Origin of the sequence: Allotabrizicola aquatica (SeqCode) (assembly GCF_965194375.1) — a bacterium.
Lineage (GTDB): Bacteria > Pseudomonadota > Alphaproteobacteria > Rhodobacterales > Rhodobacteraceae > Tabrizicola_A > Tabrizicola_A aquatica.
In genome coordinates this window covers 1-55,211 of the sequence record NZ_OZ239428.1, presented here as the reverse complement: position 1 = coordinate 55,211, position 55,211 = coordinate 1, and the positions used below count along the sequence as shown (strand labels likewise).

At 60.9% G+C, this 55,211-nt stretch carries 53 protein-coding genes and 1 tRNA gene (1 of these 54 running past the window's edge); 22 read left to right on the top strand and 32 right to left on the bottom strand.

The genetic code is table 11. The features are described 5' to 3' along the window. A protein-coding gene (locus AC72UB_RS13455; protein ID WP_505190239.1) for an SRPBCC domain-containing protein crosses the window boundary here: on the top strand, positions 1-276 show its 3' end. The gene continues 600 nt to the left of window position 1, outside the view; the window shows 276 of its 876 coding nt (coding positions 601-876); the start codon falls outside the window, past its left edge; its stop codon occupies positions 274-276. A gap of 43 nt (positions 277-319) precedes the next feature. Here the strand turns inward: AC72UB_RS13455 and AC72UB_RS13450 are convergent, their stop codons facing one another. Continuing rightward, positions 320-481, bottom strand: a complete 162-nt coding sequence (locus tag AC72UB_RS13450; RefSeq protein WP_463290100.1) for a DUF2256 domain-containing protein — start codon at positions 479-481, stop codon at positions 320-322. 2 nt (positions 482-483) lie between these two features. Continuing rightward, positions 484-1,980 carry an FAD-binding domain-containing protein gene (locus AC72UB_RS13445; RefSeq protein ID WP_505190238.1) on the bottom strand — a complete coding sequence of 499 codons (1,497 nt, stop codon included), beginning with the start codon at positions 1,978-1,980 and terminating at the stop codon, positions 484-486. 108 nt (positions 1,981-2,088) lie between these two features. On the opposite strand from AC72UB_RS13445, the gene pepN reads away from it, so the two are divergent. Beyond that, complete coding sequence (gene pepN / locus AC72UB_RS13440; protein WP_505190237.1) at positions 2,089-4,674, top strand: aminopeptidase N; 2,586 nt, start codon at positions 2,089-2,091, stop codon at positions 4,672-4,674. Between the two features lie 66 nt (positions 4,675-4,740). Here the strand turns inward: pepN and AC72UB_RS13435 are convergent, their stop codons facing one another. Next, a complete protein-coding gene (locus AC72UB_RS13435) occupies positions 4,741-5,331 on the bottom strand; it encodes a transglycosylase SLT domain-containing protein (protein ID WP_505190236.1) in 591 nt (196 codons plus the stop codon). Positions 5,332-5,524: 193 nt separating this feature from the next. Between AC72UB_RS13435 and gatB the strand changes: the two genes are divergently transcribed. Further along, positions 5,525-7,036, top strand: a complete 1,512-nt coding sequence (gatB, locus tag AC72UB_RS13430) for an Asp-tRNA(Asn)/Glu-tRNA(Gln) amidotransferase subunit GatB (protein WP_505190235.1) — start codon at positions 5,525-5,527, stop codon at positions 7,034-7,036. 89 nt (positions 7,037-7,125) lie between these two features. Continuing rightward, the gene (locus AC72UB_RS13425; RefSeq protein ID WP_505190234.1) at positions 7,126-7,509 is read left to right on the top strand and encodes a DUF4177 domain-containing protein; all 384 of its coding nucleotides are present in this window, start codon (positions 7,126-7,128) and stop codon (positions 7,507-7,509) included. 9 nt (positions 7,510-7,518) lie between these two features. Here AC72UB_RS13425 and AC72UB_RS13420 read toward each other — a convergent pair whose 3' ends face one another. From AC72UB_RS13420 to AC72UB_RS13400, 5 genes are all read right to left on the bottom strand, one after another. After that, positions 7,519-8,622 (bottom strand): pyridoxal phosphate-dependent aminotransferase, encoded by a 1,104-nt coding sequence (locus AC72UB_RS13420; RefSeq protein ID WP_505190233.1) that lies wholly within the window; start codon positions 8,620-8,622, stop codon positions 7,519-7,521. 138 nt (positions 8,623-8,760) lie between these two features. Beyond that, entirely contained in the window at positions 8,761-9,093 is a 333-nt protein-coding gene (locus AC72UB_RS13415) for a DnaJ family domain-containing protein (RefSeq protein ID WP_505190232.1), read from the bottom strand. Between the two features lie 81 nt (positions 9,094-9,174). Then, positions 9,175-10,461, bottom strand: a complete 1,287-nt coding sequence (locus tag AC72UB_RS13410) for a calcium-binding protein (protein WP_505190231.1) — start codon at positions 10,459-10,461, stop codon at positions 9,175-9,177. A gap of 126 nt (positions 10,462-10,587) precedes the next feature. Further along, a complete protein-coding gene (locus AC72UB_RS13405) occupies positions 10,588-13,458 on the bottom strand; it encodes a valine--tRNA ligase (RefSeq protein WP_505190230.1) in 2,871 nt (956 codons plus the stop codon). 264 nt (positions 13,459-13,722) lie between these two features. Beyond that, positions 13,723-14,154, bottom strand: coding sequence for an Lrp/AsnC family transcriptional regulator (locus AC72UB_RS13400; protein WP_463290090.1), 432 nt, complete (start codon positions 14,152-14,154; stop codon positions 13,723-13,725). A 228-nt stretch (positions 14,155-14,382) separates the two neighbouring features. Here AC72UB_RS13400 and AC72UB_RS13395 point away from each other — a divergent pair, with 228 nt between their 5' ends. Together AC72UB_RS13395 and AC72UB_RS13390 are read left to right on the top strand one after the other, a co-directional pair. Next, a complete protein-coding gene (locus tag AC72UB_RS13395) occupies positions 14,383-15,528 on the top strand; it encodes a type III PLP-dependent enzyme (protein WP_505190229.1) in 1,146 nt (381 codons plus the stop codon). A 141-nt stretch (positions 15,529-15,669) separates the two neighbouring features. After that, the gene (locus AC72UB_RS13390; RefSeq protein ID WP_505190830.1) at positions 15,670-16,731 is read left to right on the top strand and encodes a T6SS phospholipase effector Tle1-like catalytic domain-containing protein; all 1,062 of its coding nucleotides are present in this window, start codon (positions 15,670-15,672) and stop codon (positions 16,729-16,731) included. Positions 16,732-16,792: 61 nt separating this feature from the next. On the opposite strand, the gene AC72UB_RS13385 is transcribed toward AC72UB_RS13390, so the two are convergent. The 3 genes from AC72UB_RS13385 to gltX form a co-directional block, all read right to left on the bottom strand. Beyond that, positions 16,793-17,518 carry a heparan-alpha-glucosaminide N-acetyltransferase gene (locus AC72UB_RS13385; RefSeq protein ID WP_505190228.1) on the bottom strand — a complete coding sequence of 242 codons (726 nt, stop codon included), beginning with the start codon at positions 17,516-17,518 and terminating at the stop codon, positions 16,793-16,795. Positions 17,519-17,660: 142 nt separating this feature from the next. Continuing rightward, complete coding sequence (locus AC72UB_RS13380) at positions 17,661-18,956, bottom strand: citrate synthase (protein ID WP_505190227.1); 1,296 nt, start codon at positions 18,954-18,956, stop codon at positions 17,661-17,663. Between the two features lie 80 nt (positions 18,957-19,036). Continuing rightward, positions 19,037-20,452, bottom strand: coding sequence for a glutamate--tRNA ligase (gene gltX, locus AC72UB_RS13375; protein ID WP_505190226.1), 1,416 nt, complete (start codon positions 20,450-20,452; stop codon positions 19,037-19,039). Positions 20,453-20,534: 82 nt separating this feature from the next. Between gltX and AC72UB_RS13370 the strand changes: the two genes are divergently transcribed. Further along, positions 20,535-22,673, top strand: a complete 2,139-nt coding sequence (locus AC72UB_RS13370) for a ComEC/Rec2 family competence protein (RefSeq protein ID WP_505190225.1) — start codon at positions 20,535-20,537, stop codon at positions 22,671-22,673. On the opposite strand, the gene lexA is transcribed toward AC72UB_RS13370, so the two are convergent. The 7 genes from lexA to AC72UB_RS13335 form a co-directional block, all read right to left on the bottom strand. Then, positions 22,667-23,353 carry a transcriptional repressor LexA gene (gene lexA, locus AC72UB_RS13365; RefSeq protein ID WP_463290083.1) on the bottom strand — a complete coding sequence of 229 codons (687 nt, stop codon included), beginning with the start codon at positions 23,351-23,353 and terminating at the stop codon, positions 22,667-22,669. The two genes, AC72UB_RS13370 and lexA, sit on opposite strands and share 7 nt — an antisense overlap. 79 nt (positions 23,354-23,432) lie before the next feature. Next, entirely contained in the window at positions 23,433-24,614 is a 1,182-nt protein-coding gene (locus AC72UB_RS13360) for a molybdopterin molybdotransferase MoeA (protein ID WP_505190224.1), read from the bottom strand. After that, positions 24,611-25,105, bottom strand: a complete 495-nt coding sequence (moaC, locus tag AC72UB_RS13355) for a cyclic pyranopterin monophosphate synthase MoaC (protein WP_505190223.1) — start codon at positions 25,103-25,105, stop codon at positions 24,611-24,613. The genes AC72UB_RS13360 and moaC overlap by 4 nt, the downstream gene beginning before the upstream one ends. Then, complete coding sequence (gene trpC / locus AC72UB_RS13350; protein ID WP_505190222.1) at positions 25,102-25,914, bottom strand: indole-3-glycerol phosphate synthase TrpC; 813 nt, start codon at positions 25,912-25,914, stop codon at positions 25,102-25,104. The genes moaC and trpC overlap by 4 nt, the downstream gene beginning before the upstream one ends. Positions 25,915-26,050: 136 nt before the next feature. Further along, a complete protein-coding gene (locus AC72UB_RS13345) occupies positions 26,051-26,695 on the bottom strand; it encodes a uracil-DNA glycosylase (RefSeq protein WP_505190221.1) in 645 nt (214 codons plus the stop codon). Further along, a complete protein-coding gene (gene trpD, locus AC72UB_RS13340) occupies positions 26,688-27,701 on the bottom strand; it encodes an anthranilate phosphoribosyltransferase (RefSeq protein WP_505190220.1) in 1,014 nt (337 codons plus the stop codon). The genes AC72UB_RS13345 and trpD overlap by 8 nt, the downstream gene beginning before the upstream one ends. Continuing rightward, the gene (locus AC72UB_RS13335) at positions 27,698-28,285 is read right to left on the bottom strand and encodes an aminodeoxychorismate/anthranilate synthase component II (RefSeq protein ID WP_505190219.1); all 588 of its coding nucleotides are present in this window, start codon (positions 28,283-28,285) and stop codon (positions 27,698-27,700) included. The genes trpD and AC72UB_RS13335 overlap by 4 nt, the downstream gene beginning before the upstream one ends. 115 nt (positions 28,286-28,400) lie before the next feature. On the opposite strand from AC72UB_RS13335, the gene AC72UB_RS13330 reads away from it, so the two are divergent. After that, positions 28,401-29,867: a divergent polysaccharide deacetylase family protein gene (locus AC72UB_RS13330; RefSeq protein WP_505190218.1), complete on the top strand. Its 1,467-nt coding sequence runs from the start codon at positions 28,401-28,403 to the stop codon at positions 29,865-29,867. A 205-nt stretch (positions 29,868-30,072) separates the two neighbouring features. Here AC72UB_RS13330 and trpE read toward each other — a convergent pair whose 3' ends face one another. From trpE to fabI, 6 genes are all read right to left on the bottom strand, one after another. Next, positions 30,073-31,581: an anthranilate synthase component I gene (trpE, locus tag AC72UB_RS13325; RefSeq protein ID WP_505190217.1), complete on the bottom strand. Its 1,509-nt coding sequence runs from the start codon at positions 31,579-31,581 to the stop codon at positions 30,073-30,075. A gap of 9 nt (positions 31,582-31,590) precedes the next feature. Continuing rightward, positions 31,591-33,477, bottom strand: a complete 1,887-nt coding sequence (locus AC72UB_RS13320) for a peptidylprolyl isomerase (RefSeq protein ID WP_505190216.1) — start codon at positions 33,475-33,477, stop codon at positions 31,591-31,593. A gap of 76 nt (positions 33,478-33,553) precedes the next feature. Beyond that, positions 33,554-34,732, bottom strand: coding sequence for an aminotransferase (locus AC72UB_RS13315; protein ID WP_505190215.1), 1,179 nt, complete (start codon positions 34,730-34,732; stop codon positions 33,554-33,556). A gap of 82 nt (positions 34,733-34,814) precedes the next feature. Further along, positions 34,815-35,336: a xanthine phosphoribosyltransferase gene (gene gpt, locus AC72UB_RS13310; protein ID WP_463290689.1), complete on the bottom strand. Its 522-nt coding sequence runs from the start codon at positions 35,334-35,336 to the stop codon at positions 34,815-34,817. A gap of 12 nt (positions 35,337-35,348) precedes the next feature. Next, positions 35,349-35,963: a LysE family translocator gene (locus AC72UB_RS13305; RefSeq protein ID WP_505190214.1), complete on the bottom strand. Its 615-nt coding sequence runs from the start codon at positions 35,961-35,963 to the stop codon at positions 35,349-35,351. Next, positions 35,960-36,793, bottom strand: a complete 834-nt coding sequence (gene fabI, locus AC72UB_RS13300; RefSeq protein ID WP_463290687.1) for an enoyl-ACP reductase FabI — start codon at positions 36,791-36,793, stop codon at positions 35,960-35,962. Before fabI ends, AC72UB_RS13305 begins: the two co-directional genes overlap by 4 nt. A gap of 115 nt (positions 36,794-36,908) precedes the next feature. On the opposite strand from fabI, the gene pdxH reads away from it, so the two are divergent. The 4 genes from pdxH (at position 36,909) to AC72UB_RS13280 (ending at position 38,746) form a co-directional block, all read left to right on the top strand. Continuing rightward, entirely contained in the window at positions 36,909-37,514 is a 606-nt protein-coding gene (pdxH, locus tag AC72UB_RS13295) for a pyridoxamine 5'-phosphate oxidase (RefSeq protein WP_505190213.1), read from the top strand. A 126-nt stretch (positions 37,515-37,640) separates the two neighbouring features. Then, entirely contained in the window at positions 37,641-38,168 is a 528-nt protein-coding gene (locus tag AC72UB_RS13290; protein WP_505190829.1) for a cold-shock protein, read from the top strand. Then, positions 38,144-38,629, top strand: coding sequence for a DUF192 domain-containing protein (locus AC72UB_RS13285; protein ID WP_505190212.1), 486 nt, complete (start codon positions 38,144-38,146; stop codon positions 38,627-38,629). The genes AC72UB_RS13290 and AC72UB_RS13285 overlap by 25 nt, the downstream gene beginning before the upstream one ends. 40 nt (positions 38,630-38,669) lie before the next feature. After that, positions 38,670-38,746, top strand: a tRNA-Pro gene (locus AC72UB_RS13280). Positions 38,747-39,495: 749 nt separating this feature from the next. Here the strand turns inward: AC72UB_RS13280 and AC72UB_RS13275 are convergent. Both AC72UB_RS13275 and AC72UB_RS13270 read right to left on the bottom strand, forming a co-directional pair. Further along, entirely contained in the window at positions 39,496-39,942 is a 447-nt protein-coding gene (locus AC72UB_RS13275; protein WP_505190211.1) for a hypothetical protein, read from the bottom strand. 34 nt (positions 39,943-39,976) lie between these two features. Beyond that, positions 39,977-40,129: a hypothetical protein gene (locus tag AC72UB_RS13270; protein ID WP_505190210.1), complete on the bottom strand. Its 153-nt coding sequence runs from the start codon at positions 40,127-40,129 to the stop codon at positions 39,977-39,979. A 551-nt stretch (positions 40,130-40,680) separates the two neighbouring features. On the opposite strand from AC72UB_RS13270, the gene AC72UB_RS13265 reads away from it, so the two are divergent. The 4 genes from AC72UB_RS13265 to tdh all read left to right on the top strand — a co-directional run bounded on the left by AC72UB_RS13265 (position 40,681) and on the right by tdh (position 45,105). Further along, positions 40,681-42,075, top strand: a complete 1,395-nt coding sequence (locus AC72UB_RS13265; RefSeq protein WP_505190828.1) for a protein adenylyltransferase SelO — start codon at positions 40,681-40,683, stop codon at positions 42,073-42,075. A gap of 112 nt (positions 42,076-42,187) precedes the next feature. Further along, positions 42,188-42,748 carry a helix-turn-helix domain-containing protein gene (locus AC72UB_RS13260; protein WP_505190209.1) on the top strand — a complete coding sequence of 187 codons (561 nt, stop codon included), beginning with the start codon at positions 42,188-42,190 and terminating at the stop codon, positions 42,746-42,748. A gap of 144 nt (positions 42,749-42,892) precedes the next feature. After that, positions 42,893-44,080: a glycine C-acetyltransferase gene (locus AC72UB_RS13255; protein ID WP_505190208.1), complete on the top strand. Its 1,188-nt coding sequence runs from the start codon at positions 42,893-42,895 to the stop codon at positions 44,078-44,080. After that, positions 44,080-45,105: an L-threonine 3-dehydrogenase gene (gene tdh, locus AC72UB_RS13250; RefSeq protein WP_505190207.1), complete on the top strand. Its 1,026-nt coding sequence runs from the start codon at positions 44,080-44,082 to the stop codon at positions 45,103-45,105. Before AC72UB_RS13255 ends, tdh begins: the two co-directional genes overlap by 1 nt. A 57-nt stretch (positions 45,106-45,162) precedes the next feature. Here tdh and AC72UB_RS13245 read toward each other — a convergent pair whose 3' ends face one another. Further along, positions 45,163-45,576: a VOC family protein gene (locus AC72UB_RS13245; protein ID WP_505190206.1), complete on the bottom strand. Its 414-nt coding sequence runs from the start codon at positions 45,574-45,576 to the stop codon at positions 45,163-45,165. Positions 45,577-46,261: 685 nt separating this feature from the next. After that, entirely contained in the window at positions 46,262-46,567 is a 306-nt protein-coding gene (locus tag AC72UB_RS13240) for an H-NS histone family protein (RefSeq protein ID WP_505190205.1), read from the bottom strand. Between the two features lie 175 nt (positions 46,568-46,742). Between AC72UB_RS13240 and AC72UB_RS13235 the strand changes: the two genes are divergently transcribed. From AC72UB_RS13235 to AC72UB_RS13225, 3 genes are all read left to right on the top strand, one after another. Continuing rightward, complete coding sequence (locus AC72UB_RS13235) at positions 46,743-47,186, top strand: hypothetical protein (RefSeq protein ID WP_505190204.1); 444 nt, start codon at positions 46,743-46,745, stop codon at positions 47,184-47,186. 93 nt (positions 47,187-47,279) lie between these two features. After that, a complete protein-coding gene (locus tag AC72UB_RS13230; protein WP_505190203.1) occupies positions 47,280-47,837 on the top strand; it encodes a hypothetical protein in 558 nt (185 codons plus the stop codon). A 598-nt stretch (positions 47,838-48,435) separates the two neighbouring features. Further along, positions 48,436-49,641: a site-specific integrase gene (locus AC72UB_RS13225; RefSeq protein ID WP_505190202.1), complete on the top strand. Its 1,206-nt coding sequence runs from the start codon at positions 48,436-48,438 to the stop codon at positions 49,639-49,641. Positions 49,642-50,505: 864 nt separating this feature from the next. Here AC72UB_RS13225 and AC72UB_RS13220 read toward each other — a convergent pair. Further along, complete coding sequence (locus AC72UB_RS13220) at positions 50,506-50,817, bottom strand: H-NS histone family protein (protein WP_505190201.1); 312 nt, start codon at positions 50,815-50,817, stop codon at positions 50,506-50,508. A 187-nt stretch (positions 50,818-51,004) separates the two neighbouring features. Here AC72UB_RS13220 and AC72UB_RS13215 point away from each other — a divergent pair, with 187 nt between their 5' ends. Continuing rightward, positions 51,005-51,379 carry a hypothetical protein gene (locus tag AC72UB_RS13215; RefSeq protein ID WP_505190200.1) on the top strand — a complete coding sequence of 125 codons (375 nt, stop codon included), beginning with the start codon at positions 51,005-51,007 and terminating at the stop codon, positions 51,377-51,379. A 551-nt stretch (positions 51,380-51,930) separates the two neighbouring features. Here the strand turns inward: AC72UB_RS13215 and AC72UB_RS13210 are convergent. After that, positions 51,931-52,569 carry a recombinase family protein gene (locus AC72UB_RS13210; protein ID WP_505190199.1) on the bottom strand — a complete coding sequence of 213 codons (639 nt, stop codon included), beginning with the start codon at positions 52,567-52,569 and terminating at the stop codon, positions 51,931-51,933. Positions 52,570-52,728: 159 nt separating this feature from the next. On the opposite strand from AC72UB_RS13210, the gene AC72UB_RS13205 reads away from it, so the two are divergent. Then, positions 52,729-53,211: a hypothetical protein gene (locus tag AC72UB_RS13205; protein WP_505190198.1), complete on the top strand. Its 483-nt coding sequence runs from the start codon at positions 52,729-52,731 to the stop codon at positions 53,209-53,211. Between the two features lie 257 nt (positions 53,212-53,468). Then, positions 53,469-54,002, top strand: a complete 534-nt coding sequence (locus AC72UB_RS13200) for a hypothetical protein (RefSeq protein ID WP_505190197.1) — start codon at positions 53,469-53,471, stop codon at positions 54,000-54,002. Here AC72UB_RS13200 and AC72UB_RS13195 read toward each other — a convergent pair. Beyond that, entirely contained in the window at positions 53,968-54,675 is a 708-nt protein-coding gene (locus AC72UB_RS13195) for a hypothetical protein (protein WP_505190196.1), read from the bottom strand. The genes AC72UB_RS13200 and AC72UB_RS13195 overlap by 35 nt on opposite strands. Before the next feature lie 56 nt (positions 54,676-54,731). Then, on the bottom strand, positions 54,732-55,070 hold the full coding sequence (locus tag AC72UB_RS13190; RefSeq protein ID WP_505190195.1) for a hypothetical protein: 339 nt from the start codon (positions 55,068-55,070) through the stop codon (positions 54,732-54,734). Positions 55,071-55,211: the final 141 nt, after the last annotated feature.

Below are 55,211 nucleotides of genomic sequence, written 5' to 3'. Positions count from 1 at the left end.
ATGATTGCGCCCGATGGCACGGTCTTTCCGAACCATCACCGCTATGTCCGCATCGAGCGGCAAAAGCGTATCGATTACATGCTCCTTTGGGGTGAGAATGGCCCAAAACATGCCGATGCATGGGTCGAATTTTCTGAGGTTGAGGGCGGAACCGAGGTTACGCTTGGCATGGCCATGGCAACGGCCAAGGAATGGACTGAGGCCAAGGGCTTTGGGGCCGAGGCGCTGGGCCTGCAAACCCTTGGCAAACTGGCCCGCTTTATCGGGGCAGATTAGAGCCTTCATCCATCTGAGCACAGCCTCGCCGGGATGATTGGCGTCAGTCAGACTGCGCGGGGGGCTGCGCGCCCCCCTTTTTCTTGCGGCACGCGTCCGAGCAGTATTTTACCTCGTCCCAGACCTTGGCCCATGCCTTGCGCCAGACCATCGGGCGGCCGCAGGCGGTGCAGGTCTTGACCGGCAAGTCGGATTTGCGGCGCATCTTCACAGGTCAAACCTCATCTGCGGATCGGGTTTCGCGCGCGGGCTTGCCGCGCGGCGGGGGCTGCGGCTGGCATGGCGGGTGGCGATGGCGGTGGCCTCATCCTTGTGGCCGGGAGCGCGGCGGAGCGCCCAGACCGCATCACGCGCGGCCTTTTGGGCTGCGGCCGGATCGATGATCGGTTCAGGATAACGTCGCCCGGTAAGCGATTGAAACGCTGGCCATTTCCACGGTTCTTGAAGAAAGCTGTCCGGCACTGCGGCAAGTTCGGGCAGCCAGCGGCGGGTGAAGGCGCCGGTTGGGTCTTGGTCCAGCCCCTGTTTCACCGGGTTGTAAATGCGCGGCGTGTTGATGGCGGTGACGCCCGATTGCATCTGCACCTGTGGCCAGTGGATGCCGGGTTCGTAATCAGTGAACAGCCGCGCCAATATCGGCCCTGTCGCCCGCCAATCCAGCCACAGATGATAAGAGGCCGTCGACATCACCATGGCCCGCATCCGGAAATTGAGCCAGCCGGTGGCGGCCAGATAGCGCATACAGGCATCCAGAAACGGCAGCCCGGTTTCGCCTGCCGACCATGCCGCAAGGCGCGCCGGATCGGGGGTGCGGGGACGCAGGGATTCAGCGGCGCGCGACAGGCAGGTGTTTTCAATGCTGGGCTGATCTTCCAGCTTTTGCGTGAAATGATCGCGCCAAGCGAGACGGCTTTGGAAACTGGCCAAGGCACCAGCCCATGGCCCGCCCGGGCGTTCGGCGGCCCGTGCAGTAGTGGCTTGCACCACCTCGCGGACAGATAGCGTGCCAAAGGCGAAATGCGGCGAGAGGCGCGAGCAGGCGCGCTCACCCGTCAGGGGCGAGGACATGGCGGCCCGGTAAGGCGCGCCGCGATGGGTCAGGAAGCTGTCCAATAGCCGCAGCCCCTCATCCCGACCGCCGCGCTGACGGTGGGGGCAGCGATCCTCGTCCAACCGCAGGGCGCGGGCGGTGGGGATGGGCCCGGCCTCAACCCCCTCAACCGCGCGCAGGCCCTGAGGCAGGCCCAAAACTGGCCCTGCCATGAAGGCATCTCGCCGAGCCTGCCAGCCATCGCGCCGGGGCAGGCGGCGGATCACGCCCGATTGCGGCAGCTCGATCCAGTCGATGCCCGCATCCCGCGCCCAAGCCGCCACACGCCGGTCGCGCCGGTAGGACCAAAGGTTGCCGGTCTCCTCATGGCTGACAATGCGGGTGATGCCGTGGCGCAGGCAAAGCCGCGACAAAACCTCAACCGCGTCGCCGGTGCGCAGGGCCAAGGTCAGGCCAAGGGTGGCACAATCCGCGCGCAACACCTCAAGGCTTTCGGCGATAAAGCCCCAGTGCCGGGCTGCGGCATCCCTTTCAGCCCAAAGCTCCGGCTCCACGATATAGGTGGGCAGCACGGGGCCAAGAGCCGCCGCATAGGTCAGCGCCGGGTGATCGTGCAGGCGCAGATCGCGTTTGAGCCAAATGAGAACATTCATGGAACATTTATGTAGCCTGTGCCGCAGATTCGTAAAGCCCCCACTTGCGCTGTGGCCACTTGCGCTTGGGCCCCCATCGCCTAGCTTGGGGCCAAAGGAGTGCCCTTCATGTCCGCCAATCCCGCCGCCGACCCCCGTACGGTTTATCTCGCCGATTACCAGCCCTATCCCTTTCTTCTGGATCAGGTTCATCTGACCTTTCGGCTGGCGCCACGCGCCACGCGGGTGCTGGCGCGGCTGTCCTTTGCCCCCAACCCGGCGCGGCCAGGGCGGCATGACTTGCGGCTCCATGGTGAAAAGCTGGCGCTGATTTCGGTGGCGACGGGCGGGCGGTCGCTGCACCCTGTCGTGGACGGCGAGGGGCTGACGATTGCCGCCGCCGATCTGCCCGAAGGCGCCTTTGTGCTGGAGACCGAGGTCGAGATCAGCCCCGAGACCAACACCGCGCTGGAGGGGCTTTACATGTCAAAAGGCATGTATTGCACGCAATGCGAGGCGGAAGGCTTCCGCAAAATCACCTATTACCCCGACCGCCCCGATGTGATGGCGCGGTTCTTTGTGCGGGTCGAAGGTGACATGCCGGTCTTGCTGTCGAACGGCAATCCGGTGGCGCAGGGGCCGGGCTGGGCGGAATGGGACGACCCTTGGCCAAAGCCCGCCTATCTGTTCGCGCTGGTGGCGGGTGAGTTGATGGCCCATCCGGGCCATTTCACCACCGCATCAGGGCGCAAGGTGGACCTCAACATCTGGGTGCGCCCCGGCGATGAGGACCGCTGCGCCTGGGGGATGGAGGCGCTGAAGGCGTCCATGGCCTGGGATGAGCGGGTCTACGGGCGCGAATACGACTTGGACATCTTCAACATCGTGGCGGTGGATGATTTCAACATGGGCGCGATGGAGAACAAGGGGCTGAACATCTTCAACTCCAAGGTGGTTCTCGCCAGCCCGGAAACCGCGACGGATGATGATTTCGCCCGGATCGAGGCGATCATCGCGCATGAGTATTTCCACAATTGGACCGGCAACCGCATCACCTGCCGCGATTGGTTTCAGCTGTGCCTGAAAGAGGGTCTGACGGTGTTTCGCGATCAGCAGTTTTCGGGCGATCTGCGCAGTCATGCGGTCAAGCGGATTGAAGATGTCCTGATGCTGCGCGCCCGCCAATTCCGCGAGGATCAGGGGCCTTTGGCCCATGCGGTGCGGCCCGAAAGCTTTGTCGAGATCAACAATTTCTACACCGCCACGATCTATGAAAAGGGTGCCGAGGTGATCGGCATGCTCAAGCGGCTGGTGGGCGATGCCGACTATGCCCGCGCGCTCGATCTTTACTTTGACCGCCACGACGGGCAGGCCGCCACGATCGAGGATTGGCTTATGGTGTTCGAGGATGTCACCGGCCGCGATCTGACGCAGTTCAAACGCTGGTATTCGCAGGCTGGCACACCGCGGCTTGGCGTGCATGAGGCTTGGGCGGCAGGGGCAGAGGGTGGCACCTATACGCTGACCTTCACCCAAACCAACCCGCCAACACCGGGGCAACCTGAGAAAGACGCCAAGGTCATTCCGATTGCCGTGGGTCTCTTGAACCCCAACGGCGACGAGGTGGTGCCAACCACGGTTCTTGAGATGAACAAACCTGTGCAAAGCTTTGCATTTCATGGTCTTTCGGCGCGACCCATCCCGTCGATCCTGCGCGGGTTTTCCGCGCCTGTGGTCTTGGAGCGTGAGGTTTCCCAATCCGAACGCGCCTTCCTTCTGGCCCATGACACCGACCCCTTCAACCGCTGGGAGGCGGGGCGCGCGCTGGCCAAGGACGTTTTGGCGCGGATGGTGACCAAGGGTGCCACCCCCTCGGCCGATCTTCTGGATGGCATGGCGCGGCTCGCCTTTGACGACAGCCTTGATCCGGCCTTCCGCGCGCTTGCGCTGCGTCTGCCGTCTGAAGACGACATGGCCGCGACGCTCCATGCCGCAGGTCAGGTGCCCGACCCCGCGCGCATCCATGCCGCGCGGCGGGCCTTGGGCCTTGCGCTGGCCGAAAAGCTCGCCCCCGGCCTTCCCGATCTGGAGAGGACCTGCCGTACCGAAGGCCCGTTCTCGCCCGCCGCAGGGCCAGCAGGCCAACGCGCCCTGCGTCTTGCCGCGCTGGCGCTGATGGCGCGCCTTGATGGGGGCGCGGCGGCACAACTTGCCTTCGCACAGGCGTACAACATGACCGAAAGCTTTGGCGCGTTGGCGATCCTGTTGGAAAATGGACAGGGTGAGCAAGAGCTTGCGGCCTTTGGCTCACGTTGGACCCATGACCGTCTGGTGATGGACAAATGGTTCGCCGTCCAGGTCGCAATGGCGGCCCCCGATCAAGCAGCAGCCACGGTGGCCCGGCTGACCGAACATCCTGCCTTCGACATGAAGAACCCCAACCGCTTCCGTGCGGTCCTGGGCGCGCTGACCGCCAACCACGCGGGCTTTCACCACCAGAGCGGCGCGGGCTATGCCACGCTGGCCGATTGGCTGATCCGGCTCGACCCGCTGAACCCGCAAACCGCCGCCCGGATGTCCACCGCGTTCGAGACCTGGCCGCGCTATGATGCGGACCGCCAAGCCATGATCCGCGCCGCCTTGGATCGCATCTTGGCGACGCCCGGGCTAAGCCGTGATCTTTCCGAAATGGCAGGACGCATGCGCGGGGCCTAGACCCAAGGATTTGCGCCTTTCGAAATACTCCCGGGGGTCCGGGGGCAGGCGGCCCCCGGCGGGTGGCTACTGGCAATAGCTTTGCGATCTTGTCCAATCGGCCATTTCCGCCCGCTTGCTGGCCTTGCGCAAGGGCATCCAGTCGCGCCCGATCCCACGGTTGCCCTTGCCCGCCACCTGCCCGTCTCGGGCGACCTGATAGGCCAGAATCTCGACCGCACATTCCAAATTGGCCGCGCCATCTTTCAACGCGCCAGAACTGGTCTGCGCGCAGCCATAGTTTTTTGCCGAACTCGGAGAAATCTGCATCAAGCCGATCCATCTGCCGCCACCGCCCACCGCCTGCGGGTTCCACGCGCTTTCATATTTCGCCACCGCCGACATCAACCCCGACCAAAAGGCCCGCCGTTCTGTAAGGCTGTTCTTGGCATAGCCCGGACACCAGGCCTCAATGTCGGTGGGCACGCTGCCCGCCAGCACCGCATCGTGGCGGGCAAGGGCTGCAAGGTTGCGGCGGGTCCATTCGGCCCCTTCGGACCGGTGATCCCAGCGCATGACAGGTGGGGTGACAGGATCAAGTTGGCGGACCACCGAGGGGGTGCAAGACGCCAGCGCGGCGCAGAGGCCAAAGCCCAAGAACGAACGAAACAATGACATACACAACAACTGGAATGGCTCCGGGCGAAATAACCCCGGCGGGTTTGTGTCCCCGGCGGTGTGGATTCGGGCAAGGCTTGGCGGTCAAAGACACGCAGGATGCGCAGCTTTCCGCCGCTTGCCGCTTGCCCGCGCCGCGCCTGAACCCTAAGAAGGCGGAGAAACGACCCAGCCAGCACCAAGGGGTTCCGCCATGCTTGATCTGACCTATACCACGCCCAAACCCAAGGTGATTGCCGGGGCCAAGCAGGATTGGGAACTGGTCATCGGCATGGAGATCCATGCGCAGGTGTCGTCTAACGCCAAACTCTTCTCAGGGGCGTCAACCCAAGTCGGGGCCGAGCCGAACTCGAACGTGGCCTTCGTGGACGCCGCGATGCCGGGGATGCTGCCTGTCATCAACGAGTTTTGCGTGGAACAGGCCGTGCGGTCCGGCCTTGGGCTGAAGGCCGCGATCAACCTGCGCTCGGCCTTTGACCGCAAGAATTACTTCTACCCAGATCTGCCGCAGGGCTATCAGATCTCCCAGCTTTACCACCCCATTGTGGGCGAGGGTGAAGTGCTGGTCGAAATGGGCACCGGTGTGGCGCGTCTGGTTCGGATTGAGCGGATCCACCTTGAACAGGATGCGGGCAAGTCCATTCACGACATGGACCCGACGATGTCCTTCGTCGATTTCAACCGCACGGGTGTGGCGCTGATGGAGATCGTCAGCCGCCCCGACATTCGCGGCCCCGAAGAGGCGGCGGCCTATGTCGTCAAGCTGCGCCAGATCCTGCGGTATCTGGGCACCTGCGATGGCAATATGCAAAACGGCAACCTGCGGGCCGATGTGAACGTGTCCGTTTGCGCGCCGGGCCAGTATGAGAAATATCAGGCGACGCAAGATTTCAGCCACCTTGGCACGCGCTGCGAGATCAAGAACATGAACTCGATGCGGTTCATCCAGCTGGCGATTGACTATGAGGCGCGCCGTCAGATTGCCATTCTGGAGGATGGCGGCAAGGTGGTGCAGGAAACCCGGCTGTATGACCCCGACCGCAATGAGACGCGATCGATGCGCAGCAAGGAAGAGGCGCATGATTACCGCTATTTCCCCTGCCCGGACCTGCTGCCTTTGGAAATCGAACAGGCTTGGGTGGACCAGATCGCGGCCACCATGCCCGAGTTGCCCGATGCCAAGAAGGCCCGCTTCATGGGCGATTTTGGCCTGACCGATTACGACGCGAATGTCCTGACCGCAGACCTTGAATCGGCAGGCTTCTTTGAGGCCGTGGCGCAGGGCCGCGACGGCAAGACGGCGGCCAACTGGGTGATCAACGAACTCTTTGGTCGGCTGAACAAAGAAGGCCGTGCGATTGCCGACAGCCCAGTATCAGCCGCGCAGCTGGGCGGGATGCTGTATCTTTTGGCCAAGGGCGAGATCACCGGCAAGATGGCCAAGGATCTATTCGAGATCCTGTGGACCGAAGGCGGCGATCCGGCTGAACAGGCGGCCAAGCATGGCATGAAGGCGGTGACTGATACGGGCGCCATTGAAAAGGCGCTGGATGATCTGATCGCGGCCAACCCCGATCAGGTGGAAAAGGCCAAGGTCAATGCCAAGCTGGCGGGTTGGTTCACGGGCCAAGTCTTGAAGGCCACGGGCGGCAAAGCCAATCCGGCTGTGGTCAACGCGATGGTGGCGCAGAAGCTGGGGTTGTAAGCCGGCGCCTTGCGGCGGTCGGACCTGTGGAATTGGACTGGGGTGCGGGCCTGTCTAGGCTGTGCACCGGGGATTGAGGGAACTTCAAGATGGCCCAAGCAGCGGCGCATTCTGAATACAAGGTCATCCCGGCTCCGCGTCGGGGAGAAAAGGCGCGGGGGGCGAAAACCACCGAGGATCGCTTTGCGCTTGCGCTGACCGAGCTTTTGAACGCGATGGCGGCAGAAGGCTGGGACTATCTGCGCGCCGAGACCTTACCCGTCGACGAACGGTCCGGCCTGACGGGGACCAAGACCAGCTTCCAAAACATGCTGGTGTTTCGGCGCAGCCTTGAGGTGGCGGGCGGGCGCGAGGGCCTGAGCGCCGAGGAACCCGGCTTTGTCGCCACGCGGCGCATCGGTCCGGCGGATGCTGCGGGTGTGGCGGGCACGGCTCCGCTGCTTGGTCCGGCAAGGCCGGATGCAGCGGGCTAAAGGCCGAGCCTAGCCCGCAGCCTTGAGCGCTTTTGGCAAAACCTCTTCAAACACATCCAAGGCCGCGTCATCGCCGACACTGACGCGCAGGCAGCGGTCAAGTGGGGCAACCCCGGGCATGCGGACAAAGACGCCAAGGCCGGTAAGTGCTCGCAGGGTGGCGCGGGCAAAATCACCGTCGCGGCCCAGATCCATCGTCACGAAATTGGTGGCCGAGGGCAGGGGGCTGGCCCCATTGGCGCGTGCGATGGCGGCAAGCCGCGCGCGGCCCGATGCCACGCGGGTCTGCACCTGTGCCAGCCACGCCTGATCGGCCAGCGCGGCCAAGGCCCCGGCTTGGGCAATGCGGCCCATCCCGAAATGGTTGCGGATCTTGTCAAAGGCCACGGCCAAGGGCGCAGCACAAATGGCATAGCCCACACGCAGGCCCGCCATGCCGTAACCTTTGGAAAAGGTGCGAAAGCGGATCACGCGCGGGTCATCGGCGGCGATTTGCGGCGTGGTGCCGGGGGGCGCAAGGTCGATATAGGCCTCGTCCAGAATCATCAGGGTTTCGGGGGGCAGGGCGTTGATCATCGCCGTGATGGCCGCCGCCGGGTGGTGGCTGCCCATCGGGTTGTCGGGGTTGGAGAGGTAAACCAGCTTTGGCCGATGTGCCCATGCGGCAGCGATGAGGGCCTCGGGGTCCTCATGGTCGGCCTTGTACGGCACCCGGATGATCTCGCCGCCAAAGCCCGCAACATGGAAGGTGAAGGTCGGGTAGGCCCCCAGTGAGGTCACCACCTTGTCGCCGGGGCCAATCATCAGCCGCACGAGATAGCCCAAAAGCCCGTCAATCCCTTCGCCCACAACGATATTCTCTGGACTACAGCCATGATGGGCGGCAAGGGCTGCCTTAAGATCGTAAAGTTCCGGGTCGCCATACATCCACACCTCGGCCGCTGCCGCCGCCATCGCGGCGATGGCATGGGGCGAGGGGCCAAACAGCGATTCATTGGCCCCAAGGCGGGCGCGGAAGGGTTGGCCAAGGCTGCGCTCTTGGGTTTCCGGGCCCACAAACGGCACGGTTGAGGGTAGCGAGGCGGCGAGCGGGGTGTAGAGGGGCGCGGTCATGGGGCAGATTTGGCGTCAAGGCTGTGCGGCTGGCAAGGGGGGAGATGGGCCGAGGGGGGACAAAATCGTAACGCCTTGAAAAAGAGCGACCTTCAAACCTCTCGTTGCCCCACTTCGACGCCTGTCCACGGCGCGATGTCAGCCGCGCAGAAAGGCGCGGCGTGCCTCCTCGGCCATGGCCTGCCGCATCTCAATCTGGGCCAATTCGGCCATCGCGACCTTGCGCGCGGCCGGATCTGTCAGCGTGGCCAGCTTGTCGCGCTGCGCCTGAGCCGCCTTTTTGAGCACGATCTCTTCGGGCAAAACCCCAGCCTCGGCCATGATGCGAAAGCCCACCGCCTCGCCGGGGGTGATGAAGGCGGCACCGGTGCGGTCAGGAAGCGGCTTGCCTTCACCGGCCAAGCCTTGCAACTGGCCTTTCAGGCGGGCGGCCTGCATGCGGCGTTCGGCAAGTCGGTTGAGCCAAGACATCGCGGCACCTTTCGGTCGGGGACCTAGATCCAAAGTGGGCGACGATGGGCGGCTTTACAAGGCGGCGCGGGTTGACGGGTGTCAGTAAATCTCGATCAGGGCGGCAAGGCCGGCGGTGCTGGTCACCCCTTGCAGCAAGAGCGTGCCATTGGTGCCAAAGTTGAACAGCACCCCGTCAGCGGTGACCGTGGCAAAGCTTGTGACCACCTGTGCCGCGCTGCGCGTGCCGGTCCAGAGCGCATCATCCAGGAAAATCTGGTCGCCTTGGGTGCGGGTAAAATCGGTGATGCGGTCTGCCCCGCCGCGGCGGTAGAACACGAAATCATCAGCCCCCGCGCCCCCGGTGAGCGTGTCATTGCCCGCCTCGCCATGCAGCCGGTCATTGCCACTGCCGCCGATCAACAAATCGCGGTCGTTGCCGCCCAACAGGAAATCATTGCCGGCGCCGCCGTTCAGGCTGTCATGGCCGCGTTCACCCGACAGAAGATCATTGCCGTTATGGCCATTGATCGTGTCAGCGCCGCGGTTGCCGTAAACCCGGTCATGGCCTTGGCCGCCGTTCAGGGTCTCATTGGCGGTGGTGCCCAGCACAAGTTGCGGCAGGACGGTTCCCGGTGCCAGACGCGCGCCAAGGGTACGGGTGGCGGCCTCCCAAGCGAGGTGCTGGAATAGGATGGTCTGGTCTGTGGTCCAGCCACCATAGGCTTGCCCCCATTCGCCGGTTAGCCGGTCGGTCAGCCCGATGGGACTGCGGCCGGAAATGGCTGCGAATTGGACAAGGGAAATCAGATAGTTGCCCGCGTCGTTCAGATGGATTTGATCGGTGAAAAGCTGGGTGATCTGGGTGAGCCCCTGACCCCGTCCGCTGACGATGGCATCATACAAAAGCCCCATGGCCTGCCCGCCGGGCACAATGCCGACCTGCGGCGCAGCGGCTGGTTTCACGGCATTGACATGGGTCGCAATGCCCTGCCACAGCGCCAGATCGCTGGTCAGGCTCGCGCGCCACGCGGCGGCGCTGGCGCCAATCTCGTGCCAGGTTTCATAGATCATCACCCGCGCCGATGGATTGGCCGCCCAGGCCAGCTCGGCATAGGCGCGCGCGATCCCATGCGTGTTGGACCATTGCAGATGCGTGGCCAGCGGGATGGCTTCGGTCAGGACAAGCGTGCCAAAAGCACCCGAGGGCAGCACGGCGCGGGCGTTCACCCCTTCGGCCCCGGCCCCGTTGCCCCAATTGTAAATGAGGGGGGAGCCGTTGATGACTTGGGCGCGCACAAGCATCGACGCGGGCAACAGCGCATCGAGCATGCGCGGCATGGTCTGGCCAACAAGGGAATGTCCCACAAACAGCACATCGTCGGTCATCACACACCCTCACCCTTACACGTGCTTTTTGTGCAAGCCCGACCCCGGCGTCAAGTTTGGGCCGGGGCGGTTGGGCGGATAGACGCTGCACAATCGGTTTCCAATTTGGAAACCGATGCTGGCGGGCTAGCCGATTTCGGCCAGTCGCGCGATGGCGGCTGAAACCTTGGCCGCCTCATCCTCACGCGCTTCAAGGTTGGCGCGGGCCTCGATGATCACATCCTCGGGGGCGGATTTGACGAAATTGGGGTTGTCGAGACGCCCCTTCAGTCCGCCGACTTCCTTGCCAAGCTTCTCCAAAGCCTTGGAGAGCCGCGCCTTTTCCTCGGCAATGTCGATCAGCCCGGCCAAGGGCAGGGCAAAGGCCGCCCCGTCCATCGCCAGCGCGATAGAGCCCTTGGGGGCCGGGCCTTCGGAAAAGCCTTCGACACGGGCCATGCGGCGGATCAGCGCCTCATTGCGCTGCCATGCCGCGCGGGCTGCGGGGGAAAGCTCGGTCGCCACAAGATCGCATTTCAGGCCGACCGGCACATGCAACTGCGCGCGGGCTGAGCGGATGTCGTCGATAAGCGAGGTGACAAAGGTCATCTCGGCATCGGCCTGCGGGTCGGAAAGATTGGCGAAGGCAGGCCAGTCCGTATGGACAAGAAGCTTGGCGCGTGTGCCGGTGGTGCCCCACAGTTCTTCGGTGATGAAGGGCATGAAGGGGTGCAACAGGATCATCGACTGGTCCAAGACCCAAGCCATCGTGGCGCGGGTTTCGTCGGCGTGCTCACCGTCAAAGAGCGGCTTGGCAAACTCAACATACCAGTCGCAAACCTTGCCCCAGACGAATTTGTAGAGCGCGTCGGCGGCTTGGTCGAATCGGAAGTCGTCAAGGGCGGTGTTCACCTCGACCAGCGCGCGGGCGGTTTCGCCGATGATCCAGCGGTTGGCGGTGGCCTGGACGGCGGGGGGCGTGGCTTGGGTGGCATGACCCTCCCAAACCCCGTTCATCTCGGCAAAGCGGCAGGCGTTCCACAGCTTGGTGCCAAAGTTGCGATAGCCCGCGATGCGCTGGGTGTCGAGCTTTAGAACCCCGCCCAGCGAGGCCATCGCCGCATTGGCAAAGCGCAGGGCGTCAGTGCCGAATTCGTCAATGATTTCCAAGGGGTCGATAACGTTGCCCAAGGACTTCGACATCTTCTTGCCTTTGGCGTCGCGGACAAGCCCGTGCAGATAGACGGTGTGGAACGGCACTTGGTCCACCACGGCCAGCTGCATCATCATCATCCGGGCGACCCAGAAGAAGAGGATATCCGCCCCGGTCACGAGAACGCTGGTGGGGAAGTATTTGGCCAGCTCCGGCGTGGGTTCTGGCCAGCCAAGTGTGCCGATCGGCCAGAGGCCAGAGGAGAACCAGGTGTCAAGAACGTCGGGGTCGCGCGTCAGTGCCTTGCCCGGCGCCATGGCCTGAGCTTCAGCCTCATTCGGCGCACAGTAATGGTTGCCCTCGGCGTCATACCACACCGGAATCTGGTGCCCCCACCACAGCTGGCGGGAAATGCACCAAGGCTCGATATTCTCCAGCCAGTGGTAATAGGTCTTCTCGCCCGATTCCGGGATGATCTTGGTCGCCCCGGTCCGCACCGCCTCCAGCGCGGGTTCCACGATCTTTGCGGTGTCGACGAACCATTGGTCGGTCAGCATCGGCTCAATGACCACTTTCGATCGGTCACCAAAAGGCTGCATGATCTTCTTGTCTTCGACGTAGGGAACGTTCTTCCAGTCTTCGGCATTGGTCTCGGGGTCGATGGTCACAACCTTGGTCACCACCGCCAAACCTTGGGCGTTGATGTCGGCGACAACCAGCTTGCGCGCCTCGAACCGGTCAAGACCGCGATACTTGGCGGGGACAAGGTTCAGGCTGTCCACCTCGGCCTCGGTCGTCGCAGAGCCGGCAGCAATCTCGCGGGCGCGGGCCACGGCCACCTCATAAGGCGCGCCATCGGCCCGCATCTGGCCACGGGTGTCCATCAGCCGGTAGCAGGGCAGAGTGTTGCGCTTTGCCACGGCGTAATCGTTGAAATCATGCGCGCCGGTGATTTTCACCGCGCCCGAGCCGAAGGTCGGGTCGGGGTATTCGTCGGCGATGATCGGGATCAGACGGTCACACAGCGGCAGATGCACCATCTTGCCCACGATCGCCGCATAGCGTTCATCGCTGGGATGTACGGCAACCGCACCATCGCCCAGCATCGTCTCGGGCCGGGTGGTGGCGATAGAGATATAGTCGCGCTTTTCGCGCAGGGTCACATTTCCGTCGGCGTCTTTCTCGATGTAGTCATAGGTCTCGCCCCCGGCGAGGCGATACTTGAAGTGCCACATATGGCCTGCGACTTCGGTGTTCTCGACCTCAAGATCGGAAATCGCGGTCTCAAAATGGGGGTCCCAGTTGACCAACCGCTTGCCGCGATAGATCAGGCCCTTGTTGTACATCTCGACGAAGACCTTGATCACGGCGTCGTGGAAGTTCCCATCCTCACCAGCGGGCGCACCGGGCGCACCCGACATGGTGAACGCTTCGCGGTCCCAATCGGCGCTCGCGCCCAACCGCTGCAGCTGGCCGATGATCGTGCCGCGGGATTTGACCTTTTGCTCCCAAACGCGCGACAGGAACTTGTCCCGCCCCATATCACGGCGCGAAGGCTCGCCATTCTTGACCATCTCGCGCTCGGTCACCATCTGCGTGGCGATCCCTGCGTGGTCGGTGCCGGGTTGCCAAAGGGTGTCATCCCCCTTCATCCGGTGCCAACGCACCAGAATATCCTGCAGCGTGTTGTTGAAGGCGTGGCCCATGTGCAAGCTGCCGGTGACATTCGGCGGCGGGATCATCACGGAAAAGGCCGGATGCCCCGGCTTGGCATTGGCCCCAGCGGCAAAGGCTTTGGCGTCCAGCCAAAGCTTTGAAATCCGGGCCTCTGCTTCGGCGGGGGTGAAGTTCTTTTCCATGGGCATCGCAGGCATCCTTTTGTCTTGGACCTGCTTTAGCCGCTCAAGGGAAAAAGGCCAAGCACTTGGCACCGCTGAACTCCGCTCCGCGGGGAGTATTTTGAAAGGCGCAAGCCATGGATCGGCGCGCCCTTTGATCTTCATCTTGGCCCAAATACTCCCGCCGGAGGCATCCACGCTAGGCTCTAGGCGCTGCGTGTCAGGCCCATGCTGGCACCGCCGCCGCCGAGCGGGGGCTCAATGCCCCCCGAGGTGGCTCCTTTGGTCGGGTTACACCGCCCGGTCCAGCCGGGTGGAGAGGTGAATCAGGCTTTCAGACGATTTCACCCCGGTCAGCGCGCCGATTTGGTCCAGAACTGAATCCAGCACTTGGGTGTTCGAGGCCGCGACCTGCAAGAGAAGGTCGAAGCGGCCTGAAGTGGTGAATACGCGTTCAACCTCGCTGATGCCCTTCAGCCGCGTCAGAATGGCGGCTTGGCTGCGCGGTTCGATCGTGAGGAGCACACTGGCGCGCAGGCGTCCCTGACGTGCCGCCTCGCCCAGTTTCAGCGTGTAGCCGGCGATGATTCCCGAGGTCTCGAGCCGCTCGAGCCGGGCCTGAATGGTGGAGCGTGCCACCTTCAACCGCCGCGCCAAGGTGGCCACGGACATCCGTGCATCGGCCCCCAGAAGGGTCAGAATGTTGCGATCGAGGTCATCCATGCATTTTGCCCATGTTTTTCGTCATTATGACGATGATTCACGACGAATATATAGTTTTGTTCGGTGAGTTTGTCACTCATATGCGGCATCCTCAGTTGCAGGAAAAGGGCGGCTCATACGCACCTGGCCTGGTTTGGAAAAACCGCGCGGGTGCCGAGGCCGTTCATACCATATTTGGTATGGCAACGGAGGAGGTCACGCATCTTGTTGGCAGAAAGGATCACGCCGATGGGACTGTCTAAGACAATCTGGACCAATCCGACCGAATTCCTGAAACATCAGCAGCCGGAGAACCCGGTGCTGTTTTTCGCCCCCAGCGCCGTGCAGGCCGTGGGGCGGAGGTTCTTGGCGGGGTTTCCCGGCCTTGTGACCTATGCGGTCAAGTCGAACCCGGGCGAAGAGATCGTGGAGAACTTGGTTGCGGCGGGGATCAAAGGCTTTGATTGCGCCTCACCCTTCGAGATTGATCTGATCCGCCGCCTCGCGCCGGATGCGGCCATTCATTACAACAACCCCGTGCGCTCGCGCGCCGAGATCGCCCATGGCGTGGCGCGGCAGGTCAAGTCGTGGTCGGTGGACAGCCACAGCGAATTGGCCAAGCTGATCGAGATGGTGCCGGTCAAGGGCTGTGAGATTTCGGTGCGCTTCAAGCTGCCGGTGGCGGGTGCGGCCTATAACTTTGGCGCCAAGTTCGGTGCGACCGAGGAGGTCGCCGTTGAGCTTCTGAAAACCGTGGCCGATGCAGGGTTCATCCCCTCGATCACCTTCCATCCCGGCACGCAATGCACCGATCCGGCGGCTTGGGCGTCCTATATCCGTGCGGCGGCTGTGATTGCGCAAAAGGCGGGCGTCAAGATTGCGCGGCTGAACGTTGGGGGCGGGTTCCCCAACCACCGCGCGGTTGGCGTCTTGCCGCAGTTGGAAGAGACCTTTGCCACCATCGACCGCGTGACGGATGAGGCCTTCGGTGCCGAGCGGCCCGAGTTGGTCTGCGAACCGGGGCGCGCGATGTGCGGCGATGCCTTCACGCTGGCCGCCCGGGTCAAGGCGGTGCGCGATGGCACGCATGTGTTCTTGAACGACGGGCTTTATGGCTCACTCTTTGAGCTTGGCCAGATCGGCATCATCGACCGCATCACGGTGCTGACCCCGGCAGGTCAGCGCCGCAAGGGCGCGGTGCATGGCCGCATCTGCTTTGGCCCGACCTGCGATTCGGTGGACCGTCTGCCGGGCGATCTGCCCTTCCCGGATGACATCGCCGAGGGTGATTTCGTGATCTTTGAAGGGATGGGCGCCTATTCCACGGTGACCAACAGCCGGTTCAACGGCTTTGGGGAGCTGGGGCTGGTCACGGTTCTGGGCCTGCAGCTGTAACTCCTTTGGCCCATATCGGCTTTTTCAACGGGCGTCCCTTGTGGGCGCCCGTTTTGCATCGTCTTGTTAACCTTGTGAGCTTTAGCCTGTTGGTCACAGGGTCTGTTGTGCGGGGGGTGTGTCACGTCGCTGATTGAAAGACTGTCGCGCTGGTGGAAGGGCAAGCCCATTGCCACGGTGGAGCCGGCCGCGCCGCCGGTGCCGGGCCGCAGGCGGGGCGTTGTCGATCATGTCATCATTCTGGATGGCACCCTGTCACTCTTGGAGCCGGGGTATGAAACCAATGCGGGGCTGGTGCTGAAGCTTTTGCTTGGCGATCAGCGGGGCGTGGAGCGGCGGGTCTATTACGAACAGGGCCTGCAATGGGAGGGGATGCGGCGCGCCTTTGGCTTTGTGCAGGGGCGTGGCATCAACCGCCAGATCGCCCGGGCCTATGGGTGGCTCGCCAGCCAGTATCGGCCGGGTGACCGGATTTACCTTTTCGGCTATTCGCGCGGGGCCTTTGCGGTGCGCAGTCTGGCTGGGGTGATTGACCGCGTGGGGTTGGTACGGCGCGAGGAGGCGACCGAGCGGGTGATCCGGCAGGCCTATCGGCACTATCGCGAGGGTCCGATGTCCCCCGCCGCGCAGGCGTTCTCGCGCGCCTATTGTCATGAGGAGGCCCCGATTGAGATGGTCGGGGTCTGGGACACGGTCAAGGCACTGGGGCTGCGGCTGCCCTTGCTGTGGATGCTGACCGACAAGCAGCATCGGTTTCACAATCACCATCTGGGATCCTCGATCCGCCACGGCTTTCAGGCGCTGGCGCTGAATGAGACGCGGGCGGTCTTTGAGCCGGTGATGTGGGAGTGTCCGCCGGGCTGGGAGGGCAATGTGCAGCAGCTGTGGTTTCGTGGTGGCCATTCGGATGTGGGCGGGCAGGTGGGCACTTTTCCGGCGGCGCGGCCTTTGGCGAATATTCCCCTCGTCTGGATGCTGGAGCGGGCCGAGGCAGTGGGCTTGGCTCTGCCGCCGGGGTGGCGAGCACGCTACCCGTGTGACCCCAAGGCACCCATGATGGGCACGACGCGGGGCTGGGCCAAGGTGTTCTTGTTGCGCCGACCGCGTGTGGTGGGGCGAGATGTCTCCGAGGCCATCCACCCCAGCGCCGAAGGGGAGCGTCCGTGGAGCTGGATGCCTTGGCCCTTGACGCGGCTGTTCTGAGGCTTCAGCGCCTCGTCGGAGCCTTCGGCCCTCCTCGGGCTTTCGACGACAGGCCGCAGGCCTAGGAGGAGAGATAGCTTGCCACCCAGATCAGCGCGATGAGGATCGGCTGGTGCACAAGATAGACCACAAGGCTGTGCTGTCCGGGCCAGGCGAGGCGGCGCAGCACTGGTGTGTCAGGCAGGGCGAGCCGATGCAAAAGACCCCGCGCGCTGGCCCATTTCGCGCTTGCGAGGCCCAAGAGGAAGGGGCCGACCCAAGGGAAGAGCGGCTCAAAGTCCACGGTCATTGCCGGTTCCGTGGCGAGGCCGATGAAGCGGAGAAGGGGCGCATTGAAGGCCGGGTCGGGCAGGATGTAGCTGGCCACCATAATGACCGCGCCAAGGGCTGCCACAGCGGCGGCGGGCAGGCGCAGGGCAAAGAGCCCGATCAGGCTGCTGGCGGCGATGCAGTGCAGAATGCCGAAATAGACGAAATACTCGGGCAAGGCGACATAGGTGGTGACTGTCACCAGCGCCGCCGCCGCCACGAGCTTGATCCATCGGCGCCAGAAGGCGGGCCAGCTGATGCCTTGGCCATGCGCGAGCCAAAGCGACACCCCGGCCAGAAACAAGAAACTGCCTGCGACGAGGCGTGCATGCCAATAAAAGACTGGGTGCAGCGTGGTCCCAAAGGGCAGGTAACCGAACATCTGCAGGTCAAAGACGATGTGAAAACACACCATCCCCAGAAGGGCGGCGCTTCGGGCGATGTCGAGGCCGAGAAGGCGTTCGGTAGGATGGGTCAAGCGTTGCGACCGGGGGTTTCACACCCCCGGACCCCCGTGGGATATTTGGACCGCATTGAAGGCAGGGCCCGTTGGAAAGGCAAGGGAAAAAGCAAACGGGCGGCCTGATCTGGCCGCCCGTTTGGATTTGGTTCTAGAGGACTTAGCGGTGGCGCAGATCGACATAGTCGCGCTTGGCCGAGCCGACATAGAGCTGACGCGGGCGGCCGATCTTTTGGTTCTTTTCGCCGATCATCTCTTTCCACTGCGAGATCCAGCCGACGGTGCGCGAGATGGCGAAGATCGGTGTGAACATCGAGGTGGGGAAGCCCATCGCCTCGAGTATGATGCCTGAGTAGAAATCGACGTTCGGGTAGAGCTTTTTCGAGATGAAATACTCGTCCGACAGGGCGATACGCTCAAGCTCTTTGGCGACCTGCAGCAGCGGGTTGTTGTCAACGCCGAGGAGGCTGAGCACCTCATCCGCGGATTCTTTCATCACCTTGGCGCGGGGGTCAAAGTTTTTGTAGACGCGGTGGCCAAAGCCCATCAGGCGGAAGCCGGAGTTCTTGTCTTTGGCCTTGGCGACATATTCGGGGATGCGGTCAACTGTGCCGATTTCCTTGAGCATCTCAAGGCAGGCCTGATTGGCGCCGCCATGGGCCGGGCCCCAGAGGCAGGCAATGCCGGCAGCGATGCAGGCAAAGGGGTTGGCGCCCGAGGAGCCCGCCAGACGCACGGTGGAGGTGGAGGCGTTCTGCTCGTGGTCGGCATGGAGCATCATGATGCGGTCCATCGCCTTTTCGAGGACCGGGTTGACCACATAGTCCTCGGCAGGAACCGCAAAGCACATACGCAGTAAGTTGCCCGCGTAGCTCAGGCTGTTCTTGGGATAAACGAAGGGCTGGCCGACCGAATACTTATAGGCCATGGCGGCGATTGTTGGCACCTTGGCGATCATCCGGATCGCCGCGACCTCGCGCTGCCACGGGTCGTTGATGTCAAGGCTGTCGTGGTAGAAGGCTGACATTGCGCCCACGACACCCACCATGGTGGCCATTGGGTGGCTGTCACGGCGGAAGCCGCGGAAGAAGTTGTGCATCTGTTCATGCACCATAGTGTGGCGCGTGATGCGGGCCTCAAAATCGGCCTGCTGGGCGGCGGTGGGCAGTTCGCCATACAAGAGCAGGTAGCACAGTTCGAGGTAGTGCGATTCTTTGGCAAGCTGCTCGATCGGATAGCCGCGGTGCAAAAGCTCGCCCTTGTCGCCGTCGATATAGGTGATCGCGCTTTCGCAGGCGGCCGTCGAGGTGAAGCCGGGGTCGAAGGTGAAGACATCGGCCTGAGCGTAGAGCTTGCCGATGTCCAGCACATTGGGCCCAAGCGTTGGAGCATAGACCGGCAGATCATAGGTCTTGCCGTCAAGGTTGAGCGTTGCGGTCTTGATCTGTTCGGCCATCTTCCGTCCCCCATCAATGGCGCGGTGGGCCTGTGGCCCGGACCGCGCGGCGTTCCGTCAGGCTGTCGGCCTGGGCCTTGTTAGGCCGCAGCGTCCGTCAACCGGGCAATCGTTTCATCCCGACCGATGACCAGCATCATGTCGAACACGCTGGGCGTTGCAGTGCGCCCCGCCAAAGCGGCACGCAGAGGGGCGGCGAGTTTGCCGAAGCCGATCCCATTTTCTGCGGCAGCATCGTTGAGGATCGACTCCAAGCCCTCTTTTGTCCAGCTAGCATTTTGCAGTCGCGGCGTCAATGATTTCAGTATACCACGGGATACCGTATCAAGCGCCTTGGCAGCGGCCTCATCGGCGACGACAGGGCGCGATGCCATGGCAAATTGAGCTTTTTCAAGCAGTTCTGGAAAGGTTTTCGCGCGGTCTTTGATGCAATAAAGCCCACGCGACAGCCTGTCGCGCTGCGCGTCAGTCAGGGCGGGGCGGCCTGCGGCTTGCAGAAATCCGTCCAATTCATGCAGCAGTGCAGCATCGGGCGTCATGGCCATGTGATGGCCGCAGGTGTTTTCCAGCTTTTTGAAGTCAAGCCGGGCCGGCGCGCGACCGATTCCCTTGAGGTCAAACATCTGCATTGCTTCGGCGGTCGTGAAAATCTCGGCGTCGCCATGCGCCCAGCCAAGCCGGGTGAGATAGTTGCGCATGCCCGCGGCCGGGTAGCCCATGGCCTGATATTCCTCGACCCCGGTGGCGCCGTGGCGTTTGGAGAGTTTCTTGCCATCCGGCCCGTGGATCAGCGGGATATGGGCCCAGACCGGCACGGTCCAGCCCATGGCGGTGTAGACCATTTGCTGACGCGCGGCGTTGTTCAGGTGGTCATCCCCCCTAATCACATGGGTCACGCCCATATCGTGATCGTCCACCACCACGGCCAGCATATAGGTCGGCGTGTTGTCCGAGCGCAGAACGATCATGTCGTCGAGAGTTTCGTTCTTGATGGTTACGATTCCCTGAACCTCGTCATGAATCTCGGTCTCACCCGTGCGGGGGGCCTTCATGCGGATGGCATAGGGGGCATCGGGGTGGTTAGCTGCGTCAACATCGCGCCATGGGCTTTGAAAGACGGCATAGCTGGCGCCCTTGGCCTCGGCCTCGGCGCGGAAGGCGGCGATCTCTTCGGGCGTGGAGAAACACTTATAGGCCGTGCCGCGCGCCAGCATTTCATGGGCCACCTCGGCGTGGCGGTCCTTGCGTTCGAACTGGCTGACCACATCGCCGTCCCAGTCAAGGCCAAGCCATGTCAGGCCCTTGAGAATCGCCGCGGTTGCCTCGGGGGTCGACCGCTCGCGGTCGGTGTCCTCAATACGGAGCAGGAACTTGCCGCCACGACCGCGCGCGTAAAGCCAGTTGAACAGGGCCGTCCGTCCGCCGCCGATGTGCAGATAGCCGGTGGGCGAGGGGGCAAAGCGGGTGACAACCTGAGCGGCGGGTGCGGCGGACATGCGGGATTAACCTTTCGGAAACCATGGGCTGGCTAGGATCGGCAGAGCTTTAGGCAATACGGGGGCGCAAAACAAGGTGGGCATGACGCGCTGGCTGATCTGGCCGCTTGAGGCCCTGTTGCAGCTTCGGGGCATGCTGTTTCCCTGGGTGCCGGTGTTTCTGGCGGTGGGGATCGGGCTGTGGTTTGCGTTGGAGCGAGAGCCCGGGGGGCTGGCCTATATGCTTGCGGCGCTGGGTCTCTGCCTAGGCGCGCTGGTTGGGCGCTGGGGGGCAGAACTGGTGCGGCCGGTGGCGGTGGTGCTGGCCTGCCTCTGCGTGGGGTTTCTCGCCGTTGGCGCGCGGGCGCATTGGGTCGCAGCCCCCATGCTGGAGCGGCCCTATTATGGGCCAGTGCAGGGACGGATCGTGCAGATCGACCGGTCAGGCTCGGACGCTTTGCGGCTGACGCTGGACCATGTGGTGCTGGACATTGCACAAGAGAAGACGCCCAAGCGGGTTCGCGTCTCGCTGATGGCGGGGGCCGATCCGCCGGATCCGGGGCAGGTGGTGTTGGTCTCCGCGCGGCTGGCAGCACCCGAAGGGCCGGCGGAACCCGGCGGGTTCGACTTTCGGCGCATGGCGTTTTTCGACGGCTTGGGCGCGGTCGGTTATACCCGCACGCCCTTGGTGTTGTGGCAGGAGCCGGAGCCGGGGACCGAACTCGTCAACCGGCTGCGAATGCATCTGTCGCGCAGCATCATGGCGGCCCTGCCGGGGGATGCCGGGGCCTTTGCCAGCGGTGCGATGACGGGCGACCGCTCCGGCATTTCCCGCGAAACGGTCGAGGCGCTGCGCGATTCGAACTTGGCGCATCTCTTGGCGATTTCGGGCATGAACATGGCCTTTCTCACGGGCTTTGTCTTTTTGCTCCTGCGCTATGGGTTGGCTTTGGTGCCGCCCTTGGCGCTGCGGGTGAACACAAAGAAGCTGGCGGCGGTGGTGGCCTTTGGGGTGGCGCTGTTTTACCTGATGCTGTCGGGGTCCAACGTGGCGACCGAGCGGGCCTTTTTGATGGTCTCGGTGATGCTGGGGGCGGTTTTGTTGGATCGGCGCGCGCTCAGCCTGCGGTCGGTGGCGCTCGCGGGCTCGGTGCTCTTGATCTGGCAGCCGGAAAGCCTGACAGAGCCGGGGTTTCAACTGTCTTTTGCCGCCAGTGTGGCGCTGATTGCGGCCTTTGATGCGCTGGATGGGCGGGTGATGCGCGAGCGTCTGCCGCGCTGGGTGATGCCACTTTTCACGCTGGTGCTGTCCTCGGTGGTGGCTGGCTTGGCAACCGCGCCCTTTGCGGCGGCGCATTTCAACCGGTTCACCGATTACGGGCTTTTGGCGAACCTGCTGACCGTGCCGATGATGAGTGTGCTGATGGCGGCCGGTGCGATGGCCGCGCTTTTGGCCCCCTTTGGGCTGGCGATGCCGGCGCTTTGGCTGATGGAATTGGCCGCGCGTTGGATCTTGTTTGTGGCCCACTGGGTCGCGGGGCTTGACGGGGCGGTGACCCCGATCCCCGCACCGGGGCCTTGGGCGGTGCCGTTGATTGCGGCGGCAGGGGTTTGGGCCGTGCTGATGCGTGGGCGGGCGCAGGTCTGCGCCGTGTTGCCTTTGGTGGCGGGGCTGGGGCTTTGGGCGCTGGCCGAGCGTCCGGTTTTGCTGATCAGCAGCGATGGGCGGCTCGTGGGGCTGATGGGGGATGAGGGGCGGGCCCTGTCGGCCAAAACTGGCGCGGGGTTCACGGCGACGAATTGGTTGGAGAAGGATGGCGATCTCGCCCCGCAGGCCGCGGCCTTTAACCGCGCGGGTTTTTCGGGGCCAAGGGGCGCGCGGGCATTTGCTTTGAAACCGCCGGGGTCCGCCGGGGCGGACGATTTGCGCGGTATGGTTCTGGTGGACGAAGAGCGCGATGTAGCTGCGGCCTGCGCCGAGGTGGATCTGGTGATCGTGTCGGGCCGGGTGACGGCAGTGCCACCCGAGGGCTGCGCGCTGGTCGACGCGGGTCTTTTGCGCCGGACCGGTGCGCTCGCGCTGTGGCACCGTTCGGGCGCATGGGAGTTTGAACCCGCCGCACGCGGCGCGCGCATCTGGATGGGGACTAAGGAGCCACCGGTTTTGCCACGCCTGCTGGCAGGCCAAGCGCGGCCGCCCGTGACGGCGGCCGCAGCTGCGCCGGGTCTTGGCGGTCAGTAGTTGCGGATCAGACCGACAAGACGGCCCTGCACCTTGACCATATGGTCGGGGAAAACGCGGGTTTCATAAGCGGGGTTGGCCGCCTCCAGCGCGATCATGTTGCCCTTGCGGCGGAAGCGTTTCAGCGTCGCCTCATGATCTTCGACCAAGGCCACAACGATATCGCCGTTCTCGGCGCTGCCCTGTTCGCGGATCACCACGATATCGCCGTCGTTGATCCCGGCCTCAATCATAGAGTCGCCTTTGACTTCCAGCGCATAGTGCTGTCCGCGTCCGGTCAGCATGCTGCCGGGCACGGCCACATGGTGCGAGACGTGGCTGATCGCCTCGATCGGGACACCGGCGGCGATGCGGCCCATGACGGGCAGCTCCAGCGCATGGACCGCCTCAAGCGGCATGGCACCGCGCGGCGGATCAACCTTGTCGCCCTTGATGACCTTAGGCGAAAAGCCCTGCTTTTCCATCGCCTCGGGCAGTTTGACGATTTCCAGCGCTCGCGCCCGGTGGGCCAGACGGCGGATAAAGCCGCGTTCTTCCAGTGCGGTGATCAGCCGGTGGATGCCGGATTTCGACCGCAGGTCGAGCGCATCCTTCATCTCGTCAAACGAGGGCGGCACACCATCGCGGTCCATCCGCGTCTTGATGAAGTCGAGAAGTTCCAACTGTTTGCGCGTCAGCATTCCACACCCCGTGGCCTGTTGTTTCCCTTATGTTCTGCCCTTGTTCCCGGCTTGTGTCAAGCAAATCCCTGCGCGGACGTTAAAGCGGCAGATACTCCACCCGCTCACCCGCACGCCGCGGCCCGTCGTCTTGGGGGCGGATCAGGAGCGCATCTGCCTCGGTCAGGATGCGCAGAAGGGCGCTGTCCTGCGAGGCAAAGGGGGTGATGCGGGGCAGGCCGTCACCCGGTGACAGGCGGGCGCGCATGTAATGCACGCGGGGGCCAGCGGGGCCGACATCTTCGGCGAGGATGGCCTGAGCGGTGGGGGCGGGCGTGGCGGGAAGACCCTGCATCGCGCGCAGCATGGGCAAGAGGAAGAGGTGGCCGCAAACAATGGCCGAGACCGGGTTTCCGGGCAGCCCCAGCATAAGGGATGCGCCAAGCCGCCCGGCCATCAGCGGTTTGCCGGGCCGCATGGCGATCTTCCAAAACGCCCGCTCAAGGCCAAGATCGGCGGCGACCTTGCCCACAAGGTCATGGTCCCCGACCGACGCGCCGCCGATGGTGACGATCAGATCGGCCCCTTCGGCAAGCTGAAAGACCTGCCGCAGGTCGTCCTCGGTGTCGTGGGCGATGGGCAGCATCCGCACCTCGGCCCCTTCGGCGCGGGCCATCGCCTCAAGCGCGAAAAGGTTGGAGGCAACGATCTGATCGGGGCCGGGCTGATCGCCGGGCATTACCAGCTCATCGCCGGTGGCGATGAGGGCGACGACGGGGCGGCGGCTGGCGTTGACCTCGGGGATGTTCATCGCCGCCAAAAGCGCAAGGTCCTTGGACGTCAGGCGACGGGGGGCCGAAAGGGTGTCACCTTGCGCGAAATCCTGTCCGCGTTTGCGGATATTGGCGCCGGGGCGGGCGGGTGCGGTGAGGGTTATATTGGTTGAATAAGTCGTCACATCCTCTTGAATCGCAATGGTTTCTGCGCTTTTCGGCAGGGGCGCACCCGTGAAAATGCGCACCGCCTGATCGGGGGCAAGGGTGCCGGCAAATCCATGGCCTGCACCGGCCTCGCCAATGACGGTAAAGGCGGCGCCGGCGTCGCCCGACCGCCCAAGGGCGTAGCCATCCATTGCTGAGGCGTCAAAGGGCGGCTGGGTCAGCCGTGCTGAGGCGGGGGTGGCAAGCACGCGGCCTGCCGCCTGTCGCAAGGGCACGGGTTCTGAGGGCAGCGGGGTGACAAGTGCAAAGCAGCGCTGAAGCGCCTCCTCGACGGTGATCATGCCTCGGCCTCATAGCGGCCGGATTTGCCGCCGTCTTTCAGGATCAGGCGAATCCCCTCGATCCGCATGGATTTTTCTACGGCCTTTACCATGTCATAGATCGTCAGGCAGGCGACTGACACGGCGGTCAGCGCCTCCATCTCGACCCCGGTCTGGCCGCCGGTTTTCACCGTTGCCTCGACCACGATGCCGGGAAGGCTGTGGTCTGGGGTCAGGTCAAGCGCGACCTTGGTGATCGGCAGAGGGTGGCAAAGCGGGATCAGATCGGCGGTTTTCTTGGTCGCCATGATGCCGGCAAGCCGCGCGATGCCCAAGACATCCCCCTTTTTCGCCCGGCCCTCGGTGATAAGCGAAAGGGTCTCGGCCGTCATCACCACATGGCCGCGCGCCACGGCGACGCGGTCGGTCACCGGCTTTTGCGACACATCGACCATATGGGCTTGGCCCTGATCGTCGAAATGGGTGAGGCCAGAGGCAGTGGGCGTGCTCATGCGCCGCCCTCGGCGGTGAGGGGGCGGGACAAGATGGCGCGGGTCGCGGCGGTGACATCGGCTTGCCGCATCAGCGCCTCGCCGATCAAGAAGCAGCGCGCGCCGTAAGCGGCAACATCGGCCAGATCGGCGGGGGTGAAGAGGCCGGATTCCGACACGATCAGCCGATCCTCGGGCACATGGCGCGCAAGGTCACGGGTGGTTTGCAGCGTGACCTCGAAGCTGTGCAGGTTGCGGTTGTTGATGCCGATCAGGGGCGATTTCAGCCGCGTCGCGCGGTCAAGTTCGGCGCGGTCATGCACTTCGATCAGCACGTCCATGCCATAGGCAAAGGCCGCGGCTTCAAGCTCGGCCGCTTGGGCGTCGCTGACCGAGGCCATGATGATAAGGATGCAATCGGCCGACAGGGCGCGGGATTCGGCGACCTGATAGGTGTCGTAGAGGAAATCCTTGCGCAGGCAGGGCAGGCTGACCGCGTCATGGGCGGCCACCAGAAAGCTGTCCTCGCCTTGGAACGAGGGGGTGTCGGTCAGGACCGACAGGCAGGTGGCACCGCCCGCCTCATAGGCGCGGGCCAGGTCTGGCGGGTTGAAATCGGCGCGGATCAGGCCTTTGGAGGGGCTGGCCTTCTTGATCTCGGCGATCAGCCCATAACCCTTGGCGGCCGCATCCGACAGCGCGCGGGCAAAGCCGCGCGGGGCCGGGGCAGACTTGGCCGCAGACTCGACATCGGCCAAGGGGCGCGCGGCCTTGCGGGCGGCGACCTCTTCGAGCTTGTAGGCCTTGATGCGGTCAAGAATAGTTGACATGGGCAGCTTCCTTCCGGCCGGTTCCTGTGGCTGGCGGCCGGGGGTTTCACACCCCCGGACCCCCGTGGGATATTTGGGCCACATTGAAGGCCGGGTCCAGTGTGGGTTTAGCCTTTGGGGAGGCGGAAGGGAAGCCTTAGGCCGCCCAGTCGATAGGGGGCTGACCTTGGGCGAGGAGCCAGCGGTTGGTGGCCGAGAAGGGCCGTGAGCCAAAGAAGCCGCGATGGGCCGAGAGTGGCGAGGGGTGGGGGCTTTGGAGGAAGAGGTGGCTGTCGCGGGGCAGGCGCGCGCAGAGGGCTTGGGCGGGTGCGCCCCAGAGGAGGAAGGCTTTGGATCCATCGGCAGCAAGGGCGGTGAGGATCTGGGTGATGAGGGGCTCCCATCCCCAGCCTTTGTGGCCGTTTGCCTGATCAAGCGGCACAGTCAGGGCGGTGTTGAGCAGAAGAACGCCTTGGTCCGCCCAAGGGGTGAGATCACCATCGGCTTTGGTCTGGCCGATATCGGCGGCCAGTTCGGTGAGGATGTTCTTCAGGGAATGCCTCGGACGCGCGTCCTTTGGGAAGGAGAACGCGAGCCCAGTGGCGCGGCCGGGGGTGGGGTAGGGGTCTTGACCCAAGATCACGACGCGGGTGGCGGCGCGCGATGTCAGGCGCAGGGCGCGGAACGGGTCGGCTGGTTGCCAAGCGGGGGCTGTGGCGAGGCGCGTGCGAAGGGCGGGCCAGTGGGTGGTGAAGAAAGGCAGGTCGGCCCACGTCTCGGGCGGGGCCGGGATCTCAGCCATTCGTCAGCCGGGCCAGCGCCTCGATCTTGGCTTTTGCCTTGCCGGAATCTAGGCTTTCGCGCGCGATTTCAACGCCTTCCTTGAGCGTCTTTGCCCGATCTGCCACCACGAGGGCGGCGGCGGCGTTCAACAACACCGCATCGCGGAAACCGCCAGTAGCGCCATCCAGAAGTGCGCGGAAGGCCACAGCGTTCTCGGCCGGGGTGCCACCCTGAATGGCCTCAAACGGGTAGGCGGGCAGGCCTGCATCTTCGGGGTGCACGATAAAATCGCAGATCTCGCCCGCGTTCAGTTCCACCACGGGCGAGGGGGCGACGATGGAAAGCTCATCCGAGCCATCACCGCCATGGACGAGCCATGCCTTTTCCGACCCAAGGGCGCGCAGCGTTTCGGCCATAGGGCGGATCAGGGCTGCAGAAAACGCGCCGGTGAGTTGGCGTTTGACGCCTGCGGGGTTCGTGAGGGGGCCAAGGATGTTGAATATGGTGCGGGTGCCAAGCTCCATCCTGACCGGTGCCACATGGCGGGTCGCGGGGTGGTGCATGGGGGCCATCATGAAGCCGATGCCGGCCTCATTCAGGCAGCGCTCTACCACCTCGGGGCCGACCATGACGTTGAGACCCATCTCGGTCAGCGCATCCGCAGCACCAGATTTGGAACTGAGGTTGCGGTTGCCGTGTTTGGCGACCGGCACGCCTGCGCCTGCGACGACGAAGGCGGTGGCGGTGGAGATGTTGAGCGTACCCTTGCCGTCACCGCCGGTGCCGACGATGTCCATGGCCCCCGCCGGTGCCTTCACCGCATTGCATTTGGCGCGCATCACGCTTGCGGCGGCGGCGTATTCATCGACCGTTTCGCCGCGCACGCGCAGCGCCATCAGCAATCCGCCCATCTGGGCCGGGGTGGCCGCCCCCTCGAAGAGCGCGGTGAAGGCGGCCTCGGCCTCTCCCCTGGTCAGGGGGCGGGTGGCGGCGATGCCAATCAGGGGCTTGAGGATGTCGCTCATGCTGGGACCCGCGCCTGTGCTGCATCAAGAAAGTTCTTCAACAGCTGATGCCCATGTTCGGAAGCGATGCTTTCGGGGTGGAACTGCACGCCTTCGATAAGCTTTTCGCGATGCCGCAGGCCCATGATGGTGCCGTCCTCCAGGCAGGCCGTGACCTCAAGGCAGTCTGGTAAGGTTGTCCGATCAACCACCAGTGAGTGATAGCGCGTGGCGAGGAAGGGTGAGGGCAGGCCGCGGAACATGCCTTTTCCTTCATGGTGCATCGCACCCATCTTGCCATGCACGATCTCGTGGCAGCGGATCACATCGCCGCCAAAGGCCTCGCCGATGGTCTGATGACCAAGGCAGACGCCGAGAAGCGGCACATTGGCGGCGGCGGCAGCACGGGTCAGCGGGATGCAGATCCCAGCCTGTGCCGGGTCACAAGGGCCAGGAGACAGGACGATCAATTCGGGTTTAAGCGCCAACGCATCTTGCACCGACAATGCATCATTGCGCAGAACCTTCACATCTGCGCCAAGCTCGCCCAGATAATGCACAAGGTTGTAGGTAAAGCTGTCGTAGTTGTCGATCAGAAGCAGCATCTTGCTTGGCCTTGGCGGAAAGGGGATGAAGGGCGCGAACGGTCGGGTTATAGATGGTCAGAGCGGGCGAGGGGCGTCAAGGCCTTAAGCCGCAGCGGTGTGGAGGCGGAACGTGGTGTTGGAGTATCTGAAGGGTCTGATGTCGGGCGCGGTGCTGGTGACAGCCGGTCTTGCGGTGGTGAGCCAAAGCACATTGCCGCCGGGGACGGCGCCGGCAGAGGCCGGGATTGAGACCGAGGTGGCGGATGCGTTGACAGAAGCTGGCGCGGCGGAAGCTGGTGCCGAGGCGGGCAGCGCGGGGCCGGACGCGACCGATGAGGCGCCCGTTGGCACGGCAGAAGCCCCGGTGACGGTGGAGGAGCCCGCGCGATTGGATGGGCAGCAGGCCGTGCAAGATGAGCCGCTGTTGCGGCCGATGACGGAGCCTGAGGCCCCGCCGGCGGCAGCCATCGTACCGGATTTGCAAACCAATGCCGCCGTCGCCTCGCCTGATCAGCCGGTGAGTGATCCCGCTCCGGCAGCACAATCTGCCGCGCCGACGGAGCCCGCCGCCTCAGAATCGACGCCGCAGCCTCTCCCAGAGGCGGGGTCTCAGGTGACTGACGCGGCCGAACCGGCGGCCGAAGGCGCCGCGGTGCCAGCGATACCGGCTGAGACGGTGGAAGACGACGCGACGGGCGCGCAGGACGCCGAGGCTGCGAGCCTGGCCCAGGCCGAGCCTGCCCCGGCCCCCTCGACCCTGAGCCCCGATGGTGGGCTTGAACAGAACACAGTCGATGGTGTGACAACGGGGCGGTTGCCGACGATCTCCCCTGATCCGGCGGCTGAGGCCTCTGTGGCGAGCGCTGAGACAAGCCCGGTTGAGCCGCCTGTGGCGGGAACCGACCTGCCCGAGATTGCAGGCGATCTGCCGCCTTTGCAGCGTTTTGCAAGAAGCTTTGAAAATCCGAGCGCCAAGCCACTCTTTGCCATTTTGCTGCTGGACCCGGGCGGTCCGGAGGTGCGGCGCGCGGAACTCGCGGCCCTGCCCTTGCCGTTAAGCTTTGTCGTGGACCCGATGCAACCGGGTGCGGCGGAGGCGGCGGCGATCTACCGCGCGGCGGGGCAAGAGGTGGTGATGCTGGCCACCGCGATCCCTAGGGGCGCTAAGGCCGCGGACCTCGAGCAGAGCTTTGCCGCTGTTGCACAGATCTTGCCCGAGGCGGTTGGCCTAATCGACACCGCCGATGCCACCTTCCAAGACAATCGGGGCCTGTCAGCTGAGGTGGTGACACACCTTGATAGCCAAGGGTTGGGCCTTGTCACCTTTGACCGTGGCCTGAATGCGGCCGATCAGGTGGCACGCCGTGAGGGACTGCCTTCTGCCATCGTGTTCCGCAGTTTGGATGATGAGGGCGAGGACAGTCCGCTTATTCGCCGCTATCTGGACCGGGCCGCATTTAAGGCGGCGCAGGAAGGCCGTGTTGTGGTGATTGGCTCGGCGCGAGAGGCGACGATCACGGCGCTGATGGAGTGGGCGGTCGAAGGTCGCTCCGCCTCGGTCGCGCTTGCGCCAATCTCTGCGGTGATGCAGGCGCCCTGATTTGTGGCGTTTGACCTGTGCCCAACCCCCGGGGGCCGCCAGCCCCCGGACCCCCGGGAGTATTTGGCAAGGCGCAAGCCAATAATGTTGGGCCTGCTTTGGATTTGCGCCTTTTGAAATACTCCGGGGGTTTGGGGGCTGGCCCCCAAGCGCTGGCCAAGCGCGGACCCTCAGGCAGCTTTGCGAGTCTGACAGGTTTGCGGGGTCAGCCGTTGCCACGACGGGTGAAAAGGCCCGCATCTTCGGCGGCGCGGCGCAGGGCTCCGGATTTGTTCACGGTTTCCTGATACTCGGCCTCGGGGTCGCTGTCATAAACCACGCCACCGCCGGCCTGAATGTACAGCGTTTCATCCTTGACCACCGCCGTGCGCAGCGCGATGCAGAAGTCCATCTCGCCGTTGCAGGCGAAATAGCCCACGCCGCCGCCGTAGACGCCGCGCTTTTCGGGCTCCAGCTCGTCGATGATTTCCATCGCGCGCACTTTGGGCGCGCCCGAGACGGTGCCGGCGGGCAGGCCCGCGAGGAGGGCCGACAGTGCGTCCTCGCCTTCGGCGATTTCGCCAACCACGTTCGACACGATATGCATGACGTGGGAATAGCGTTCGATGATGAAGGTCTCGGTCGGGCGCACAGTGCCAAGGCGGGCGACGCGGCCCACGTCGTTGCGCCCCAGATCCAAGAGCATGAGATGTTCGGCGCGTTCTTTCGGGTCGGCCAGAAGATCGGCCTCAAGTGCCTTGTCCTCTTCGGGTGTCGCGCCGCGCTTGCGGGTTCCGGCGATGGGGCGGACCGTCACTTCGCCGTCGCGCAGACGGACGAGTATTTCGGGCGAGGCGCCCACCACCTGAAAGCCACCAAAGTTGAAGAAGAACATGAAGGGCGAGGGGTTGGTGCGCCGCAGTGAGCGGTAGAGCGCGAAGGGGGGCAGTTCAAAGCGCTGTTTCCAGCGCTGTGAGGGGACGACCTGAAAGATGTCACCCGCGCGGATATAGTCCTTGGCCTTTTCCACCGCGGCCTTGTAGCCGTCATGGGTGAAATTCGATTGCATCTCGCCGACCTGCGCGGCCTCACCCAGATCGCGGGGGGCGGCGGGCGCGCGGTCAAGGTCGCGCAGCGCATCCATCACCCGTTCCGCCGCTTGAGCATAGGCCGCGCGCGCGGAGAGGCCGGAGGCAACCCAAGCTGGGGCCACGAGTGTCACCTCGCCCTTGACCCCATCGAGCACCGCCACGACCGAGGGGCGCATCAAGACCGCATCAGGCAGGCCCAATGGGTCGGGGTTCACATTTGGCAGGGTTTCAACCAGACGGATCATGTCATAGCCGAGATAGCCAAACAGCCCGGCCGAGACGGCGGGCAGCCCTTCGGGCAAATCGATGCGGCACTCGGCCAAAAGCGCGCGCAGCGTCTCAAGCGGGTGGCCAGCCAGATCGGTGAAGGCAGCCTTGTCAAAGCGCGCCTCGCGGTTGATGCGGCTTTGGGTGCCGTGGCAGTGCCAGATCAGATCAGGCTTCATACCGACGATGGAATAGCGGCCCCGCACCTCACCGCCGGTGACCGATTCCAGCATGAACGTATCGGTGCGCGCCTCGGCCAGTTTCAGCATCAGGCTGACGGGCGTATCCAGATCGGCAGCCAGCCGGGCATAGACCAGTTGGTTGTGCCCTTGCTCCCAGGCTGTCTCAAAGGCTTCGAAGCTGGGTTCTAGGCGCATTAAGAGCCCTCAATTGCCAAGCTGGGTGTTGACCGCGTCGATCACGGCCTGATCAAGCGCGATGCCAGCCTGTTGGCCAACGGTGGCGGTGAACAGGGCGGCCATATCTTCGGCGATGGAGCGGTCAAGGTTCTGGCGGATAGCGTCCTGCATCTCTTGGCCTTCCTCGCTGGTGACCTCGGCGGCGGTGATGCTGTCAAGGCGCAAGAGCGCCACAAAACTGCCCGCCTCAATCACCCGGATTTCGCCCGGTTGCATTTGGAAGGCGGTCTCCAAGACAACCGCAGGGCCAACATCCAGCGTGGCCTGACGATCGGTCGGGGCGACAGCGGTGACAGTGCCTTGGCTCTCTAATGCCGCACCTGCCTCGACGGCAGTCTTGGCGGCGGCAGCTTTGGCCGCCAGCGCGCGGGCCAGCGCCTCGGCGCGGGTCGCCTCGGTTACCTTGTCGGTGATCTTATCCAAGGGAACCGGGCTTGGCGGCAGGATTTCGACAAGCTGCATGGCGACGAGGCCGCCATCTTCCAAAAGGATCGCCTCGGGGAAGTCGCCCTCGGCTAGCGCATCGGCCGCGCTGCGAAAGGCGGTGTAGCCAGTGATGGCGTCATTGTCCTCGGCACCGGCGGCATAGTCGGTGCTGGCAAGGGTCATGCCGAATTCGGTGGACAGATCCTGCAGCGTGGCCCCGCCGGCCAAGGCGTCATCAATCGCCTCGACCTTGTCGGCAATGGCGCGCGCCGCAGCTTCGGTCTGCAGGATTAGCAGCAGTTCCGGCCGCGCGGCCTCAAGCGTGGTTTCCTGCGCGGCCAAGATGGCGTTCATCCGGTAAAGGGCTGGGCCCAAAGCCGAGGGCAAGGGGCCGACGGTGCCAGGTTCGGTCAGGGCGAACACGGCATCGGCTGCGCCCTCAAGCTCTTCGCGGGTGACATCGCCAAGGTCGACATTTTCCAAGGTCAGGCCGCGTTCGGCCACCAGATCGTCAAAGCTCGTGCCTTGGTCAAGCCGAGCCTTGGCTGCAAGGGCTGCGGCTTCGTCGGGGTAGACCAGCCGTTCGACAAGGCGCTTTTCGGGGATCATGAATTCAGAAAGGCGCGCGTCATAGGCCTTTTGCACCTCATCCTCGGGCACTTCCATGTTGGCCGCGAGCGTTTCGGGCAAGAGGGCCGCGTATTCGACGCGCTTGGCCTCGGGGCGGGTGTAAGTGGCGATATTGGCGTCGTAATGGGCTTGCACTTCGGCTGGGGTCGGTGCGGCAAGCGGGGCCTCCAGCGCAGTGTCGTCAAGCACCAAAAGGCTGAAGCCGCGCTTTTCGCCCGCGTAAGCAACCAGCGTATCGGTCAGCGGCGCGGGCGAGACCACGCCACCCGCCACAGCCCCTGTCAAGAGCGCGCGCGCCACGTCGCGGCGCAGGTTGGCCTCAAACGCGGCTTCGTTGGTGCCGTTTTGCTGCAAGGTCAGGGCATAGGCCTCGCGGTCAAATGTGCCGCTGATGCCTTGGAAGGCCGAGATTTTACCAAGTTCGGCGGCCACCGTGGCATCCCCGACCGACAGGCCCAACCGGGCGGCCTCATTGTCGAGGGCGGCGCGGTTGACAAGGCCTGCCAACACTTGGCGGTCAACGCCGAAGCTACGTGCATCGGCCATGGACACCGGGGCGCCAAACTGCCGCGTCAGGGTGTTGATTTGGCCCTGCATTTCGCGGGCATAGTCATTCGCTTCAATCTCGATCTCGCCGACGCGGCCGATCTTGGCCGTCGCGCCGCCGAAGTTTTCAACCCCAAAGCCGCTGAGACCCGCGATCAGCATGGCGACCAAAACCCAGACCACAAGGCTTCTGCCGCCCTTCTTTTTGCGCGGGGTGTCGTCGTGATCGGTGGATTGCGGCGCTTTTGACATCGGTATGGCTTTCCCTGAGGGGATGAATGAATTGCAAGACTGTCTAAGGGGTCAAGGGCGAGGGGGCAAGATGGGCTTAGGCCCGCCACGCCGCCAAACGGCGGAACATTTCCGCGATCCCGGCCGCATCGGCATTGGCAAAGGCGATGCGGATCTGGCGTTTCCCGGCCTCAGACCCTTCGGGCTGGAACATCGTGCCGGGCAACATCAGGATGCCAGCTTCTGCCACCAGCCGTTTGCACAGCGCATCCGAGGCGAGCGGGAAGGGGTGTTCGACATAGGCGAAATAGGCGCCACAGCCCAGAAGCTTCCAGTCGGGCAGGGCAGAGAAACCACCCTCCATCGCCGCGCGGCGGGCGAGAATTTCGGCCCGCTCGCCTGCAACCCATTGCGACAGGTTCTGCATGCCCCAAAGCGCGCCGATCTGGCCCAATTGGCTGGGGCAGATGGCGACGGTGTCGAGGAACTTTTCAATCTCGGCCAGACGGTCAGCGCCTGCGACAACCGCGCCCACGCGGTGGCCGGTGAGGCGGTAGGTTTTCGAGAAGGAGTAAAGGTGGATGAAGTCGCGCGCCCAGTCCGGATCGGTGAAGAGTTCATGCGGGCGACCGGACCGGCTGTCGAAATCGCGATAGGTCTCGTCCACGATCAGGGCAAGGCCGTGGCGGCGGGCCAGGGCGTGGAAGGCGGTGAGCGTTTCCGCGGGGTATTCACTGCCGCCGGGGTTGTTGGGCGAGACCAGAACGATGGCGCGGGTGCGCTCGGTGATCAGCTTGGCGGCATCTTCGGCCAAGGGGATCAGGCCGGGCCCGGCGGGCAGGGGCACGGTTTTGACGCCCTGCATGTCGAGCCACATTTTGTGGTTGAAATACCACGGGGTCGGCAAGATCACCTCATCCCCGGCGCCAGCCAGCGTGGCCATGACAGCGCAGAAAGCCTGATTGCAGCCTTGGGTGATGGCGACCTGATCGGGTTGGATGGCGCCGCCATAAGCGGCCGACCATTGTGATGCAATCTCGGCGCGCAGGGCCGGCAGGCCCAGCACGGGGCCGTAAAGATGGGCGTCAGGATTGTTCAGCGCCGCATCCGCGATGGTCTGGCGCAGACCCAAGGGCGGGCTCTCCACCGGGGCCGCTTGGCTGACGTTGATGAGCGGGCGTTCTGGCGAGAAGGTGACCCCGGTCAACCAGCGCCGCGCCTCCATGACGGGCGGGGCAAATGTGGCGGCCATGGCGGGGTTCAGGGGGTGGGTCATCTTATGTCCTTGCTCATCGTCGGCTGCGCCGCTCTTCGCGAAGGCGCCCCTCGACGAGAAGCCGAAGGCGCCCGAGGAGGGATCAGTCCTTGCCGCGGAAGGGCTGCACGTATTGCAGCGCCATATCCCACGGGAAGAAGATCCATGTGTCCTGGCTCACCTCGGTGATATAGCTGTCCACCATCGGCTTGCCGCTGGGTTTGGCATAGACCGTGGCGAAATGCGCCTTGGGATACAGGCTGCGCACCAGTTCCAGCGTCTTGCCGCTGTCGACCAGATCATCGACGATCAAGACGCCAGTGCCGTCGCCCATCAGATCGGCCTGCGGGGATTTGATGACCATCGCCTCTTGGCGCTGATCGGCGGCCCCGCCGCCGGCGTGATAGGATTTCACCGAGATGGTGTCGACCACCCGGATGTCCAACTCGCGGCTGACGATCATCGCGGGCACAAGGCCACCACGGGTGATGCCGACCACAGCCTTCCACGTGCCGCCCTCGCCCGGACCCTTGCCATCCAGCCGCCACGCCAGCGCGCGGGCATCGCGGTGGATCTGGTCCCAAGAGACGTGAAAGCCTTTTTCGTGGGGCAGACGGTCATTCATGGCAGGCTCCGTTCAAGTTGCAGCTATTTTGACACCCAACAGGGCGAGGATACCGCCAAAACTCCGGTCAATTCCGGTTTTCAGGCGGGCATAGGCCCGACGTGGGCCGTCAAAGGAAAACGCACGCGCGACGACAATATTGCAGATCAGTTCGTTCAGAAAGATCGCGATCAGCAACAGGCCAATCCAAGGCAATGTTGTGCCCGGTGGCACGGTGCCCACAAACACGGCCCCAAAGAAGACTGCCGGTTTCGGGTTTGACAGTTGCGTCACCACCCCCAAGCGAAACGCCGACTGTGCCGAGCGGGGTGTCTGGCCTTCTGCATCCATAACCAAAGGGTCCGTTGCGTGGCGCCACATGTGCCACGCAATCCAGCACAGAAACATACCGCCCGCAATCTTGTATCCCCACAGGAGGGCAGGGGCCGCCTTGAACAGTATGGCAAGCCCAAACAACGCTGCCACGGCCCAAAACACCGCGCCGATGCCGATGCCTACGGCAAGCCAAGCCCCGGTTCGAAAGCCCTCGCGCACGCCGGTGCGGGCGGCCATTAACACGGCAGGCCCCGGGCTTGCGGCGGCGATCAAGTGCAAAAACCAAGCTGCCGTGAAGGCGGCAAGTGTCATGCCTCACCCTTTTGGGCTTTGGCGGTGACCACATCGATATCCGGCGCATCCACAGCCTTCATGCCGACCGCATGATAGCCGGCATCCACATGCAAGTTTTCGCCCGTGGTGCCGGAGCCCAGATCGGAGAGCAGATAAAGCGCGGCCTTACCAACCTCGTCTTGGGTCACGTTGCGGCGCAAGGGCGAGTTCAACTCATTCCAGCGCATGATATAGCGGAAATCGCCGATGCCAGAGGCGGCAAGTGTCTTGATCGGGCCGGCGGAAATGGCGTTCACACGGATGCCGTCTTTGCCAAGGTCTTCGGCCAGATATTTGACCGACGCCTCAAGCCCGGCCTTGGCCACGCCCATCACGTTGTAATGCGGCATGACCTTTTCGGCGCCGTAATAGGTGAGGGTCAAAAGGCTGCCCCCTTCGGGCATCATGGCGGCGGCGCGCTGGCAGACGGCGGTGAAGGAATAGACCGAGATGTCCATGGCCATGGCGAACCCGGCGCGCGAGGTGTCAACATAACGGCCGCGCAGTTCGTTCTTGTCGGCAAAGCCGATGGCGTGAACCAAGAAATCAATCTTGCCCCATTTGGCCGACAGTTCGTCAAAGAGCGCATTGATGCTGTCGTCGCTTGCGACATCGCATTCGACAAAGGTATTCATCCCAATCGATGCGGCCAAAGGTTCGACCCGCTTCTTCAGCGCTTCGCCTTGATATGAAAAGGCGATTTCTGCGCCATGGGCCGCCAATTGCTGGGCGATACCCCAAGCGATCGATTTGTCATTGGCCAGCCCCATGATGAGGCCACGCTTTCCTGCCATCAGTCCGGTTGACATTTTGTCTTCCCCGCCCACCCTTGATTGTGAATGAGACGAATAGGCCAAAGCCCCGCCGCTCGCAAGGGTGCGGGCGGGGCGGGCTGCGGCGTCGGGAACATAAGGATGCGGACAGATGAGCGACCGGAGCGGGATTTTTGCGGGCGAGGATCCCTTTGCCATTGCGCGGGCTTGGCTGGGCGAGGCTGAGGCGAGCGAGCCCAATGACCCCAACGCGATTGCGCTGGCCTCGGTGGATGCCGATGGCCTGCCGAATGTGCGCATGGTGCTGTTGAAAGACATCGAGGACGCGGCCTTTGTGTTCTACACCAATTACGGCAGCGCCAAAGGGCAAGAGCTGACGCAATCGGGCAAGGCCGCTTTTGTGATGCATTGGAAGTCGCTCCGCCGCCAGATCCGAGTGCGCGGCACGGTCACCCGTGAGGAGGGACCGCAGGCTGATGCCTATTACAACTCGCGGTCCTTGCAATCCCGGCTCGGGGCATGGGCAAGCCAGCAGTCGCAGCCCTTGTCGTCGCGTGGCGCCTTGATGGCCGATGTTGCCAAGATCACCGTGACCCATGGGCCGACCCCAAAGCGCCCGCCGTTCTGGGGTGGGTTCCGAATTGAACCGGTGGAAATTGAGTTCTGGGCGGACGGCGCGTTTCGGCTGCATGACCGCTTTCGTTGGACCCGCAAGTCGGCAAAAGACGCTTGGGACGTGCAGCGGTTAAACCCCTGAAATTCGCGCTTCGTGAACGGAAGAGACCCCGCGTTAGCCCAAAAGAATGGCGGATTTGACTTGCAACCGCCAAAGGTTTGGGAGCATGTCACACGGATGGGCTCTATCTGGGGAAACGGCTCGGCTATGATGGAAGAAGAAGGTACGACGCACACCGTTCAGGGACGCGTCAAATGGTTTGACCCCTCAAAGGGGTTTGGATTCATCGTTGCCGAGGGTGAGCCGTCGGACATTCTGTTGCATGCCAATATCCTGCGCAACTTCGGGCAAAGCTCGATTGCCGACGGGGCTGGCATTACGGTGAGCGTTCAGCGCACGCAGCGCGGAATTCAGGCGGTTGAGGTTTTGAAGATCGAGCCGCCGGTGGGTGCGCCGTTCCCCTTGGAGGACGACGCGGTCCACGGCTCGTTGGAAGATTTGGCCGCGCTGCCGGTGGAACCGGCAAGGGTCAAGTGGTTCGACAAGGGCAAGGGCTTTGGCTTTGCCAATGTGTTCGGCCGCGCCGAGGATGTGTTTGTGCATATCGAGGTTCTGCGCCATTCTGGCTTTGCCGATCTGCAAGCGGGCGAGGCCGTTGGTTTGCGCATCGTAGACGGCAAACGTGGGCGTATGGCGGTGCAGGTTGTATCATGGGACAGCGCGTTGCGGGTCTGAATGTGGTTTGCGCTGCCGCCGTGGTCGGGGGCAGCGCCTTTGCACAATGCGCGCCGGACAGCCTTGAACTGCGCAACACCGCAGGCACCGTCCACCGCTTTTCCGTCGAATTGGCCGATGACCCGGATGAGCGCGCGCGCGGGCTGATGTTCCGCGAAAAGATGCCGATGGCCTCTGGCATGCTCTTCGTCTTTCCCGAACCCAAACATGCGACCTTTTGGATGAAGGATACGCCCTTGGCGTTGGACATCCTTTTTGTCGATCAAGCCGGGTTGGTGACTCGGGTGCATGAAAACGCCGTGCCGCTGAGCGAGGCCTTGATCGATGGTGGCCCGGATGTGGCCTTTGCGTTTGAGATCAATGGAGGGCTTGCTAGTCGCATGGGAATTGGTCCCGGTGCCGTGCTCCGCCACCCCGCGGTTGCCGCCAATTTTGCCGTTTGGCCTTGTGAGGCACCCTAAGCCTTTTCATTCCTGAAAAAGCCAGCTAGGAAGCGCGCGTCGGGGCGTAGCGCAGTCTGGTAGCGCGACGGTTTTGGGTACCGTAGGCCGGGGGTTCGAATCCTCTCGCCCCGACCATCATTTATCAAAAACCATGGCCCGCGGTTTTCTGTCTGTTTGGCAGGTTCGCCACGTCGCTTCTCGCGGCGACCGGTTGTCGGACGCCGTCTTCGCATCTCATCTGGCGGAGAGCGCGGCGGCGATGGAGAAGATACGCCGCTTGCTTAGTGACGTAGGAAACGACAGCGATTAAGTGAGCGTGGGCGCGTAAGGTTGCGCTGCTAAGGTCTCTGCGATCCGCAGGGCGCGAGACGCTCTCGGGCTTCGTCGTTGGAAGGTGGCCCTGCTGGCTGGAACATGGATGGTGCCGCCAGTACTGGTAATGCAATGCCCTTCGGGGAACCCGGAGGCATTCTTGGTTTGCGAACTGCAAGTAAGGCATTGAAATATATATTGTATGCCAAGGCTTTCATGTCGGCCTTAGGTATTTCATTTGGTCAGCCCGGTTCTGGGAGCCTTAGGTGGGGAGGGCGAACCCTCTCGCCCCAACCCGTTTTCGCGCAATGTCTGGTTGGCAGGTCTGTCGTCTCGTCAAGGTGCGCTCTTTGCATGTGCCGTGTGCGCGGTGGCTGTGTCCAACATTTCTGGTGACCGTTCGGCCTATCTGCCCAGGTGTAGCTGGTCTTGCTAAGACTTATCCATCGGCGCGCGTTTGATGCGGGCCGCCGGTGGGAAGAGTAGAGTCCACTCTTGCGGCTCGATCGCGAATTCAAGCTCCATCATCGACCCTTTACTGCACGCCCCACGGTTCGCTCAGAGGGCTTTTGTCAGGACTGGGGATCCTTTTTGTCGCGCATGTCATGAGCCACCAATAAAGCCCGCAGTGCTCGGGTCGCAGATGGGTTAAGCTGGACCTTGCCGATCTCGATCTCAAAGATACGCTTGTGGCGGGTGTTGGCGTTGCCCCCGATGCCAATGGCAGTTGCAAAGCTGGCGCGCGATAGGCCAAGGCGCGCACGCGCCTCTGCGATCTGGGTGGGGGTCATGTCGGCCCCGTGTTGCATGCGAGCCAACACGGCCTGCGCCTCGCCGGCGGTCTCATACCAACCAAAGGGTCCGGGCAGGCTGGCCAACCAAGCCCGAGCGGCATCAACATCCTGCAGGTCGGGCGCAAAGACCATCTCGCGCAGCTTTGCCAAGAGGTCGGCGGCGCTGTCACATTGAAAGATTACCGGGATGATTCCGCCAGTGTCGATTGCGATTGCGATGGGCATTTGCGTCTTCCTTCGTGACGGGAGGTGGGGCGGCTTATGGCACCCCGGCTTCATCTTCGGTCATCTCCGCCTGTCCATGAACCCAAAGAAACACCACCTGATGATGGGCCACTTTCAGAACCATTGGAGCCAAGGCACGCATCCCTTTTGCCGTGTCAGTTTTCGCGGTTTCTGCCGAGATGATCATGAAAATCTTGTCCGCATGTTGGCAACCTTTAGCGCTGATCGAGGAGCCCGATCCGTCTAGCACGGGCACTCAGCAAAATCGGTCGGACAGCCAAGCGCCGACTGAGAAGACCGTTTCCGCCGAGCCGCTGCCACTATTGTCGAAACGGGGGATGAAAACCTAAGGTTCATCGACGTCGCTTTCCCTGTGTGGGTCCTCATGTTCCTGTCGATATCTGGTGTTGTGGTGTTTAACCCATCCAACGGGAGGGTGAGGGCTTGAAGGTGACTTGTCGTCGCGAAGCTTCTTCACATAAATTTCTGATTTTATTTATTATTTCGTGGTCTTGATGGACGAAAATTGATGGGTTTGGCTTTTTGCGTTGTCGGCTGGAGGCCGGGAATTTTGTCGCCCCGGCCAGTTTTCAATACTCTGAGACCTGAATAACCCCGGGTCAAACCCTCAATGGGCGTAACTCTGGCGCAGCCCCAGCAGTGCTGTCTTGTGCCATGGTCTTGCATCGTGCCCTCAGCGGGGCATATCTGGCACAGGTGCAAACGGGGGCGGCGGCGATGATCGGGTTTGACAACAGCTGGGTGCGGGACTTGCCGGGCAGTTTCCTGCGGCTGGCGCCTGATGCGGCCCCCGCGCCGGTGCTGGTGGCGTGGAATGACAGCCTTGCCGCCGATCTGGGGTTGGACCCGGGGATTAAGGCCCACGCGGCGCAGTGGTTTTCTGGTGCGGCCCTGCCGCCGGGGGCAGAGCCTGTTGCACTGGCCTATGCGGGCCATCAGTTTGGGGGGTTTTCACCCCAGTTGGGCGATGGGCGGGCGCATCTTTTGGGCGAATTCCTGGATGGGCAAGGGCGGCGCTGGGATATCCAGTTGAAAGGATCAGGCCGCACGCCGTTTTCGCGCGGCGGCGATGGCAAGGCGGCCATTGGCCCGATGTTGCGGGAGTATGTGATTTCTGAGGCGATGGCGGCGATGGGCATTCCCACGACTCGCGCGCTGGCCGTGGTGGCGACGGGTGAGACGGTGTGGCGTGAGGCTGGTCCATTGCCCGGTGCCGTCGTCGCGCGGGTGGCGGCGAGCCATATTCGGGTGGGAAGTTTTCAGTTCTTTTCCGCGCGGGGTGAGACGGACAAGCTGCGCGCCCTGTTGGATTACACCATTGCCCGCCACTACCCGCATCTTGCCCCCGGTGACGCGCTGGGCTTGTTTGATGCCGTGACGCGGGCGCAGGCGCGGTTGATTGCGCAGTGGATGGGCGTGGGTTTTGTGCATGGGGTGATGAACACCGACAATATGGCGCTGTCGGGGGAGACCATCGACTATGGCCCCTGCGCCTTTATGGAAGCCTATGCGCCGGGCACGGTGTTTTCCAGCATCGACCGGCAGGGGCGCTATGCCTATGCCAACCAGCCGCTGATTCTGGGGTGGAATCTGGCGCGACTGGCCGAAACGCTGCTGCCCTTCTTTGATCCTGATGAGGCCCGCGCGGTGGCTTTGGCCAATGAGCGGCTGGGCGCGATTGCCGAGATTTATGAGGCCGAGTTTCAGGCGGTGATGGCGGCGAAGCTCGGGCTTGCGGCACCTGATGCGGGGCTCGTGGGCGATTTGCTGGGATTGATGCCGGGGCTGGACTGGACACTGTTCTTCCGCCGCCTGTCTGAGACGGGGTCCGACGGGGTGCGCGGCATGGCAGAGGGGTTGGCGGGCTGGTTGGAGCGCTGGCAGGCGATGGGTCCTGACCTTGGCGCGATGCGGGCCGTGAACCCGGCGATCATTCCGCGCAATCATTTGGTCGAGGCGGCCTTGCAGGCCGCCACATCGGGCGACATGGCGCCGTTTCATGCCCTTGTGGCCGAGATCCGCCGTCCGTTTGAGCCTGCCATGGGACGTGAGGCCTTTGCCTTGCCCGCGCCCGAGGGCTTTGGCGATTATGTAACATTTTGTGGCACCTGAGCCTCCTCGTGCGCCTGCGGCGTCTCGTCGGCGTGGCCGAGGAGCGACGAAGTCGACGACGAGGGCGAAGTTGCGGTTGACGAGCCGCCCCGAGCTTGGGCAGGGTGCTGCCATGAATCCGCGTTCCGATATCCATGACCGGCTGGCGGCGTCCTTGCGCGAGGCGCGCAAGGCGCGTGGGCTGTCGCTTGATGCGGTGGCCAAGCTCTCGGGCGTGTCGCGCAGCATGGTCAGCCAGATCGAGCGCGGCGAATCCTCGCCCACGGTGGCGACTTTGTGGAACCTGACCCAAGCCTTGCAGGTGGATTTTGCAGGTCTCTTGGAAGGCAAGCCCGAGCCGGGGATCGTGGTGATCCGTGCAGCGGCAGCGCCAGTTATCTTGGGTCGCGGCATAGCGGTGTCGATCCGCATCCTGTCGCCCGCCGAGGCGGTGGGTGAACATGAGGTTTATGATCTGAGCTTTGGGGCCGGGGGGGCGCTGGAAAGCGAGCCGCACAGCCCCGGATGCCGCGAGCACCTGACCGTGGTCGAGGGCGCGCTGCGGGTGGTGTCGGGGGACGAGGAAAGCCTTTTGGGCCCCGGTGACACGGCGCGCTATCCGGCTGACCGACCCCATGCCATTCGGGCTGAGGGCGGGCCGTCGCGCGCCATTTTGATCGTTCAGGACAGTTGACGCCCCGGGGGCGCTTCGCCCCCCGGACCCCCCGAGGATATCTGGGCCGCATTGAAGGCGTATTCCGTTTTGATGGATTTATTCCGTTATCTTGACATTCGCGCCGATCAAATGAATTATCCGTTAAGTTGGAGGATTTCCGCCATGACAGATTCCAGATTTTTGAACCATTTGAGTGCAACCTTGGCCCAGATTGAGGCCGATGGGTTGATGAAGCGTGAGCGGCTGATCGAGGGCGCTCAGGGGGCCCATGTTACGATTGGTGGGCGGCGGATGTTGAACCTCTGTGCCAACAATTATCTGGGGTTGGCCGATGATCCGCGGCTTGTGGCGGCGGCGGAGGCGGCGATGGCGAGCCATGGGTATGGCATGGCCTCGGTCCGGTTCATTTGCGGCACGCAAGATCTGCACCGGGCCCTAGAGGCGCGCTTGGCGCGGTTTTTCGGGATGGAGGACGCCATTCTGTTTGCCGCCTGTTTTGACGCCAATGGCGGGTTGTTTGAGCCTTTGTTGGGTGAGGAAGATGCGATTGTCTCGGACAGCCTGAACCATGCCTCGATCATCGACGGCATCCGGCTGTGCAAGGCGCGGCGGTTCCGGTTTCAGAACGGCGATATGGCTGATCTGGAGGCCCAAGTGCAGGCGGCGCGGGCAGGTGGCGCGCGGTTTGTGATGATTGCCACGGATGGTGTGTTTTCGATGGACGGCTATCTGGCCGATCTGCGCGAAATCCGCCGGATTGCTGATGCCTATGACTGTTTGACCATGGTGGATGATTGCCATGCCACGGGGTTCATGGGGCCGGGCGGACGTGGCACGCCGACCCATGCCGGGGTGAGTGTCGACATCCTGACCGGCACGCTGGGCAAGGCCTTGGGCGGGGCTTTGGGCGGCTATATCGCGGGTCCGCAGCCGGTGATTGACCTTCTGCGGCAGCGAGCGCGGCCTTATCTCTTTTCCAATGCCTTGCCCCCGGCGGTGGTGGGGGCGGCGCTGGCGGCTTTGGAGATTGTGGAGGGGGCCGACGATCTGCGGGCGGATCTTTTCCGCAATGCCGCGCATTGGCGGGCGGGCTTGGCGGCGGCAGGGTTTGATCTTTTGCCTGGTCAGCATCCGATCATTCCGGTGATGGTGGGGGAGGCGCCGAAGGCGCAGGCCTTTGCCCGGGCTTTGGATGCGCGCGGCGTGATGGTTTCGGCCTTCTTCTACCCTGTGGTGCCGCATGGGCGGGCGCGGATTCGCACGCAGATGAATGCCAAGCTGACCTTAGCCGATTTGGATTTTGCGCTTGAGGCCTTTGCTGCGGCGGGTCGTGAAACGGGGGTGCTGTGATGAAGGCTTTGGCGAAGACGCGCCCAGAAATCGGGCTGTGGCAGGTGGAGCGCCCGGTGCCTGAGATTGGCCCGGAGGATGTGCTGATCAAGGTCAAGAAAACCGGGATTTGCGGCACAGACATCCACATCTGGAACTGGGATGACTGGGCCGCGCGCACCGTGCCGGTGGGGCTCGTCACGGGCCATGAGTTTGCAGGCGAGATCGTGGCCAAGGGGGCTTTGGTTGAAGGGTTGGAGATTGGTCAGCGCTGTTCGGGCGAGGGGCATTTGATTGGCAAGCTGAGCCGTCAGTCGCGCGCGGGCAAGTTCCATCTGGACCCAGCGACGCGCGGCATTGGGGTGAATGAGTCCGGTGCTTTTGCCGAATATCTGCGTCTTCCGGCGTTCAACGTGGTGCCCTTGCCAGATTCGATTGACGATGAGATCGGCGCGATCCTGGATCCTTTGGGCAATGCTGTGCACACGGCCCTGAGTTTTGATCTTGTCGGCGAGGATGTACTGATAACGGGTGCAGGCCCTATTGGCATCATGGCCGCCGCCGTGGCCCGCCACGTGGGTGCGCGGCATGTGGTCATTACGGACGTCAATCAGGCGCGGCTGGATCTGGCGTCAACCGTGGCCGATGTGGTGCCGGTGAATGTGGCCACGACCGATTTGCGGTCGGTGTTTCCGTCTTTGAAGATCGCCCAAGGATTTGACGTTGGCATGGAGATGAGCGGCAATCAGCAGGCGCTGGATCAGATGGTGGACAATTTGGTGATGGGGGGGCGCATTGCGATGCTAGGCATCCCGCCGGGCAAATCGCCCGTGGATTGGAGCCGCATCGTTTTTAAGGCCATCACCATCAAGGGCGTTTATGGCCGCGAGATTTTTGAAACCTGGTACAAGATGATCGCCATGCTGGAAAACGGTCTGGATGTGCGCCGTGTCATCACGCATCGCTTCAAGGCCGAGGCCTTCGCAGAAGGGTTCGAGACGATGCGTTCGGGTCTGTCGGGCAAGGTGGTTTTGGATTGGGCGTGACGCGTGGGGCCGGCTTTGGCTCTTACCGCTTTGTTTGCGGTCTGAAGCGGGGCGGCGTCACACCGCTTGATGCACCTCGATGACATTGCCTTCTGGGTCATGAAAAAAGACCTGATGCCATTCTTTCGCGAAGGCCGTCCCATAATCTGAGTATTGGATGCCGTGCTGATCAAGGAGGGCCTTAAACGCTGCGATGTCGTCTGTCCGAAAGGCGATATGGCCGCGCTCCACAGGGTTGATCACTTCATTGTTCTTAAAAGCGACGGTCAGATCCTTGGTCGCAAGGTGCATTTGCATACGACCGTCCGTGGCGAACTTGATTTTTCCAGCATACCCGCTGGTGGCTGTCGCATCAGGTCTTGGGAAAGACGAGGTGGGAATATCGCCCAAGCCAAGAATCTTGGTGTAAAAGTCATGCAGCCGATCGACGTTCTCTGAGACATAGTTGATGTGGTGGAATTCTAGCTTCATGGCCTCAACCTTTGCTTTTGATGGTCACGGAACATGCCGTCTTGCGGATGCCCGACGTCACAGTAGACGCCGCATTCTGCGGATGTATAGCGGCAATGCTGACCGGGCATAAGCGGTGATTGAGGGACCATGGGGGAGCGTGGTGCAGACGTTCTCTTCACGGCCAAGCACATGTGTCGGCCCAAAGGCAGTTCGAGATTTTGCCCTAACTGTTATCTTGCTTTGGACGCGCTGTGCACTGTCGCATTGACATGTTGAATGGTGGTCTGCGCATGGATGCGGGCCGCCAACGCGAAAAAAGCGGTTGTTGGTGTGACCAATTGGATCAAGTGTTGCCAGCCGGAGGCAAGGTGGGCACATCAATTCTTTGGCTGCAAAGCAGTGTAGATCCACGGCGTCTGGTATCGTGTCCAGGTGGCTCAACTGGGTTTTGCAGTATCCTGAATTGCGAAGAGACAGTGTGGCGGGTAATGCAGTAAAGATCTAATTCAGGGTTATAATGCCATTTGGAACGGAACATCAAAAGCGCAGCACAGTTGCGAAACGGCTGTCTTATCCAGCAGGCTGCTGCGATCGTCTGCAAAATCGGCTTTTAAAATCAGCCACGGCCGCTGCCGAAACACATGGCGCACCGCCACGAGCAGAAAAAGTGAGCGGGCCTTTCAACTCAAGGCCCGCTGTAGGGTCAGATTGCCAGGTCGCTCAAGGTTTTTCCAGCAGAAAGGGCTTCTGCCACCCATTTGGGCTTACGTCCACGACCAGTCCAAGTAAGGCTGCTGTCCTTGGGGTTACAGTATTTTGCCGCAACGGGACGACGCTTGGTCTCTTTAGACGCATCGCCAACCAGCTCTGCCAGTGAGAAACCCATTTCTTTGGCTTTGGCTTCAAGCTCGGAACGGGCAGCTTTCTTTTTGCGATCTTCGTAGTTATCGATCGCCTTGGTCACCTCTGTGTGAAGTTTCTTCAGCTCCGAGAGGGTCAGTGTGTTCATATCCATGTTGGGCGCAAACCTGTTATAATTGCATGTGGTTCTGATAGGGCCAATTAATTGCGTCTGCAATACATCAGTTCATAAGGACGAATGCATTTTATCAAGTAGCAGTTCTGCATCTGCTCATCTGCTGCTAAGTCTCAAAAAACGTTCCCAGATGACTTATGGAGGTCACATGTGGGTTGCCCAGCATATACTTGCGATTATCGCGATCATAACCATTGGTCTGACTTGGAGTTCCGCGCATGCCCAAACAGCGCCGTATGCTGTCAAGTGGTCCTATGATGATCTGGTCGAGGTGAAGCGGTTAGACTTCATCGTGATGGCGGACCGACTTGAAATTCACGGCATCGTCGTGAACAAAGGAAACTGCCCGATTGCGACAACCATGAACGGCGCTGTTGAATTAAGTGTGAATGACGCCGTTGAGGCACTGGGCAAGGCAATCACGGGTCAGGCAGTTGAGCCGCTTGACCAATCTTCCGACCCAACCGAAGGATTGCCGCTTGTTGGCGTCTTTGGTGAGGCTTTGTCGGTCTATGTGCCAAATTCTTGCAATATCCTACTTGTTGAAATCATGACGTCTGAGGGCAACTGGTCCTCGAACTTCAAGCCCTAACCACTTGAAGATAAGCATGTGACAGTAACACCAGATCGCATGTTTTGATCGAAGAAAACCCGCCTAAACATGTGGTGGTGAGAAGGAAGAAGAATGAGAACGACTAAAGGAAACGCTCTGTGTTCAGGCGCCTTGACGTTTGTGGCGCCCCTTCTTCTTGCCTCTTTTGGAGCACCAGTCGAGGCTGAGCCAAGTAGGCTTTTTGGCGTTCAATTGTCTGAGAACTATGAAGCCTACGATATCGACCCAACCACAGTTGTAGAGGACGGTTACGGTTTAGATCCGTTTTATAACGTTGATGTGGTCCCACCCGAACGAAATCCGGGTTTTGAGTATTATACCCTTACATTTGATAGTGGGACAAAGAAGGTTGAGGAGGTTCAGGCTGGGCATCCGTTCGGAGACGAGAAGTCGTGCAGAGAAGCGGCCGATGATCTGAGTAAAGTTTTGATACCAAAGTTCGACAAGGAGCCTCAAAAATGGGATGGCGTGAATGGTCAGTATCGGCAGTACGAATACAATTACATTCATGATACATGGGCAGGATCTGTTCGATGCATAACCTTCAGTGGAACCGACACGTGGCTTTACATTAGCATTGGTACAAATAGGCTTTGGGAGGCGCGAATTAAGAATCTCGACAAGTTCTAGATCACGGGAAACCCTACGATTTTAAAGGGTTGTCCGGCAGTGTCGTGATCTTGTGGCACATGTCCCGTTCACAACTTATGGCGAATAACATCAAGACAGCGAAGCACTGCTTCCGACCGCCGTTCCCGCTCCATGTGGTCAAAAATTGATGAGCTTAAGCGTTCGCGAGAGATTGAGCGTCGGCCGATACAAAAGGCATGCGCTGAAGGTGTTCAAAAGGGCTCTGGTCGCTAAGAGGGTGTCTCAAGGTTGTGAACCGCCTCTAAGTTCGCCGAGGATCTTGAGATCCGCCCTTTGGGCATATTTGTGGTGGGAGATCGCCAGCGCGTGATCCTTTGGACAATGGGCGCCGGTGAAAATTCCCACGGTGAGGCAATGTGAAGCTTCGCAAGGCTTCGCCAAGCGTTAACACGTTTCACGAAAACAACATAAGCGCCACGTGGCGCCCAAGTCATTGATAAGATGGTGGAAATTGGCTCCGGCGGTAGGGATCGAACCTACGACCAATTGATTAACAGTTATAGTGGTTGTCATATAAAACAAGAGGTTATACGGTACGTTATATCTCGGCTTTATAAGTAACGATCCCCCAGCCCACATGACCAACGTTCCATCAGCGATCAATCTTTACAAGGGCTTATCGATCTACAAGGTCGGTGGTTCATCGAAGTGGTACGTTCGAATTTGGGATCGTCGGACCAAGAAATACCTGGTCAAATCGACGGGCGAGGATAGCTCGATCAGGGCAAGGGCGGCGGCTCAGGAACTTGCGCTGTCGTTGCTCAGAGCTGAGCCCTTGATCGAAAGCCGCTACACGTTCCGCCACTTCGCTTTGAAGCTTTTGCATAAGGCACGGATACAGGGCAAAGCGGGTGATCGGAGCGATGGCTACGTCAAGTCCATCCATTGGGCTATCCAGAACGAAGACTGGGGGCTGCTGAGGCACTTCGGTGAGATGGATGTCAGGCAGCTCAAGACGAACACCTATCAGGACTATATCGCCCAACTTGAGAAGAAGCGTCCTGACCTTTCGTCTTCAAGCAAGAATACGTTGATGGCTGCGTTTCGTAATGTGTTGAAGATCGCACGGGATGAGGGTGTCATCGACAACGTTCCCGCAACGCCAAGGGCTAGGGTGAAGGACAATCCCCGACCGTTCTTTCGGTTTGCGCCCTTGGTGGCGAAGGAGGACGACGCCTACCAGAAGCTGCTTAAGGCTGTGAAGCAGATGGAGGGGCAGGGGGTTCAGGTCAGAGGCTTTGCGGTTGATGACGAGTTCTACGACCTGCTGTTGTTTCTGACCCATTCCTTCGTTCGACCGATCATGTCTGAGCTTTATGCAATTCGGCATTCAGACGTCACGATTGCAGATGATCCAAGGCGTTTGATCGTCACGGTCCGTGATGGAAAGACAGGGTTTCGGGCAGCCAACACGATGGAGGCGGCTGTGTCCGTGTATGAGCGGATCAAGAAGAGATATCCTAACGCAAAGTCAGAGGACTACATCTTCTATCCTCGCTGGGAAAATCGAACCACGGCATCGGGTATGGTGCAGCGGTTGTTTAATGAGGTTCTGAGGGTGTCAGGGCTCGAGACCGATGCGGTAACGGGCAAAACGCATACGCTCTATTCCTTGCGCCATACTGCCATCTGTATGAGGATCATCAACAGCGATGGGCGGGTGAACATCTTCAACCTCGCCAAGAACGCTGGGACGTCGGTCGATCAGATCGAACGCTTCTACGCACGGTTCCTGCCGTTGTCGAAGGAGATGGCACGGAACCTGCAAAGTTTTGGTGAGTGAAGGGTGCCCTTGATTTTAGAAATTAGATCTGTAATGGCAATATAAGTTCACAATACGTTAAAACTGGGTAAATTAAAAAATGGTATCACCACGAGAAATGTGGCGCATCGACTCGCTGCCCATCCTAGGACGCAATATAATACTTCCGACTTTTCATAATACCTACCAAGATGATAGTGAAAAGCTCTTTCTACACAAAAAACCTGATGATGGATGCTATTTCCTTGTCTTCCATAAGAAATCAATAAATTGGAGATGGGACGCAATGGTCAATAGACCACCAAGAAATCTTTCCCTTCAATTTTCACAATACGATTCAACTAATTACAATATTTCATTTGACAATATCTCTTCTATATGCAGGTTTTATCCACAATTCATCTTCTTGAAATTGAATAGGGATATTGAGAAAGGTAGTGCAAATCTTCGTAAGATATTTGTGTTTTTTTCCTCAATGCTGAGCGTTCGCCTTGTATCAAATGGAGAGCCTGTATTTAAGAACGATTTGAGAATACCTGTTGAAAGTGTTAGTGGAATGCTATTGGACTTTCTCGACCCCAATAATTAAAGTTATCGATGTTATGGGGGCTGGGCTTAGGTGAGGGGTCGTGAAATCATGAAAGAGTATGCACTTTGGGAGCAACATTGAGAATGAGCTCTTTTACTGAGTGCAGAATTTGCAACTGGTTTGATGAACCCAACTGGATCTTGTATCTGTTGACGCTCTAAGATGATCGGTAGGACGGCAACATACCAGATCAAACGATTGTTCGCACGGTTCCTGCCGTTGTCGAAGGAGATGGTACGGAACCTTCGAAACTTTGGGGCATAGTGAACGGGTCCCTGTAAGGACCCGTTACAAGGTCAGATTGCGAGATCGCTCAGAGCTTTCCCCGCAGCAAGGGCTTCTACGACCCACTTCGGCTTACGTCCACGACCCGTCCACGTCAGACTGGAGTTCTCGGGGTGGCAGTACTTCGCAGCTACGGCGCCACGCTTACGCTCTTTTGGAGCATCGCCAAGCAGCTCGGCGAGGGAAAAACCCATTTCCTTGGCTTTTGCTTCAAGTGCAGAACGGGCTTCTTTCTTCTTGCGATCCCCGAAACCATCAATCGCTTTGGTCACGTCAGAATGAAGTTTCTTGAGCTCGGAGAGGCTGAGGTTGTTCAGATCCATGATTTTGCAAACCTAATATAATTGCTCTATCTGCGATCAATAGGGTTCTTCCATCTCATTTGCAATACATCTTAAAGCAGAAGCCATGTATCAGGCATTATAGAGAGGGACATGCCTTTGGATTGTTCTCCGTTGTGATCTTTTCTGGAATTCTGGACGCCATTGTTGCGGTTAGTGGGAGAACAACATGGCTGCCAAATCAAATTTCGTATTCGTTGACGTCACAGAACGTCCAAAGGCAAATTCGGCAGCGATCAAACGGCAGCGACTGATCGAAGGGCTTACCAAGCAATCCGCAGAAGTCGCACGGTTTGCGGCTGGTCACTGGTCGCCCAGGATGTGGTTCTGGGCGGATGACAGCGGCAAGTTCTATCTTGAGGTTCGCTATGCCAAGAAACCCTTGCCGATCGGAGATGGCAAGTCAGCGATCCTGTGCCAATCGTTGGAAGACGTGGCAGCGAAGATCGATCAGTTGAAAACTATGGTTCGATCAGGGGATCTCGATCAACAGATTGAGGCCGCCTCAGAGGCAATCCGTAGTAGGTTTAGGAAGTCGAGGTGAGTTCAAGTCACACGTCTGCAATTCTAAACCCAAAATGCCCAACAAGTTCTGATTTGGCTGATACTGCTTTGCTTGGAGCCTTAACCAATCGACAGTGCCGATGGTGGTCGGACCAAACAAGCGCTCGAAGACATCGTCACATTCTGGCTATGACGCAAAAGCGAAGCGCTTTCCTATTTTATGGGTCGTTGCATTATTCTTCTTTTCACGAAAGAGTGTTTACGAGGGCGGTGTTGTTGCAGGGGTTGCCCTCTTGGACGCCACAGCTGCTTTGCAGCAATAGAAGGTAAACGACATGAACAAAAAGATACTCTTGGCGGGAGCTTTCTGCGCTCTTGCAACCCAAGGTGCTTACGCAGGTGGGGTCGTTGAGCCGACCATGGAGCAGGAAGTAGTGGTAGCGGAGACTGCTGCATCTTCGGGGGGAGTTCTGTTGCCCTTGCTGCTACTTGTGCTAATCGCAGTTGCTGTTTCTGGGACTAGTAGCGCCCCTCCACCGGTTTGAAACCGCCTCGGAAGCGATCCGTGGTCGGTTCAAGAAGTCCAAGTAATCAAATCAGCCCTGCCACGGCTGCAAAGCTCAGCACAGTGGCAGGGTACCACTTTGTCCCCTTTGGGGTTTCTAGCTTTGCGTCGTTCAATCGACGTGCTGCCTCAGATGCGGAAGGGGCTTGATCCCAGATCACCCTGAAGGCTAGTAGGTTTGCCTCCACAAACTCACGCTTTTGCTGCTTCCGAGCCTCGGCAAGTCGTTTGCCGTTAACGCCTAGCTGTCGTCCACGCTTCTTAGCCTCGGCAAGGGCTGCTCGGGTCCGTTCAGAAATCTGACGACGCTCTTCCTCGGCAAAACAAGCGAGAAGGTGCAGGAAGAACGTGTTGACGTTGGGATACTCGCAAACAACCAGTTCGATCCCTTGGTCGATGATCCCAGCGATGAACGACACCTTGCGGGAGAACCGATCCAGCTTTGGGATCAACAACTTTGCCTTGGTCTTCTTGACGAGGCTGATTGCCTTCCACAGCTCTAGCCGTTTGTCATTCTTTCCAGACTCGATTTCCGTGAACTCGGCTGTGATCGTGTCGGTCGGCTGGATGAAGCGATCAACCATCGACCGCTGGGCATCAAGTCCAAGTCCTGATCGGCCCTGACGCTCGGTCGATACCCGATAATAGACCACATATTCGACCATCCTCTTGCCCCCGTAACCGACAAACCAACGTCTGCTGGGTACGGCATCAATGGAACTGAGGGATTTGACAACAGTTCGGACAGCGGTTCGAGCAACTGAAGTCCTAAATTTTGAATGTGAGAGATGGCATATCGGTTATATGGAAAAGGAGATCCAAACATGACTAAAGAAAATTTTGTAAGCTGCACCGAATCCGAAAACAAATGCTACATCCGCCAAAGAGGAACCGCTGTGTATTTTACACAGCTTCGCCAGAAGGATCTAAACGACCTGAAGAATGCGGTTAATCATTCGACTCAGAAATTCCTTGATTTGTTTGAAATTTCATTCAGGGCAAGAGAAGACAGAGAAATGCTGGTCCTTCACTCAAGCGAACTGATTGGAATTCTCAAACAAAAGTATGATGACTATTTCACCTTCATCTTCAACGACGCAGTTGTGTTCATGTCAACTTCAAACTGTGATATCGAAGAGGGGACAAGGGCGCAATGGCTTGAAGAGGAAATAGATCTCTCAAGATCGTTTCGAGATCAATTTATCAAGGAAAGCGAAGGGGACCCTAATAAGATCGATTTTATTAAAAATTACTATGCCAAAATAGAGCCAAAAATTGTAACTCGAATCGGGAAAACCCATATTTAATTATTCTTAATAGGTAAATCATCCAGCAGATGCCAATCTGACGGTTCCATCCTCAGCACTCAAATACCTCCGATACTGGCGAACCACATCGTCATCGTATCGGAGGTTTTTCTTTTTGTCAGGTACGTCTTTGTTCTGCTTTGTGAATTTCGGACAGCGGTTCGAAAAACTGAAGTCCTAAATTCTGCATAAAGGATGGAATATATTTTAAAAATGGCAATAACACCATACCAACTTACAAATCAAAGGATGAAAACATGAATTGCAATGAATTGAACGTATATCGGCGTGATGAAAACCTGGGGGCTGACTATGACGCAGAGTACGAGAAAGACTCTGCCGCTGAGCTGCTAATTAATCATTTATATGACCTTGAGCAGAGTGACCGTGAAGATGAAGTGGGTCAGGGCAGAGAAGGTTCTGTTTCCTTTTCGACAAGGGAAGAGTTCGATCAATTCTGTATGAAGGAATACGGAACTAGACATTTGCAGCTAACCGACGAAGCTTGTGAGGTACTCATAGAGGGCTGCGAGTACGGTCGAAAGTGGATCAACTCTGACTTCTTATTTGAAGTTCAGAGATCTCGGAATTTGAAGGGAGAGCCAAGCTTGGGTTACTCTGCAATTTATTTTAAAGAGTATGAGACTGCGATCTTTCGTAGTTATTTGGATGTAGTCACAGAGTTTCGAGCGAAAAACCCGAAACTAAGAGAATTCTGTGACTTCTTCGAACGAGTGATGCGAAAAACCTACGGGATCACTGCGGAAAGCGACCAAGTGACGTCGAGCTAACAACTCTGCTGCCAATCTCTAGATACCTCCGATACTGGCGAACCACATCGTCATCGTATCGGAGGTTTTTCTTTTTGGCGGGCACGTCTTTGTCCTGCAGCGTGAACCCTGGGCGATCTGACGTCTTGTTGTTCGGTCGAGCATCGAACTTAGCCCTTAGGGCATCAATCACACTGTCATTGAATGGCTTTGGGCGTCCAAGTTCGACCCAGTAACGGTACATCAACAAGATGCCGTTGTACGCTTTCCCCGAAAACTCTGGTCCTGCGTTCAGCTCGTATTTGCTGAACCCAACGACCTTTGACTTGCGGTTTGATGGATCAACGCCAAGCTCCCGTAGCTTTTGCTCCTGCCGTTCCTCGATCAATCGTTTGACCTCTTTGATCGTCGTCGACACTGCAACATTCAAAGGCACTTGAATCGTCATCAGGTTTGGGTGCTGCGAGACCTTGCTGACCTCCATCACCCTGTCATCGCCGAACAAGTGTTTGTGCTGTGCCCACCAAGGGTCGAACAGCGTTGTCGTTACATCCCCCCATGGCGCATAGAACTCGGCTGATTTCTTCAGGTTGTCCTGCAATGCTGGATCAAGGTGGGCAAGTTTCAGGAACTCAAACCACAGGCGGATGTGCTGTTTCCTTGACTTGATCTGCCAGTACCGTTTCGCAGCCATTCTGTTTCCACATGCTTTGACGTCAGCTGAATGCTGCTCGAAGGTCTAATCCCTAATCAATGAGGATCACTGTTGGGATCAACGGGTTTCTTGCGCTTGAGCCGTTCCCGAGCTTCTTTAACCACCTCTTCATCAAACAGATCTGAGAACTCATCAATTACAGTCTCATAGGAGACATCTGTTCGATCAGCACCCTTCAACAACTTCCAGCCTTGCGTATGACCCTTCCGCATCAATGTAGTCAGAAAGTCATGCACTGATGAGGCTTTAACGGCACGTCGGGTATACTGTGCCTTGACGGGTCGTCCAGCCTTCTCCTCCAAGACATCTTCATAATCAACGACACGGTTCCAAAACGCTTCTTCAAGCGGGGAGGAAGGATTTTCAGCCTCCACCTGAGCTACTCCCCGAAAATCGGACAGTGACGGAAGCTACGATCTGACGTCTGCTGGTCTCCAAGAACGAGGAGATCAGAACATGAAGAAACGCAGGAACCATGACGCGGCGTTCAAGGCGCGTGTTGCGTTAGAGGCGCT

What these genes read in the sequence shown, in the direction of transcription:
- trpC (WP_505190222.1), bottom strand. Translation starts at nt 25,914, where the DNA reads ATGTCAACTATTCTTGACCGCATCAAGGCCTACAAGCTCGAAGAGGTC.
- AC72UB_RS13205 (WP_505190198.1), top strand. Translation starts at nt 52,729, where the DNA reads ATGACTAAAGAAAATTTTGTAAGCTGCACCGAATCCGAAAACAAATGC.
- AC72UB_RS13415 (WP_505190232.1), bottom strand. Translation starts at nt 9,093, where the DNA reads ATGTCTTGGCTCAACCGACTTGCCGAACGCCGCATGCAGGCCGCCCGC.
- AC72UB_RS13200 (WP_505190197.1), top strand. Translation starts at nt 53,469, where the DNA reads ATGAATTGCAATGAATTGAACGTATATCGGCGTGATGAAAACCTGGGG.
- AC72UB_RS13290 (WP_505190829.1), top strand. Translation starts at nt 37,641, where the DNA reads ATGATGGAAGAAGAAGGTACGACGCACACCGTTCAGGGACGCGTCAAA.
- AC72UB_RS13425 (WP_505190234.1), top strand. Translation starts at nt 7,126, where the DNA reads ATGGCCCAAGCAGCGGCGCATTCTGAATACAAGGTCATCCCGGCTCCG.
- AC72UB_RS13315 (WP_505190215.1), bottom strand. Translation starts at nt 34,732, where the DNA reads ATGACCCACCCCCTGAACCCCGCCATGGCCGCCACATTTGCCCCGCCC.
- AC72UB_RS13285 (WP_505190212.1), top strand. Translation starts at nt 38,144, where the DNA reads ATGGGACAGCGCGTTGCGGGTCTGAATGTGGTTTGCGCTGCCGCCGTG.
- AC72UB_RS13260 (WP_505190209.1), top strand. Translation starts at nt 42,188, where the DNA reads ATGAATCCGCGTTCCGATATCCATGACCGGCTGGCGGCGTCCTTGCGC.
- gatB (WP_505190235.1), top strand. Translation starts at nt 5,525, where the DNA reads ATGCTTGATCTGACCTATACCACGCCCAAACCCAAGGTGATTGCCGGG.
- AC72UB_RS13410 (WP_505190231.1), bottom strand. Translation starts at nt 10,461, where the DNA reads ATGACCGACGATGTGCTGTTTGTGGGACATTCCCTTGTTGGCCAGACC.
- AC72UB_RS13220 (WP_505190201.1), bottom strand. Translation starts at nt 50,817, where the DNA reads ATGGATCTGAACAACCTCAGCCTCTCCGAGCTCAAGAAACTTCATTCT.
- AC72UB_RS13400 (WP_463290090.1), bottom strand. Translation starts at nt 14,154, where the DNA reads ATGGATGACCTCGATCGCAACATTCTGACCCTTCTGGGGGCCGATGCA.
- AC72UB_RS13435 (WP_505190236.1), bottom strand. Translation starts at nt 5,331, where the DNA reads ATGTCATTGTTTCGTTCGTTCTTGGGCTTTGGCCTCTGCGCCGCGCTG.
- AC72UB_RS13345 (WP_505190221.1), bottom strand. Translation starts at nt 26,695, where the DNA reads ATGGCTGAGATCCCGGCCCCGCCCGAGACGTGGGCCGACCTGCCTTTC.
- AC72UB_RS13380 (WP_505190227.1), bottom strand. Translation starts at nt 18,956, where the DNA reads ATGGCCGAACAGATCAAGACCGCAACGCTCAACCTTGACGGCAAGACC.
- AC72UB_RS13405 (WP_505190230.1), bottom strand. Translation starts at nt 13,458, where the DNA reads ATGCCCATGGAAAAGAACTTCACCCCCGCCGAAGCAGAGGCCCGGATT.
- AC72UB_RS13420 (WP_505190233.1), bottom strand. Translation starts at nt 8,622, where the DNA reads ATGACCGCGCCCCTCTACACCCCGCTCGCCGCCTCGCTACCCTCAACC.
- gpt (WP_463290689.1), bottom strand. Translation starts at nt 35,336, where the DNA reads ATGAATGACCGTCTGCCCCACGAAAAAGGCTTTCACGTCTCTTGGGAC.
- AC72UB_RS13195 (WP_505190196.1), bottom strand. Translation starts at nt 54,675, where the DNA reads ATGGCTGCGAAACGGTACTGGCAGATCAAGTCAAGGAAACAGCACATC.
- AC72UB_RS13305 (WP_505190214.1), bottom strand. Translation starts at nt 35,963, where the DNA reads ATGACACTTGCCGCCTTCACGGCAGCTTGGTTTTTGCACTTGATCGCC.
- fabI (WP_463290687.1), bottom strand. Translation starts at nt 36,793, where the DNA reads ATGTCAACCGGACTGATGGCAGGAAAGCGTGGCCTCATCATGGGGCTG.
- trpE (WP_505190217.1), bottom strand. Translation starts at nt 31,581, where the DNA reads ATGCGCCTAGAACCCAGCTTCGAAGCCTTTGAGACAGCCTGGGAGCAA.
- lexA (WP_463290083.1), bottom strand. Translation starts at nt 23,353, where the DNA reads ATGCTGACGCGCAAACAGTTGGAACTTCTCGACTTCATCAAGACGCGG.
- AC72UB_RS13320 (WP_505190216.1), bottom strand. Translation starts at nt 33,477, where the DNA reads ATGTCAAAAGCGCCGCAATCCACCGATCACGACGACACCCCGCGCAAA.
- AC72UB_RS13235 (WP_505190204.1), top strand. Translation starts at nt 46,743, where the DNA reads ATGTGGGTTGCCCAGCATATACTTGCGATTATCGCGATCATAACCATT.
- AC72UB_RS13335 (WP_505190219.1), bottom strand. Translation starts at nt 28,285, where the DNA reads ATGCTGCTTCTGATCGACAACTACGACAGCTTTACCTACAACCTTGTG.
- AC72UB_RS13265 (WP_505190828.1), top strand. Translation starts at nt 40,681, where the DNA reads ATGATCGGGTTTGACAACAGCTGGGTGCGGGACTTGCCGGGCAGTTTC.
- gltX (WP_505190226.1), bottom strand. Translation starts at nt 20,452, where the DNA reads ATGTCCGCCGCACCCGCCGCTCAGGTTGTCACCCGCTTTGCCCCCTCG.
- AC72UB_RS13450 (WP_463290100.1), bottom strand. Translation starts at nt 481, where the DNA reads ATGCGCCGCAAATCCGACTTGCCGGTCAAGACCTGCACCGCCTGCGGC.
- AC72UB_RS13445 (WP_505190238.1), bottom strand. Translation starts at nt 1,980, where the DNA reads ATGAATGTTCTCATTTGGCTCAAACGCGATCTGCGCCTGCACGATCAC.
- AC72UB_RS13395 (WP_505190229.1), top strand. Translation starts at nt 14,383, where the DNA reads ATGGGACTGTCTAAGACAATCTGGACCAATCCGACCGAATTCCTGAAA.
- pdxH (WP_505190213.1), top strand. Translation starts at nt 36,909, where the DNA reads ATGAGCGACCGGAGCGGGATTTTTGCGGGCGAGGATCCCTTTGCCATT.
- AC72UB_RS13370 (WP_505190225.1), top strand. Translation starts at nt 20,535, where the DNA reads ATGACGCGCTGGCTGATCTGGCCGCTTGAGGCCCTGTTGCAGCTTCGG.
- AC72UB_RS13255 (WP_505190208.1), top strand. Translation starts at nt 42,893, where the DNA reads ATGACAGATTCCAGATTTTTGAACCATTTGAGTGCAACCTTGGCCCAG.
- trpD (WP_505190220.1), bottom strand. Translation starts at nt 27,701, where the DNA reads ATGAGCGACATCCTCAAGCCCCTGATTGGCATCGCCGCCACCCGCCCC.
- AC72UB_RS13230 (WP_505190203.1), top strand. Translation starts at nt 47,280, where the DNA reads ATGAGAACGACTAAAGGAAACGCTCTGTGTTCAGGCGCCTTGACGTTT.
- AC72UB_RS13215 (WP_505190200.1), top strand. Translation starts at nt 51,005, where the DNA reads ATGGCTGCCAAATCAAATTTCGTATTCGTTGACGTCACAGAACGTCCA.
- AC72UB_RS13245 (WP_505190206.1), bottom strand. Translation starts at nt 45,576, where the DNA reads ATGAAGCTAGAATTCCACCACATCAACTATGTCTCAGAGAACGTCGAT.
- AC72UB_RS13275 (WP_505190211.1), bottom strand. Translation starts at nt 39,942, where the DNA reads ATGCCCATCGCAATCGCAATCGACACTGGCGGAATCATCCCGGTAATC.
- AC72UB_RS13210 (WP_505190199.1), bottom strand. Translation starts at nt 52,569, where the DNA reads ATGGTCGAATATGTGGTCTATTATCGGGTATCGACCGAGCGTCAGGGC.
- pepN (WP_505190237.1), top strand. Translation starts at nt 2,089, where the DNA reads ATGTCCGCCAATCCCGCCGCCGACCCCCGTACGGTTTATCTCGCCGAT.
- moaC (WP_505190223.1), bottom strand. Translation starts at nt 25,105, where the DNA reads ATGAGCACGCCCACTGCCTCTGGCCTCACCCATTTCGACGATCAGGGC.
- tdh (WP_505190207.1), top strand. Translation starts at nt 44,080, where the DNA reads ATGAAGGCTTTGGCGAAGACGCGCCCAGAAATCGGGCTGTGGCAGGTG.
- AC72UB_RS13240 (WP_505190205.1), bottom strand. Translation starts at nt 46,567, where the DNA reads ATGAACACACTGACCCTCTCGGAGCTGAAGAAACTTCACACAGAGGTG.
- AC72UB_RS13360 (WP_505190224.1), bottom strand. Translation starts at nt 24,614, where the DNA reads ATGATCACCGTCGAGGAGGCGCTTCAGCGCTGCTTTGCACTTGTCACC.
- AC72UB_RS13225 (WP_505190202.1), top strand. Translation starts at nt 48,436, where the DNA reads ATGACCAACGTTCCATCAGCGATCAATCTTTACAAGGGCTTATCGATC.
- AC72UB_RS13270 (WP_505190210.1), bottom strand. Translation starts at nt 40,129, where the DNA reads ATGATCATCTCGGCAGAAACCGCGAAAACTGACACGGCAAAAGGGATG.